Source organism: Pseudomonas sp. GM30 (assembly GCF_000282275.2).
In the GTDB taxonomy this organism is placed as follows: domain Bacteria; phylum Pseudomonadota; class Gammaproteobacteria; order Pseudomonadales; family Pseudomonadaceae; genus Aquipseudomonas.
This window is the reverse complement of sequence record NZ_AKJP02000026.1, coordinates 230290-287960: the sequence shown is the minus strand read 5'-3', so window position 1 is coordinate 287960 and position 57671 is coordinate 230290. Positions and strand designations below refer to the sequence as shown.

Genomic DNA, 57671 nt, shown 5'->3' with positions numbered 1-57671 from the left:
TCATAGGCCTGCTGGAACGCCGCAACATTGGCGGCAACCGGCAGGGTTTCACTGTGCAGATCGAGTTTCACGCAGCGCTGGCACAGATCGGCCAAAGTGTCCTCGTGGCCGTTCGACCATGACTTGCACCACGCTGCCTGAATCGCCGCGCCAAGGGCTGCGGCTTCGCTGTGTTCGGTGCAGATCACCGGGGTGTTCATGATGTCGGCAACGATCTGCCGCCACACCGCACTTTTCGAACCGCCGCCGATCAGGCAAATGCTGCGGCTTTGTAAACCATTGTGGCGCAACAGATCCAGTCCATAACGCAAACCGAAGGTGGTGCCTTCGACCACCGCACGGCACAGGTTGGCCTGGGTCAGGTTGCTCAGGGTCAGGCCGTGCAGGCTGCCGGTGGCATGGGGCAGGGCGGGGACGCGTTCACCGTTGAGGAACGGCAACATGCTCACGCCTTCGGCACCGATCGGCGCCTCGGCCACGAGGTCGTTGAATTGTTCGAGATCAAGGTCGAACAGTTCGCGGATCGCGCCGGTGGCGTTGGTCAGGTTCATGGTGCAGATCAGCGGCAGCCAGCCGCCGCTGGACGAGCAGAAGGTCGCGACCGAGGCGTCCGCGCTGACTTTGGGTGCCTCGGCGTAGGCGTACACCGTGCCGGAGGAGCCGAGGCTCATGGTGATCGCTCCCGGCTGAATGTTGCCGGTGCCGATGGCGCCCATCATGTTGTCGCCGCCGCCGCTGGCGACCAGCGCATTCGGGTTGAGGCCGAGCTGTTCGGCGATCGCCGGCAGCAGGGTGCCGACCGGTTGATGTGCGTCGATCAGCTCTGGCAATGCCGCTTGCAGCCGGCCTGTGGCGTCGATGTCGCGCAGCAGTTGCAAGTCCCACTGGCGGCTGCGCACGTTGAAATAGCCGGTGCCGGAGGCGTCGCCGTACTCGCTGCAGGCGCGGCCGGTGAGCCAGAAGTTCAGGTAGTCGTGGGGCAGCAGGATGCGTGCGACGCGCGAGAACACCTCAGGATGCTGTTCTTTAGTCCAGAGTAATTTCGAAACGGTGTAGCCCGGCGCGATGACCACGCCGAGGCGCTCAAGCGATCCTCTTTCGCCGCCGAGGTGTTTGAGCAAACGGTCGTTTTCACCGGTGGTTTCGGTGTCGCACCACAGCTTGGCCGGGCGCAGTACCTGGCCCTGATCGTCGAGCAGCACCAGCCCGTGTTGCTGGCCGGAGACGCCGATGCCGAGGATCGCCTGACCGTCGACATTGGCTGCGAGCAAGGCGCGGCGGGTGGCGAGGGCAAAGGCGTCCAGCCATTGTTGAGTATCCTGCTCGCGCCGGCCATTGGCGCCGCTGATCATCGTGTGCGTGGCAGCGCCCTCGCCGAGCACCTGACCGCTGGCGGCATCGAGAATGATCGCCTTGGTGCCCTGGGTGCCGCAGTCGATGCCGAGGAAGAGTTGTCGGGTGGTCACAGTGAGGTCCTCAGGGTGTCAGGTTTGCCAAGGTGAAGCCAATCGCTGGCAAGCCAGCTCCCACAGGTTCTCGGGTGTACGCAAAATCCATGAACGATTGAAAACCCTGTGGGAGCTGGCTTGCCAGCGATGGCGTCAGTGGTTTCACCGCATCACTCAGCCAGCACCCGCTCCAACGTGCGCGTCACACCCACCTCACGCAAGCTGTTGCAGCACCATTCAAATGCCGCCACAAATGCCGCCGAGCGTGGAATCGCCGTGCCGAAGATCTCCTCAACCGCCAACAACCGCTGGGTGATCAACGCATCATCGGCCACCAGTCCCTGACAGAATTCCGCCCGTGGATCAGGAATCGAATAGGTGTCGCCATTCTCGTCCACGCCCTTCAAATACAACGCCCAGGCCGCCACCACCAACGCCGCACGCCTGGTTTCCTGGTCATCGGCAATCAAGCGATTGATCGTCGGAACAGTGAATTTGGGAAACTTCGACGAGCCGTCCGAACACACCCGCTCCAGCTGATCGGCAATCGCCTGATTGGAAAAGCGCGCCACCAGCGTGTTCTTGTACTCAGTCAGGTCGATGCCCGGCACCGGCGCCAGTTGCGGGGTGACGTCGAGGTCCATGTAGGCGCGCATGTACCGCACGAACAATGGATCGTTCATGGTTTCGTGAACGAAGCGATAGCCCTTCAAAAAGCCCAGATACGTCAGCGCCAGGTGGCTGCCGTTGAGCAGTTTGATCTTCATTTCTTCGTAGGGCGAAACGTCGTCGGTGAACTGCACGCCGACCTGTTCCCAGGCCGGGCGCCCATTGACGAATTTGTCTTCCAGCACCCATTGCACGAACGGCTCGCAGACCACCGGCCAGGCATCGTCGACCGCGTGTTTGTCGGCCAGTTGCAGGCGATGCGCGGTGCTGGTCATCGGCGTGATGCGGTCGACCATGGCGTTGGGGAAACTGACGTTGTGCTCGATCCAGTCACGCAGCCCCGGGTCACGCAGGGTGGCGAAGGCCAGCAACGCCTTGCGGGTCACTGCGCCGTTATGCGGCAGGTTATCGCAGGACATGATCGTGAACGCTGGCGTGCCCGTGTCACGGCGCTTTTCCAGGGCTGCACAGAGGAAGCCGAAGACGGTTTTTGGCGCCAGCGGATGGGCCAGATCGTGCTGAATCTGCGGCAGATGCGCCATGAATTCGCCGTTGCTGTCGTCGATGCAGTAGCCGCCCTCGGTGATGGTCAGCGAGACGATGCGGATCTGCGGATCGGCGAGTTTGTCGATCAGCGCCTGTGCGCCATCCTCGGCCAGGAGCATGTCGCGAATCGCACCGATCACCCGCACTTCGGTGTCGTCGCTGTCGCCGAGTTCGAACAGGGTGAACAGGTAGTCCTGCTCCTTCAGGTCGTCACGGGCGCGGCGGTCTTCCGCGCGCAGGCCGACGCCGCAGATCGCCCAGTCAAGCGCCTGACCGGTGTTCATCAGCGCATCGGTGTAGTAAGCCTGATGCGCGCGGTGGAAGCCGCCGACGCCAATGTGCGCAATACCCTGACGGGTGTCGCTCAGGTTGTAGGCCGGCAGTTGCACCTCGGGCGCGAGGCGATGCAGGTTTTGTTCATTCAGTTTCATCGGGCAAGTCTCGAAATTCAGGCCGCCGCACGCAGCGGGCGGGTCAGCGCCACGCCGTCGGCGTCGAACAGGTGGCAATGGCTGGCGTCCAGGTGCAGGTTCAGTTGTTCGCCGTAGCGGCTCGCGAGGTCACCGCGTACGCGCATGGTCAGGGCTTCGCCGGCGTTGGTGGTGACGTGGCAGAAGGTGTCGCTGCCCAGGCGCTCGCTGACGTCGGCGGTGACTTGCAGGGTGCAGTCGCCCGGTTGCGCCAGTTCCAGATGTTCCGGGCGAATGCCCAGGGTCACCGCGCTGCCGACGCTCAGGTTGGCAGCATTGAACGGCAGGGTGATGCGCGTGCCGGCGTCCAGCGAAACTTCGCAGCTCTGGCTATCGACGCGGGCGATCTTGCCTTTGAGGAAGCCCATTTTCGGCGTGCCGAGGAACCCGGCGACGAACAGGTTGGCCGGGTTGTGATAGAGGTCCAGCGGCGAGCCGACCTGTTCGATTTTGCCGCCGTTGAGCACCACGACCTTGTCGGCCATGGTCATCGCTTCGACCTGGTCGTGGGTCACGTAGATCATCGTGGCTTGCAGGTCCTTGTGCAGACGCAGCAGCTCCAGACGCATCTGCACGCGCAGGGCGGCGTCGAGGTTGGACAGCGGTTCGTCGAACAGAAAGATCTTCGGATTGCGCACGATCGCCCGGCCGATGGCGACCCGTTGACGTTGGCCGCCGGACAGCTGTTTGGGCTTGCGATCGAGCATCGGCCCGAGTTCGAGAATGCGCGCCGCTTCGCCGACCTTTTTCTCGACTTCGGCTTTCGGTACACCGGCCAGATCGAGGGCGAACGACATGTTTTTCTTCACGGTCATGTGCGGGTACAGCGCGTAGGTCTGGAACACCATCGCCAGATCGCGCTTGGCCGGGCTGACTTCGGTGATGTCGCGGCCATCGAGTTCGATGGTGCCGCCGCTGACTTCTTCCAGCCCGGCGATCAGCCGCAGCAGGGTGGATTTGCCGCAGCCGGACGGGCCGACGAATACCACGAATTCCTTGTCGTTCACCTCAAGGTCGATGCCCTTGATGATGGAAAAACCTTCGAAGCCTTTTTGCAGATTCTTGATTTTCAGGTTGGCCATGATGGTGGGCCTCCGCAGTATTGTTATTCGATAGAGCTGGACGAGCTCTTTTGTGGGAGCGAGCTTGCTCGCGAAGGGGCCGTATCAGTCAACATCATGGTTGGATGACACACCGCTTTCGCGAGCAAGCTCGCTCCCACAGGGGATTGGGTAAGGTTGGAGATCTTCATTTCACCGCGCCGAACGACAAGCCGCGCACCAGTTGTTTCTGGCTGATCCAGCCGAAGATCAGAATCGGTGCACAAGCCAGGGTCGAGACTGCCGACAACTTGGCCCAGAACAAACCTTCAGGACTTGAGTACGAGGCGATCAGCGCGGTCAGTGGCGCGGCTTTCGACGAGGTCAGGTTCAGCGACCAGAACGCCTCGTTCCAGCACAGAATCAGCGACAGCAGCACGGTGGAGGCAAGGCCGCCCTTGGCGATCGGCAGCAGCACGCGGATCATTTCCTGCCATAGCGTGGCGCCGTCGAGGCGGGCGGCTTCGAGGATGTCTTTGGGGATGTCCTTGAAGTAGGTGTAAACCATCCAGACCACGATCGGCAGGTTGATCAGGGTGTAGATCACGATCAGTGCGATGCGCGTGTCGAGCAGGCCGAAACTCTTGGCCAGCAGGTAGATCGGCATCAGCACGCCCACCGGTGGCAGCATCTTGGTCGAGAGCATCCACAGCAGCGTGCCCTTGGTGCGCTGGGTTTCGTAGAACGCCATCGAGTAGGCGGCGGGCACCGCGATCAGCAGGCACAGGGCCGTGGCACTGAAGGAAATCACCACCGAGTTCCAGGCAAAACTGAAGTAGTCGCTGCGCTCGTTGATGTGCAGGTAGTTCTCCAGCGTCGGCGTGAAGATGAACTGCGGCGGCGTGGCGAAGGCGTCGATTTCGGTCTTGAAACTGGTCATCACCATCCAGAAGATCGGGAAGAAAATCACGATCGCGATGGCCCAGGCCAGGGTGCCGAGCAGCAGGCTTTGCAGCCGGCGGGATTGTTGAAGAGTCATGGCGGGCCTCAGGCTTTGTCAGTCAGGTTTTTGCCGATCATCCGCACCAGAATGATCGCGGCGATGTTGGCGATGACCACGGCGATCAAGCCGCCCGCCGAAGCCATGCCGACGTCGAACTGCACCAGCGCCTGGTTGTAGATCAGGTAGGCGAGGTTGGTCGAGGCGTAGCCGGGGCCGCCGTTGGTGGTGGTGAAAATCTCGGCGAACACCGACAGCAGGAAGATCGTTTCGATCATCACCACCACGGCAATCGGGCGTGCGAGGTGCGGCAGGGTCAGGTGCCAGAAGATCGCGACGGGGCCGGCGCCATCCAGGCGCGCGGCTTCTTTCTGTTCCTGGTCGAGGGACTGCATGGCGGTCATCAGGATCAGGATCGCGAAGGGCAGCCATTGCCACGAGACAATGATGATGATCGACAGCAGCGGGTAGTGCGCCAGCCAGTCCACCGGCTCGGCGCCGAACAGCCGCCAGACGTAAGCGAGGATCCCCGAGACCGGATGGAAAATCAGGTTCTTCCAGATCAGCGCGCCGACCGTGGGCATGATGAAGAACGGCGAGATCAGCATCACCCGCACGATGCCGCGGCCGAGAAATTCGCTGGCCTCGAGCAGCGCACTGATCAGCACACCGAACACCACGCTGATCAACAGCACGCTGCCCACCAGCAACAGAGTGTTGGTGGCACCGGGCAGGAAGCCGGAGTCGGTGAGGAAGTAAGTGAAGTTCTCCAGTCCGACGAATTCGTTTACTCCCGGATCGAGCAGGTTGTAGCGAATCATCGAGAAGTAGATGGTCATGCCCAGCGGCACGATCATCCACAGCAGCAACAGGGCCACTGAAGGGCTGACCAGAAACCAGCCGGGATTGCGTACGCGGACTTTGCGCTGGGGTTGCGACAGGTCGAGGTGGGCTTTGGCAGTTGAAGTATTCATGACAGTGATCACTTACTCGAGATACAGCGAGTTCTCTGTGGCGAGGGAGCTTGCTCCCGCTCGGCTGCGTAGCAGTCGTGAACCCGGCAAACGCGGTCTATCTGACTGACCGTGTCGGCATTGTTTGGGGCTGCTTCGCAGCCCAGCGGGAGCAAGCTCCCTCGCCACAATTGAAGTAGGCAGCGGTTACTTGGGATACCCGGCGCGCTTCATCTCGCGTTCGGTGGTTTGCTGCGCCGCAGCCAGGGCCTGATCCACCGTGGTCTGGCCGATCAGCGCTGCCGAGAACAGTTTGCCGACCTGGGTGCCCACGCCCTGGAATTCAGGAATGGTCACCAGTTGAATGCCGATGTAAGGCACCGGTTTCAGCGTCGGTTTGCTCGGGTCGGCGGCTTTCAGCGATTCCAGCGTGACCTTGGCGAACGGCGCCGCGCTCATGTAAGCGTCGCTGTAGGTCGAGGCGCGGGTACCCGGTGGCACGTTGGCGATGCCGTCGGTTTTGGCCACCAGCTCACCGTATTCCTTGGACGTGGCCCAGGCGCTGAACGCCTTGGCGGCGTCCTTGGCCTTGGAACTGGTGGGAATCGCCAGTGCCCACGAATACAGCCACGCCGAACCTTTGTCGGTGACCTGATGCGGGGCGAAGGTAAAGCCGACGTGATCGGCGACCTTGCTCTGGGTCTTGTCGGTGACGAACGAGCCGGCGACGGACGCATCCACCCAGATCGCGCATTTGCCGCTGTTGAACAGCGCGAGGTTTTCGTTGAAACCGTTACTAGAGGCGCCCGGCGGGCCGGATTTCTTCATGGTATCAACGTAGAAATTCAGCGCGTTTTTCCACTCGGGGCCATTGAATTCAGGCTGCCATTTTTCATCGAACCAGCGCGCGCCATAGGCGTTGGCAACGGTGGTGATCAACGCCATGTTCTCGCCCCAGCCGGCCTTGCCGCGCAGGCAGATGCCGTACTGCTCTTTGTCCTTGTTGGTGAGTTTTTCAGCGAAGCCGGCGATCTGCTCCCAGGTCGGGCGCTCGGGCATGCTCAGCCCGGCGTCCTTGAACAGGTCGGTGCGGTAATAGGTGATCGAGCTTTCGGCGTAGAACGGCAGAGCGTACAGCGAACCCTTGACCGACAGGCCTTCACGCACCGACGGGAACACGTCGTCGAGGGCATAACTGGCCGGCAGATCCTTCATCGGTTCGAGCCAGCCCTTGGCGCCCCAGAGTGCCGCTTCGTACATGCCAATGGTCAACACATCGAACTGGCCACCCTGAGTGGCGATGTCGGTAGTGAGACGCTGGCGCAGGACGTTTTCTTCCAGCACCACCCAATTGAGCTTGATTTCCGGATGCTCGGACTCGAAGGTTTTCGAGAGCTTTTGCATGCGGATCATGTCGCTGTTGTTAACGGTGGCGATGGTCAGGGTCTGGGCGCCAAGGCTGACGCTGCTGAGGGTCATGCAGGTGAGGGCTAGCAGAGCTTTTGCAGTGGGTTGCATCGTGCACTCCTTTTCTGCGCCGTTGGGGGGGCAGAAGGACAGTTATTGTTTTTGTGTCTTCCGGTGCAGGAAGAATGTGTGTTGATTACAGCCCTCAATCGACAGGCTGACAAATCATCCGTCGCACTTGAACCGATACTTTTTTGCACTGGCTAAAAATCAAAAGATCGCAGCCTGCGGCAGCTCCTACACCGATTTCTGTAGGAGCTGCCGCAGGCTGCGATCTTTTGATGTGGCCGTTAAGCGTGATTCTGTTCGGTCAGACGTTGCACCGCGAGGCGCCGATAGTGCGACGGGGTCATGCCCTTGAGTTGCTGGAAGCGCCGATTGAAATTGGAAATATTGTTGAACCCCGACTCGAAACACACCTCTGTCACCGGTTTGTCGCCATCGGCCAGCAGTTCGCAGGATTTGCTGATGCGCAGGCGATTGACGAACTCGATGAAGTTGCGCCCGGTGGCTTGTTTGAATACGCGGCTGAAATAGGTGGGCTTCATCCCCAGATGCTCGGCGACTTCTTCCAGCGTCAGTTCGCGGGCGTAGTGGCTGAAGATGTAATCGACCGCGCGGTTGGTGCGGTCGATGTTGTGTTCGTCGGCCAGTTGCGTGTTGGTGGCGCCGGACAACAGTTGATAATCGTCAGTCGCCGCCAGCAGCTCCATCAGAATGAAAAAGTGCCCGAGACGAGTGATGCCGCGACTGTCGGCAATCAGCTGCATCAGTTTCAGCGCCTCGCGGATCGTGTCCTTGTCGCGAAATTCGATGCCGTACTGCGCGCGTTCCAGCAGCGGTGTCAGCGTCTTGAGTTCGGCAAATACCTGATGGCCGCTTTCAAACAACTCATCGGTGAAGTTCACCAGCATGTCGCGCTTTTCCACCACTTCGTCTTCGGCCACCTGGCTGATCCAGTTGTGTGGCAGATTGGGCCCGGTGAGGAACAGTGTCTGCGGGTAAAAGTTGCCGATGTAGTCGCCAATGAACACTTTGCCGGAACTGGCGACGATCAGATGCAGTTCGTATTCCTTGTGGAAATGCCAACGCACCAGCGGGCACGGAAAACCATGCTGACGGTAGATGATGGACAGCCCGTTATGGTCGTCCATCAGTTCGTAGGAGGGATCAGTGATTCTGGTGGCCCGGGTCATGTCCGATGCGTCTTGTTGTGGTGTTCAGATGCCCATCATGCACGCGCGCCAAGGACAGTTCCAGCGCCTCAGCCTCGGGTCTTTCTGAGACCTTTGGACTGGTTGACCTGCTGGCAATGGCCAATCAGTGGAGTGCCACCGATGAAGTCGGCATTGATGATGCTGCACTTCGGTGCCCATCCCGAGTCCGGGCCAAACCATTGATTGAGCTCGTCGGTGATCCGTTTGACGCCGGCCAGTTCGCCGTAGCTGGTGGCCGACAACGACCAGAGGTTGCCGGATGCCGGTGGGTTGGCCAGGGTTCGGGTGATGTGTTGCTTGAGCTGCTCGGGAGAAGTGATATCCGAGCCGCTCCATTCATGACGGATTTTCGGCCAGTACAGGGGTGAACTGAAGTCCGGGTGTGAGTCGCTTGCCAATACCACGCGTTGCAGCGAACTGGTCCTTTTAAGTTGCTCAATTGTCAGGTGACTGTTGCTCCGGGGAATCAGCCGCGAAGCCAGTTCCGTGGTGATGACTTCATGAAAACCCTTGTAATCGAATGGCTGATCGTTGGTGCCCTTGAGTTCATGTAAGTCCAACACGATGAACTCGTTCGGATTCTCGTTGAGGAAAAAATTGAGACTTTTTACCAGTTCGCTCAAGGAGCGTCCCTGGAGCAGTTTAACGCCATGAAACGTATGGAACTTCTTGATGCCCAGCCAGTGTTCATCGGCATGCAGACGCAAGTCGAAGGCGCGCACGCCTTCATTAAGTTGCTGAATGAATGGACCGTCCTGACAGACAAACCAGTTCTGGGCGGGTTGGAGATAAGCCGGGTACGGAAAATCAAAATCCAGCCCGGAGTTATGCGCGCCGGGCCAGACCACTTCGCCAAGGGTAAGTCGGTCCATATCCGGCGTAGCCGCCATCCAGTTTTTGAAAGGGTAATTGTTCATGGTGCATTCCGTTGCAGATAAAGTTTAAATTTCCGACCAGTCAAATTGTTTGGTCAGTTCGGAAGTTATTCTTTGGTGCAAACGGAAAAACTACAAGCCAGCACTCTTTGCAAAGTATTGGTAATGTGCTCTTGTACTTTGGTTGTCAACTTTTCTGATTTTTTGCTTCGATCCACTGCGCCATGTATTGGGTGCTTTTATGCAAGTGGTGACGCAACATGCTGCCAGTGAAGTTGGCGCGACGTAACGCTGACAAGTTGTCGCGACAATGTTGCAGGCGATTGATCAACGCCGGGCCGTGATCAGCCTGTCGATAGCGCGCGTTCAACAACGCGACGCCGGCCTGCTGTGCGTCAGCCCAGCGCAGTCTGTCTTCGTGCAGTGCCACAGCGGCATCGGCCAAGGCCTGGGCCGACTGAGCCACCGCACCGGGCCAGGGCATTGCGCCGCCCATGCCTTCAGCGCCGATGGGCGTCGTGACATTGGGCGTGCCGCAGAGCATCGCATCGACGATCTTGCCCTTGATCCCCGCACCGAAACGCAAAGGCGCCAGGCAAACTCTGGCTTGCGACATCACTTGCAGCGCATCTTCTGCCCAGTTCATCACATGAAACCCCTGCGCCGCGTTGTGCAGGGCTGTGGCCTTGGGCGGCGTATAGGCACCGTAGACATGCAGTTGAGCGCCGGGCAATTGCTGGCGGATCAGCGGCCAGACGGCGGTCTTCATCCACAGGACGGCGTCCCAGTTGGGCGCGTGACGGAAGTTGCCAATACTGAGAAAGTGCGCGCGCTGTTCAAAGGGCACGAACGAATCGCGCGGTGGTTCGAGCATCAGCGGGCACCAGTGCAGCAGATCCACAGGAACTTGAAACTGTTCGACCAGCAGCCGGATTTCCACTTCGGAAATCATCAGGTTCAGATCGCAGCGATACAACGCGGCGATTTCCCGTTTGGCCAGGTCAGTATCGGCCATCAACGCGAACTCTTCGCGCAGCGCCGGTGCGAACAGGGCGCTGAAATCCTGATTGTCCGGGTCGTCTTTCAAGCGCTCCTTGAGCCGTTGGTGGCGGGCGTGGCGCAGGCTCTGCAGGTCGGACGTCTCCAGTACGCGCAAGGCATTCGGGCATTGCTTTTCGACGCGCCAGCCGAACTGCTCCTCCATCATGAACTGGTCGAACAGCACGATATCCGGGGCCAGTTCACTGATGAAACTATCGAAGCTGCTGTTGTTGAGTTCGATCGGCACTTCGCGGATGCCCAGCGCGGTCAGGTCAGCCTTGTGCTCGCCCGGGCCGGCCGGGCTGCTGAAAGTGATGTCCCAGCCTTGCTGCAGGAACGTATCGAGGATCTGCATCACATGCCCGCTGGCTGCCGAAGAGCGTGGTTCGGGCCAGACGTAACCGATGACCAGAACTTTGGTGGCGGGTGATGCAGTCATTGACGGGGGTTCCTTGCAGGCAGGCGGCTGAAAATGGCGCGCAATTAGAGCACATCTGCAGCCGCTGCCGAATCAAGGCCAATCACTGGTTCAGAATGCCCTTGACCTTGTCACGCAGTTGATCGATCGAGAAGGGTTTGCCGATCACGTGCATATCCGCAGGCACGTCGATGTTTTCGGCGTACCCGCTGGCGAACAGCACGGGCAGGGTGGGGCGCAGTTGACGTGCCTTTTCGGCCAGTTCACTACCTGTCATGTCCGGCAGACCGTGGTCGGTCATCATCAAGTCGATATGCTTGCTCTGATCCCCGAGAGTGTTCAGCGCAGATTCGCCGTCTGCCGCCTCCAACACCTTGAAATCCAGCTCCTCCAGCACATCGACGATGAGCATGCGTACGATGTCGTCGTCTTCTACTACAAGGATGGTGGACGCTGGGGTGGACATAGGGATAGCTCTCAAGAAATGAAATCGGAACGGCGACCGGTCGAAAATGCCGGGCTCTTGCATGAGTAAGTGGCGCATGGCCACAAGTTCCCGAGCGGATACGAAAAAGATTAGCTGCAAATCGGGGCGGCAAGGATACCCGTTGCCTGATCGGGAAGTGCAGCAAATGTAGGAAATTGCCATCATGGCGGTGAGAAAAATGGATCCATAGTACCGTTTTGGGGCAAACTCCCGGGTTTCGACAGTTCGACAAGGCTGCCCCATGTCCACTCGGTCTACAGTTGACGAAGCACGGTTCCGTAAACTCCTGACGCGCAACATCAGTCTGCCCTTGGGCGTTGGCGCGATCAGTGCGGTGTTTTTCATTTCGCTGATCACCTATTTGCTCTCGGTGATTCAGTGGGTGGAACACACCGACCGGGTGATCAACAACGCCAACGAAGCGGTGAAACTCACCGTGGACCTGGAAACCGGCATGCGCGGCTTCCTGCTCAGCGGCGACGAGCACTTCCTCGACCCGTACGAGACTGCCAAGCCGCGGATCAACGTGGCGCTCAACACTTTACTCGAACTGACCGCCGACAACCCGGTGCAGACCGATCGTCTGCGTCGTTTGCAGGCATTGCAGACCGAGTGGAGCAATTACGCGCAATCGATGATCGACCTGCAGCGCTCCAGCGGCGACTATCGAGCGGCGGTCAAGGCCGGGCGCGGCAAGCGCCTGACCGACGAGATCCGCAAACAGTTCGAAGACGTGATCGACATGGAGCAGCAGTTGCGCACCACGCGTAACGAAGACGTGCGCCGCACGACGATCTGGAGCATCACTCTGTACCTGCTGTTTATAGCCGGGATCAGCGGTTTGCTGGCCTATGTCGGTCGCCGCGATCTGGTCAGCCTGTCGGACAGCTACAGCGCCAACCTCGCCGCGCAGCAGGCCAGTGCCGAGCGTCTGGAGCGTCAGGCGTGGATGCGCAGCGGCCAGACCGAGCTGGCAGAGCAGGTGCTGGGGCAACTGACGCTCAACCTGCTGGGGCGCAATATTCTGCAGTTCTGCGCGCAATACCTCGGCACTGCGGTGGCGGCGCTGTACGTGCGCGAAGAGCACGGCGGCCTCAAACGCGTGGCGTCCTATGGGTTCTCCCGTGAACAGGAAGAAAAAGATCAGCAGATCTACAGCGGCGAAGGCATCGTCGGCCAGGTTGCCCAGCAGGGACAACTGATTCGTCTGGATTCGGTACCGGCCGACTATTTCAAAGTCAGCTCCGGCCTGGGCGCGGGCCTGCCGCACAGTGTGCTGGTGGTGCCGACCAGTGATGATGACCGGGTCAACGGCGTGATCGAACTGGGCTTCCTGCGCCCGCTGACTCAGCGCGATGTCGAATTGCTGGAACTGATTGCCGGCAACATCGGCACCTCGATCGAAGCGGCACGTTATCGCCAGCGCCTGCAGGAAGTGCTGGCCGAAACCCAACAGCTCAACGAAGAGTTGCAGGTGCAGCAGGAAGAGCTGAAAACCGCCAACGAAGAGCTGGAAGAACAGTCGCGGATTCTCAAGGAATCCCAGGCGCATCTGGAAACCCAGCAAGTCGAGCTGGAGCAGACCAACGAGCAACTGGCCGAACAGGCGCAAACCCTGGCCGAGCAGCGCGACGCCATGGACCAGAAGAACACCGAACTCAATCAGGCACAGGTGCAGCTTGAAGAACGCGCCGAAGAGCTGCAGCGTTCGAGCAAGTACAAGTCCGAATTCCTCGCCAACATGTCCCACGAACTGCGCACACCGCTGAACAGTTCGCTGATCCTCGCCAAGTTGCTGGCCGAGAACCCGCAGGACAATCTGACGGCCGAGCAGGTCAAGTTTGCCGAGTCGATCTATTCGGCGGGCAACGATCTGCTGAACCTGATCAATGACATTCTCGACATTTCCAAGGTCGAGGCCGGCAAGCTGGAAGTGATCCCGGAAAACACCAGCGTCGCGCGCCTGGCCGACGGTCTGCGCAGCGTGTTCGAACCGCTGGCGGCGGACAAGCAACTGACGTTCAGCGTCGAGTTGCAGCCGGATGCGCCGATCATGCTGTACACCGATCGCCAGCGTCTGGAACAGGTGATCAAGAACCTGCTGTCCAACGCCGTGAAGTTCACCGAACACGGCGCGGTCAGCCTGACCATCGCCGGCCAGCCGAACGAACGCATTGCGTTCATCGTGCGTGATTCGGGGATCGGTATCGCGGCGGATCAGCAGGAAAGCATCTTCGAAGCGTTCCGCCAGGCTGACGGCACCACCAACCGCAAGTACGGTGGCACCGGTCTGGGGTTGTCGATCTCGCGCGATCTGGCAGCCCTGCTTGGCGGCTCGATCAGCGTCAGCAGCGCGCCGGGGCAGGGCAGTGTGTTTACCCTGGTGTTGCCGCAGCAATACAGCGAGCCAGGTGACAGCCCTGCGATCCCGCTGACCTTCACTGCGCCGGTATCGGCTCCGGCGCCGGTGGTGCAGCCGCCATCGATCGCGGTGTCGCCACTGGCGCCGGTGCACATCCCGCGGTTTGCCGATGACCGTGGCAAGGCGCCGTTCGCCACGCGCTGCATTCTGGTAGTGGAAGACGAGCCGAACTTCGCCCACATCCTTTACGACCTGGCCCACGAACTGGGCTATCAGTGCCTGGTGGCCCACGGTGCCGACGAAGGTTACGACCTGGCCCGCGAGTTCGTACCGGACGCGATTCTGCTCGACATGCGTCTGCCGGATCACTCCGGTCTGACCGTGCTGCAACGCCTGAAAGAACACGCCGAAACCCGGCACATTCCGGTGCATGTGATCTCGGTCGAAGACCGTGTCGAAGCGGCGATGCACATGGGCGCGATCGGTTATGCGGTCAAGCCGACCACCCGCGAAGAACTCAAGGACGTGTTCGCCCGTCTCGAAGCCAAGCTGACCCAAAAGGTCAAGCGCGTGCTGCTGGTTGAAGATGACGATCTGCAACGCGAAAGCATTGCCCGCCTGATCGGTGACGAGGACATCGAAATCACCGCCGTCGGTCTGGCGCAAGACGCGCTGGAGAAACTGCGCACGACGATTTACGACTGCATGGTGATCGACCTGAAATTGCCGGACATGCTCGGCAACGATCTGCTCAAGCGCATGTCGACCGAGGACATCTGCTCGTTCCCGCCGGTGATCGTCTATACCGGACGCAACCTGACCCGCGATGAAGAGGCCGAGCTGCGCAAGTATTCGCGCTCGATCATTATCAAGGGCGCGCGCTCGCCGGAACGTCTGCTGGATGAGGTGACACTCTTTCTGCACAAAGTCGAATCGCAGTTGTCCCATGAACGGCAGAAGATGCTCAAGACTGCGCGCAGTCGCGACAAGGTCTTCGAAGGCCGCAAGGTGCTGCTGGTGGACGACGATGTGCGTAACATCTTCGCCCTGACCAGTGCGCTGGAGCACAAGGGCGCAGTCGTGGTGATCGGCCGTAATGGTCGCGAAGCGATTGATAAGTTGAATGAAGTCGAGGACATCGATCTGGTGCTGATGGACGTGATGATGCCGGAGATGGATGGTTTTGAAGCCACCATTGAAATCCGCAAGGATCCGCGCTGGCGCAAGCTGCCGATCATCGCCGTGACGGCCAAGGCCATGAAGGACGATCAGGAGCGCTGCCTGCAGGCGGGCGCCAACGATTATCTGGCCAAGCCCATTGATCTGGATCGCCTGTTCTCGTTGATTCGCGTGTGGTTACCGAAGATGGAACGCATTTAGTGGATAGCAGTCACTCCGCGGAGCGCAACAGCGAAATCGAATTACGCCTGTTGATTGAGGCCATCTACCTCAAGTACAGCTACGATTTTCGCGATTACTCAGGCGCTTCGATCAAGCGTCGGGTGCAGCACGCCTTGAACCAGTTCGAATGCGCGACCATTTCGGCGTTGCAGGAGAAAGTGCTGCACGATCCCACCGCGTTCATGCAGTTGCTGCAGTTGCTGACGATCCCGGTCAGCGAGATGTTCCGCGATCCGTCGCACTTTCTGGCGATCCGCAAGGAAGTAGTGCCGCTGCTGCGCACCTATCCGTCGCTGAAGATCTGGATCGCCGGGTGCAGCACCGGCGAGGAGGTCTATTCGATGGCGATTCTGCTGCGCGAAGAAGGCCTGCTCGACCGCACCATCATCTACGCCACCGACATCAACCCGCGCTCGCTGGACAAGGCCAAGCAGGGGATTTTCTCGATGGAGAACGTGCGCGCCTACACCGCCAATTACCAGCAGGCCGGCGGCCAGCGCTCCTTTGCCGATTACTACACGGCTGCGTACGGCTACGCGATCTTCGACAAGAGCCTGTGCGAGAACGTGACGTTCGCCGACCACAGCCTGGCGACGGACAGCGTGTTCTCCGAAACGCAGCTGATTTCCTGCCGCAACGTACTGATTTACTTCAACAAGAAACTTCAGGACCGTGCCTTCGGTCTGTTTCACGAATCGCTGTGTCACCGTGGCTTTCTGGTGTTGGGCAGCAAGGAAACGCTGGATTTTTCCGGCTACTCGAATCAGTTCGAACCGTTGGTCAAACAAGAACGGATCTACCGCAAATTATGAACGATGCCGTGGATTTGCCTCGCGTCGAGGCCATCGTGGTCGGTGCTTCGGCCGGTGGGGTCGAGGCCCTGCTGACCCTGCTCGCGCCGCTGCGCCTAGGGTACGTGTTGCCGATCATTGTCGTGTTGCACCTGCCGGAGGAGCGCCGCAGCCAATTGGCCGAGGTGTTCGCCCGGCGGCTGATGCTGCCGGTGGAGGAGGCGAGCGACAAACAGGACATCGCTCCCGGCACGGTTTACTTCGCTACCCCCGGTTATCACCTGTCGGTGGAACAGGATCGCAGTCTGTCGCTGAGCCTTGAAGACCGCGTGCACCATTCCCGTCCGGCCATTGATTATTTGTTTGAATCCGCCGCGGATGTTTACGGCGAAACCCTGGCTGCCGTGTTGCTGACCGGCGCCAATCACGATGGTGCTCGCGGCCTGGCGCAAGTCAAGCGACGCGGCGGACTGACCATTGTTCAAGACCCGCAGGACGCACAGGTCGCCACCATGCCTCAGGCTGCGCTGAAAATTCAGCAGCCCGACCATGTCCTACCCATTCACGGCATCGGCCGTCTGCTTGTCGAGCTGGAACGAATCGCATGCTGAGTAATATCCAGGCCAAATTGCTGATCGTCGACGATCTGCCGGAGAACCTGCTGGCCCTCGAAGCGCTGATCAAGCGCGAGGATCGCACGGTGTACAAGGCGCTGTCGGCGGACGAAGCACTTTCGCTGCTGCTGCAACACGAGTTCGCCATGGCCATCCTCGACGTGCAGATGCCGGGGATGAACGGCTTCGAACTCGCCGAGTTGATGCGCGGCACCGAAAAAACCAAAAACATTCCGATCATCTTTGTCAGCGCCGCCGGCCGTGAACTGAACTATGCGTTCAAGGGTTACGAAAGCGGGGCGGTGGACTTTCTGCACAAGCCGCTGGATATCCACGCGGTGAAGAGCAAGGTCAATGTGTTCGTCGACCTGTACCGCCAGAGCAAGGCCATGAAGCAACAGGTCGAAGCCCTGGAGCAGGCGCGTCGCGAACAGGAAGCGCTGCTGCAGCAACTGCAAAGTACGCAGCTGGAGCTGGAGCAGGCGGTGCGTATGCGCGATGACTTCATGTCAATCGTCGCCCACGAAGTGCGCACACCGCTCAATGGCCTGATACTCGAAACCCAGTTGCGCAAGATGCACCTGGCGCGGGACAACGCCGCGGCGTTCACCCTCGACAAGATGCACGCGATGGTTGATCGCGACGAGCGCCAGATCAAAAGCCTGATCCGGCTGATCGAAGACATGCTCGACGTTTCACGTATCCGCACGGGCAAGCTGTCGATCCGGCCGAATCGTTTCGACCTGACGCAACTGGTGAGCAACCTGCTGCAGAATTTCGCCCAGCAGATAGAGGCGGCGGAGACCGAAGTGTCGTTCACCGCGCCGGAGCCGGTGGAAGGTTGCTGGGACGAATTTCGCATCGAGCAGGTGGTGTCCAACCTGCTGACCAATGCCTTGCGCTACGGCGGTCGCAGCCCGATTCAGGTGCGCGTGTACCGTGAGGGCGACGAGGCGCGGGTCGAGGTTCAGGACCGGGGCATCGGCATCAGCGAAGAGAACCAGAAGCGTATTTTCCAACAGTTCGAACGGGTTTCCGCCAAGACGGTAGTGGCTGGTCTCGGGCTGGGTCTGTTCATTTCCGAGCAGATCGTCGCCGCCCATGGCGGTTCCATCGTCGTCGAGAGCCAAATCAACGAAGGCGCCCTGTTTCGCGTTTGTCTGCCAATCCAGGAAAACGGCATATCCGACGCAACCTCTGAGTGACCGCACGGTCGTATCAGCAGCTATTGACCGAACAAAGGCTTCCCATGAGCGTAGATGCACAAGATGTAGTACTCGTCGTCGAGGACGAACCGGTTATCTTGATGGTGCTGACAGATTACCTGTCGGGGCAGGGGTACCGCGTGTTGCAGGCCGAAAACGGCGAGCAGGCGTTCGAGATTCTCGCGAGCAAGCCGCATCTGGACATGCTGATCACTGACTTCCGCCTGCCGGGCGGGATCTCCGGCGTGCAGATCGCGGAGCCGGCAGTAAAACTGCGCCCGGATCTGAAGGTAATCTTCATCAGCGGCTATCCGCAGGAAATCCGCGAGACCGGCAGCCCGATCACGCAAAAGGCGCCGATCCTGGAAAAACCGTTCGATCTGGACGTCTTGCAGGAAAAGATTCAGGAATTGCTGGCCTGATCCATAGCGGCTGATATTCCCCATGTAGGAGCTGCCGCAGGCTGCGATCTTTTGATCTTGTTTTTAAGATCAAAAGATCGCAGCCTGCGGCAGCTCCTACAGTTGTTTTTGGGGGATCAGTTCTTGATCATCTCGCGGACTTTGGCGGTCAGCAGATCGAAAGTGAACGGCTTGGTGATCATCTGCATGCCCGGGTCGAGGAAGCCACCGCGCACTGCGGCGTGCTCGGCATACCCGGTGATGAACAGCACCTTCAATCCCGGCCGATACTGGCGGCCGATTTCCGCCAGTTGCCGGCCGTTCATGCCCGGCAGGCCGACGTCGCTGATCAGCAGGTCGATGCGCTGCGTCGAGTTGAGGATCGGCATTGCACCATCGGCATCGCCGGCTTCGACAAACGCATAGCCCAGCTCACTGAGCACCGCGCTGACCAGTACGCGCACGGCGGGGTCGTCCTCGACGATCAACACGGTTTCGCCGTCCAGCGCTTCCGGGGCCTGTTGAACATCGGACACCGGATGCTCCAGCTCTTCGCCGCGAAAGCGCGGCAGGTAGAGTTTGACCGTGGTGCCCTGATCGATTTCGCTGTCGATCGAGACATGACCACGGGACTGCTTGCTGAAGCCGTAGATCATCGACAGGCCCAGCCCGGTGCCCTGGCCGATCGGCTTGGTGGTGAAGAACGGATCGAACGCGCGGCTGACCACACTCTGCGGCATGCCACTGCCGTTATCGGTGACGCTGAGCATCACGTAGTCGCCGGGTTCGAGATTCGGGTAGGCCTCGGTGAACTCCGGCTTAAGCACTTGGTTGCTGGTTTCGACCACCAGTTTGCCGCCCTCGGGCATCGCATCACGGGCGTTGAGTACCAGGTTGAGCAGGGCGCTTTCCAGTTGATTGGGATCCGCTTCGGCGATCCATAACTGGTCGTTAAGGCGCATCTCCAGCTGGATACTTTCGTTGAGGCTGCGCTGCAGCAGCTCGCCCATCGACAGCACCAGTGTGTTCATCTGCACGGCTTTGGAGTCCAGCGATTGCCGGCGGGAAAACGCCAGCAAACGGTGGGTCAGGCCGGCCGCGCGGTTGGCTGACGTGACCCCCAGGTCGATCAGGCTGTCGAGGTCATCAAGGCGTCCGCGAGCCAGCCGCCGGCGCAGCAGTTCAAGGCTGCCGATAATCCCGGTGAGCATGTTGTTGAAGTCATGGGCGATGCCGCCGGTCAGCTGACCGACCGCTTCCATCTTCTGCGACTGACGCAAGGCTTCTTCGTTGTGGCGAAGTTGTGCGGTGCGTTCTTCGACCTGCTGCTCAAGAGTTTCCAGGGTCGATTGCAGTCGGCGTTCGCTTTCACTCAGATCAATCAGGCGATCGCGGGCTTCGTACTGTCGTCGTCGCCCGCGCAGGGCGGTCGAGACCAGACTGACCAGGGTCGCCGGATGAAACGGGCGCTCAAGGAACGTGACGTTGCCCAGCAGTTTGCTCATGCGCGAGGAGGGGCCCGGTTCCGGGCCGCCGTGATGGGTGAGCAAGACGATCGGCAGATCCGACCAGGCCGGCTGCTGTTCCAGAAAGTGCAGAAGACTTTCCAGCTCGGGACCACGCAGGGCTTCGGTAGCAATCAACAAGAGCCCGGCACCGGGCTCCAGTTCTGCGCACAGTGCGCCCAGATCCGGGGTGATGACGCCGCCATAACCCGCCTCATTGAGGATCATCAGCGCCACTTGGCTGTCCCGACCCATGGGCGCCAGAATCAGCGCCCGTTCCGGCAGTGATACGGAAGCTGTCACAAGGTTTCTTCCCGCAACAGCGGATTGCTCGCGCCAAGGTAAGTCGGTACGCCCCGCAACACACCCTGGAACGCTTCCAGCGGTTCGCCAATGGTCATGCCCTGGCTCGAAATGCGGTATTCACGGATGGTCGACTCGTGGTTGCCGGTGCGTTTCTTGATGATGGAAATGGCTCGGCGGACCTTGCCGATGGCTTCGAAGTAGCGCAGCAGGATCACCGTGTCGGCCAGGTAAGTAATATCGACCGGCGCCTGCATGTCACCGACCAGGCCATGCTGGGCAACCGTCATGAAGGTCGCCGCGCCTTTGCGGTTCAGATACAGCAGCAGCTCGTGCATGTGCAGCACCAGCGCATTTTCTTCCGGCATCGCGGCTTGATAGCCGTTGATACTGTCGATGACCACGGTCTTGATATTGCCTTCATCGACGCAGCGGCGCACCCGGTGCGAGAACTCGCCGGGGGACAGCTCGGCGGCGTCGACCTGATCGATCAGCAGGTTGCCGGTGGCTTGCAGGGCCTTGAGGTCGATGCCGATATTTTTCATGCGCTCGAACAGCAGGCCCAGCTCTTCATCAAAGATGAACAGCGCCGCTTTTTCGCCGCGTGCTACGGCGGCGGCGGCGAAGATCATCGAAATCAGCGATTTGCCGGTACCGGCCGGGCCGAGAATCAGCGTGCTGGATCCGGTCTCGATGCCGCCGCCGAGCAGGGCGTCCATTTCCTTGATGCCGCTGGTCAATTGCAGGCGCGGATAGTCGCCACGGTGTTCGGCAGCGACCAGTCGCGGGAACACATGCACGCCGTCGCCCATGATGGTGAAGTCGTGGTAACCGCCACGGTATTTCTGGCCGCGATACTTGACGATGCGCACGCGGCGGCGCTCGGCGCCGTAATTGGGCGTCAGTTCTTCGAGGCGGATCACCCCGTGAGCGACGCTGTGCACCGTCTTGTCGAGGGACTCGGTGGTCAGGTCGTCAAGCAGCAGCACGGTGGCGTCGTAACGCACGAAGTAATGTTTGATCGCCAGAATCTGACGGCGGTAGCGCAGCGAACTCTGCGCCAGCAGGCGGATTTCCGACAGACTGTCGAGCACCACGCGGGTCGGCTTGAAGCGCTCGACCACTTCGAAAATCTGCTTGGTGGCTTCGCCCAGCTCCAGGTCGGAGGAGTACAGCAGGCTTTGCTGATGCTCGGCGTTGAGCAGACTTTCGGGTGGCGTCAGCTCGAAGATTTCAATGTTCTCGTTCAGCTCCCAACCGTGGGAGGCCGCACCTTGGCGCAATTCACGCTCGGTTTCCGACAGCGTGATGTACAGGCAGCGTTCGCCGGCACGGGCGCCCGCCATCAGGAAATGCAACGCGACGGTGGTTTTGCCTGTACCGGGTTCACCTTCGAGCAAAAACACGTGCCCTCGGGACAGACCACCGGCAAGGATGTCATCCAGGCCAATGATGCCGGTGGCGGCTTTTGCACTGATCAACTCGTTGGACGTAGACAAAGAATGCCCTCTCATGACTAGGGGAATCGAGGCAGCAGGCTGTATCAGCCGTTGTGCTCTACCTGATTACTTGACCGCTGCCAGTCATGACGGTTCCGAGGTTTCGATATCAAAATGTCATTGAATCAGCGGGTAAAGGCTCAAAGGCCCTGCTGCAATGCCGGGTCATCAGGGTTCATCTGTTCCAGTTGCGCCAGCAGAATCTGCACGTTCTGCAACTGGCCGCTTTCCTTCCAGTAATTGATCAGCAGCACCCGTGCCTTGCGGTCGGCGGGGTGGCGCTGGACGACTTCCTGCAACTGCTTTTGCGCCGCTTCCAGCTCTTCGGCGGCGTGCAGGGTGGTGGCGAGGTCGTAGCGGTAATCCTTGTTGTCCGGCTCAAGTTCCACCGCTTTGGACAACCCGAGCAGGGCAAACTCACGCTGGCCGTGGTGCAACAGCCACAGCCCGAGCGCGTGCTGCAGGTAGGCGGAATCCGGTTGCGCCTGCAGTTGTTTGGCGAGCAACTGGCGAGCGGCGTCGCTCTGGCCCTGACGGTCGAGAACATCGATCTGCATTACCAGCGCCGGCAGATTGCCCGGCTCCAGCCGCAGGGTGTTGTCCAGCGCTTGCTGGGCCTGTTTGAGTTCGGCGTTGTGCAGATACAGGCGCGCCAGTTGTGCATAGGTGGCGGCGCTTTCCGGCTGCCCCTTGAGCGCTTGTTCCCAGCCATCGATGGCTTGCTGCAGCGGGGCGAAATACAGACCGAGTTCATCCGGCGTCAGGCCGAGCAGGGCGTTGATCGCGGCGAATCGTACGCTTTGGTCTTCATCGTCGAGCATCGGCCCGAGCAACAGACTGCGTTGTCCGCCGGGCACCAGTCCGACCACACTTTGAATCGCCGCCAGCCGTACTTCGGGGGCTTCATTCTGCAGGTGAGCGTCGGCCAGTTTCAGCGCTTGCGGGCTTGGGTAGTTGGGCAGCTCGGCCAGCAGCCAGACACTGCGTTTAACCGACAGGTCCGGGCGTCCCAGCTGCTGATACAACTGCCTCGCGGCTCCCGGCTGACCGGAACGGGCCGCCGTCAGGGCTTCGCTGTAGCCGCGCTTGATCGCTTCTGGCACCACTGGGGCGGTGGAGCGCAGGGATAACCAGGCAATGACGACGAGCAGCACAAGGCCAAGGCTGATGAGCAGGTAGCGGCGGGACTGAGGCATGCAGATTTCCGTGAACTGGCGTTCTATAGCAGAGGGGCAAGCTTCGGTCAGAGAAGGCCATGAGTCAAACCCGTGCTTGCGAATTGACCTGCAGGAGCTGCCGCAGGCTGCGATCTTTTGATCTTGTTTTTTAAAAGCAACATCAAAAGATCGCAGCCTGCGGCAGCTCCTACAGGGGCGGGCATAAAAAAGCCCCGCGACCGAATGATACGCGGGGCAAAAAATTGGTTGGTTGCGGCCAACCAAAGGAGCTCTGTAGAGACGCTTACTTGCTGGCGACGGTTTCCGGCTGCCAGCCACCACCCAAGGCCTTGTAGATCGCGACGATGCCGCGATACAGATCAACCTCGGCCTGGGCCTGGCTGTCTTCGGCGTTCAGGCGTTCACGCTGGGCGTCGAGCAGCACGAGGAAGTCGGTGGTGCCTTCGCGGTAGCGGATTTCCGCGAGATCGGCAGCCTTGCGGCTCGATTCACTCTGACGAATCAGCGAGATCAGCCGTTGCTGACGCTTGCCGTAATCGCTGAAGGCATTTTCCGATTCTTCCAGCGCCAGCAAAACCTGTTGCTCGTAGGTGGCGAGTGCGCCTTCGGCGTCGGCATCGGCGCCGCGCAGACGCGCGCGCACGCTGCCCAGATCGAACGCCGCCCAAGTAATGCTCGGGCCGAGTGCCCAGGCGTTGGCCGCCGAGGAACCGATCTGCGAACCGCGCCCGGCCGTCCAGCCGAGGAACCCGCTGAGGCTGACCCGTGGGAACAGATCAGCTTTCGCCACGCCGATTCGCGCGGTGGCCGAGGCCAGTTTGCGCTCGGCGTTGAGGATGTCCGGCCGCCGTTGCAACAGCTCACCCGGATCGCCGATCGGCAAGGCTTTGGCAATTGCCGGCAAGTCTTTCGGGCTCAAATCCACGGTCAGTTTGTCCGGACGCTCACCGAGCAGGGTGGCGATGCGGTTTTTCTGCCGAACCTGTTCCGCCTGCAATTGCGGCACGCTGGCTTCGACCGAGGCCAGACGCGCATCGGCCCGTTCGACGTCGAGTTGATCACCGACGCCGGCGTCACGCAGGCTGATGGTGATCTTGCGCGACTCCTGCTGGTTTTCCAGGTTGGCCACGGCGATCTTCTCGCGCAATTGCGCACCGCGCAGTTGACCGTAGGCGTCGACCAGTTCGGCAATCATGGTGACTTGCAGTTGGTACAGATCGGCTTCGGCCGCCTGCTGGTCGGCGTCGCTGGCTTCCAGATTGCGCTGGATCCGCCCGAACAGGTCCAGTTCCCAGGCCATGTCCAGGCCCAGATCGTAGCGTTCGCTGTTGACCCGTTTGGTGGTCTGGCCGGGGATTTGCCCCTTGGCCAGATCACTGCTCGCGCGGCTGGTGATGGTCGGCATCGCATCGTTGCTGACGTCATCGCGGATCGCCCGGGCGGCTTTCCAACGAGCGAATGCCACGCGCAGTTGACGGTTGCCTTGCAGCGATTGCGTCACCAACTGGTTGAGGGTCGGGTCGTCGAATTGCTGCCACCAGATGCCTTCGAATTTCGAACGGTCAAAGTTCTTCTGACCGGCAGCGCCGTCGGTGGCGGTCGTAATGTTGGCCGCCTCCGTCGCCGGGGTCTTGTAGTCAGGGCCGACGGCGCAGGCGCTCAACGCCAGCACCAGCAGACTCGGCAGGAAGACTTTCAGACTCATTATTGCGCCTCCAGTGGCTTTTGCAGAGCGTGCGCTTTGGCCGCTTTGCGGGCTTCGCCGCGCTCGACGAAATTACGGATCAACACGTAGAACACTGGCGTCAGCAACAACCCGAAGAAGGTCACCCCGAGCATCCCGGAGAACACCGCCACACCCATGGCGTGACGCATCTCGGCACCGGCACCGCTGGAGAACACCAGTGGCACCACACCCATGATGAACGCGAAGGAGGTCATCAGGATCGGCCGCAGACGCAGACGGCAGGCTTCCAGTACCGCTGCCAGCGGATCGAGGCCTTCCAGCTGTTTGTCCTTGGCGAATTCGACGATCAAAATCGCGTTCTTACAGGCAAGTCCCACCAGTACGATCAGGCCGATCTGGGTGAAGATGTTGTTGTCGCCGCCGGAGACAATCACGCCGGTGATGGCCGACAGCAGGGTCATCGGTACGATCAGGATCACCGCCAGTGGCAGGCTCCAGCTTTCGTATTGAGCGGCGAGCACCAGGAACGCCAGCAGTACGCAGAGCGGGAACACGAACAGCGCAGTGTTGCCGGACAGAATCTGCTGGTAGGTCAGGTCGGTCCACTCGTAGGTCATGCCGTTTGGCAGCTCATCTTTAAGCAGTTTCTCGATGGCTTTTTCGGCTTGGCCGGAGCTGTAGCCGGGGGCTGCCGCACCGTTGATTTCTGCGGTGATGAAACCGTTGTAGTGCATCACGCGATCAGGGCCCGAGGTGTCGCTGACCTTGATGAAGGTCGCCAGCGGGATCATTTCGCCCTTGTTGTTGCGCACTTTCAGCTGGCCGATCTGGTCGGATTCGAGGCGGAACTGTTGCTCAGCCTGAACGTTGACCTGATAGGTACGCCCGAAGCGGTTGAAGTCGTTGGCATACAGCGAACCCAGGTAGATCTGCAGGGTGTCGAAGATGTCGCTGACGGCCACGCCGTGGGTCTTGGCTTTTTCGCGGTCGATGGCGGCATCGACCTGCGGCACGTTCACGGTGTAGCTGGTGAACAGCCCCGCAAGCTCAGGCACGCTGTGGCTTTTGGTGATGATGTTCATCGTCTCTTTGTACAGCTCGTCGTAGCCCAGGTTGCCCCGGTCTTCGATTTGCAGGCGGAACCCGCCAATGGTGCCCAGACCTTGTACCGGCGGCGGCGGGAAGATCGCCATGTACGCTTCCTGAATGTTCGCGTACTGACCGTTCAAGGCCCCGGCGATGGCACCGGCGGACATGCTCGGGTCTTTACGCTCATCGAACGGTTTCAGGGTCACGAACACGATGCCGGCGTTCGGGCTGTTGGTGAAGCCGTTGATCGACAAGCCCGGGAACGCTACGGCGCTTTCCACACCTGGCTGTTTCAGCGCCAGGTCGGACATGCGCTTGATCACGTCTTCGGTGCGATCCAGACTCGCGGCGTCCGGCAGTTGCGCGAAGGCCACCAGGTATTGCTTGTCCTGGCCGGGTACGAAACCGGTCGGGGTGCTGGAGAAGCCGAAGAACGTCAGCACCATCAGGCCTGCATACAACAGCAGGGCGATGCCGCTGCCACGGATGACCCGGCGCACAGTACCGACATAACCGTGGCTGGCCTTGTCAAAGAAACGGTTGAACGGACGGAACAACCAGCCACCAAAGATCTTGTCGAGCACTTTGGAGAAGCGGTCTTTCGGCGCGTCATGACTTTTCAGCAACACAGCGGCCAGTGCCGGCGACAGGGTCAGCGAGTTGAACGCGGAGATCACGGTCGAGATCGCAATGGTCAACGCAAACTGCTTGTAGAACTGCCCGGTGAGGCCGGAGATGAACGCCGCCGGCACAAACACCGCACACAGCACCAGCGCCGTGGCGATGATCGGGCCGGTCACTTCACCCATGGCCTTTTTGGTTGCATCGAACGGGTTGAGCCCCAGTTCTATGTTGCGCTCGACGTTCTCCACCACCACGATGGCGTCGTCCACGACGATACCGATCGCCAGTACCAGGCCGAACAGCGACAGGGCGTTGAGCGAGAAGCCGAACAGGTGCATCACCGCAAATGTACCGATCAACGATACCGGCACCGCCACCAACGGAATGATCGAGGCGCGCCAGGTCTGCAGGAACAGAATCACCACCAGCACCACGAGGATCAGCGCTTCGAAGAGGGTGTGAACCACCGCCTCGATCGAGCCGCGTACGAAGATCGTCGGGTCATAGACGATGCTGTAGTCCATGCCTTGCGGGAAGCCTTTCTTCAGCTCTTCCATCTTGCCGCGAACTTCGTTCGAGATATCGATGGCGTTCGAGCCTGGACGCTGGAAGATCGGGATCGCCACCGCTGGCTGGTTGTTCAGCAGCGAACGCAGGGCGTACTGGCTGGAACCGAGCTCAACGCGTGCGATGTCCTTGAGGCGAGTGATTTCACCGTTGTCGCCGGAGCGAATGATGATGTTCTCGAACTCTTCTTCAGAAACCAGACGGCCCTGAGTGTTGACCGACAGCTGGAAGCTCTGGGCATTCGGGGCAGGGGGTGCACCGAGCTGACCGGCAGCGACCTGACGGTTCTGTTCACGAATCGCCGTCACCACGTCGGTGGCGGTCAGGTTGCGCGAAGCAGTCTTGTTCGGATCAAGCCAGACCCGCAGCGAGTAATCGCCCATACCGAACAGTTGCACGTCACCGACACCACCCAGACGCGCCAGCTCATCCTTGATGTTGAGGATCGCGTAGTTGGACAGGTAGAGCATGTCGTAGCGTTTGTCCGGCGAGGTCAAGTGCACAACCATGGTCAGGTCGGGCGAGGCCTTGTCGACGGTGATACCGATGCGCGTCACTTCTTCAGGAAGTTTCGGCTCGGTCCGGGTCACCCGGTTTTGCACCTGCACCTGCGCATTGTCCAGGTCAGTGCCCAGGGCGAAGGTGATGGTCAGGGTGATCTTGCCGTCAGCGGTGGACTGCGAGGACATGTACAGCATGTTCTCGACGCCGGTGATGGCCTGCTCCAGCGGAGCGGCCACGGTTTCACCGATGACTTTGGGGTTGGCGCCCGGGAAGTTGGCACGCACCACCACGGTCGGCGGCACGACTTCCGGGTATTCGCTGATCGGCAGCTGGAACAGCGAGATCGCACCGGCGATCAGGATCAACAGCGAGAGCACCGCTGCGAAGATTGGCCGTGAAATGAAGAATTGGGAAAAATTCATCGGAGTTGTCGTCCCTTAACCGCGTGGGGTCGTAGCGGCCAGCTTCACAGCCGTACCCTGTGCACCTTTGGCGGGTGCGACTTTGGGCAGGTTGCTGGCTTCCAGCGCTTGACGTTGTTGAGCCAGCGCGGCAATGGTCTGCTCGCTGGCCATCGGGATCACTTCAGGCGTCACCGGCGAACCCGGACGTACCCGTTGCAGACCCTTGACGATGATCGTGTCGTCCTTGTTCAGACCGGTGCGCACGATGCGCAGGCCTTCGATCTTCGGCCCCAGTTCAACCGCGCGGTAGGCGGTCTTGTTGTCCGCATCCATCACCAGCACGAACTTCTTGCCCAGATCGGTGCCGACGGCTTCGTCGTTGATCAGCATGGCGTTATAGGTGCCGCTGCCGACCAGTTTCAGCCGTGCGTACAGGCCCGGGGTGTAGGTGCCGTCGCTGTTGTCGAACACCGCGCGACCACGGATGGTGCCGGTTTTCGGGTTGACCTGGTTGTCGACGAAGTTCATCTGACCGAGGTGCGGGTTGCCGTCCTCGTTGGACAGGCCCATGTACACCGGGGTGGTGGCGCCACGTTGGCCGTTGCGGGCGAGTTGGGTGTATTTGAGGAACACACGCTCGTCGGCGTCGAAGTAGGCGTAGACCTTGTCGGTGGAGACCACGCTGGTCAGCGGGGTGGTATCGGCGGTCACCAGGTTGCCGGCGGTGATCTCGGCCCGGCTGACGCGACCGCTGATGGGCGCGGTAACGCGGGTGAAGCTCAGGTTCAGCTTGGCCAGATCCAGTTGCGCTTGCAGGGCGCCGACGGCGGCGCGGGCTTCCTGGGCGGCGCTGGTGCGCGAGTCGGCCAGCTCGGCGGAGATGGCGTTGCTCGCACGCAGGCGTTCGCCACGCCCGGCTTCGTTTTCACTGCGGGTGGCGTTGGCGCGGGATTGAGCAACCAACGCTTCGAGGCGGCGCACCTCAGCCTGGAATGGACGCGGATCGATCTGGAACAGCAGGTCGCCTTTCTTGACCAGTGCGCCTTCGGTAAAGGCCACCTCGTCGATCTGGCCGGAGACCCGAGGACGGATTTCAACGGTTTCCGGCGCTTCGAGGCGCCCGGTGAATTCGTCCCACTCGTTGACCGGTTGTTCCAGCACCTTGGCCACGCTGACTTTGGCAGCGGGCAGGGTGGCGGCAGTCTCCGGAGTCTTGCCGCAAGCGCTCATCACCAGCACGGCCAACATGGCCAAGGGGAAGCGCAAATGTTTGAGTGACTGTTCCATGGAATCATCCGCCAATGTATTGAAGATGGGCGGATGATGCTCGGCGAGGTGTGATGGCACGAATCGAATGAAGCAAAGGTAACTATCATTCGGAATGATATAAGACCGATTCGAGCCCTCTAGCATGCACCTTTCGTTAGGGTGCTATCAATTGGTTTGATGACAAATGTGTGTTGCGTCACCCGTAAAAATCCAGCGGCGGCTTCAGGTACCGATTGCACAAACAAAGAGACGGCCGTAAAGGCCGTCTCGTTCAACGGGTTGCGGGGTGACTCAGTTGTTGCCTTTGCGGTTCGGCCCGAAACGGTTTGGCCCCGGCTGGCTGTCTTGCACCAGAAACACCAGATTGACGATCGGCAGCAGCAACCACCAGCCGCTGCGGTCGGTGTCGTGCATGCGGCGTGCACCGACGGCAATGCTCGGCAGCAACATCGCCAGATTGTACAGGTTGTAGAGCACACCCTTGGTGTTGAGCATGGCGTCGAGAACGCCCATGAGAATGCAGATACCCAGGTTGATCAGCACAAACATCCAGTACTCGCGACGGGTGGCGCGGCCTTTGAATTCGGCGTAATTCTTCAGCGCTTCCACGTAAGGATTGCCGGTGGTGATGGCGGGGCCGCTGGCATAGGACGGTTGAGCGGCCTGAGGTGCGCCGCACTGTGGGCATGCCACGGCCAGGCTACTAATTTCCTTGGCACAACCACGGCAGAAAACCAAGCTCATATTTTTTCCCTAAAATTATTCAATCGATAGACAGGACAAAACGAACGCGGCAAGGCCAGACAAAATGATGCCGGCGATCGCGAGGTTTCTTCCTGGGTGTTTTTGGTTGATACAGACGATGCCGCAAGTGAGGCCCGCAAGGCTGAGGATGCCCACACCGACAATCGCATCCCTGTCCCATTCGGAATCATCGAACAGGGTGAGTGCGCTGATAATCCCGAGGATCAATGAAACGATGGCCAGCCAAGGCATTTCGGCTTGCGTTTGCGGCACGCAGGCCTGTTGGGGCGCCCCGCATTGGGGGCAGGTGAGCGCCGTTTCGTGTAGCTCCTTGGCGCAAGCACGACAATAGACCATTGCCATCGTTTTCCTTAACTGAGTGCGAATGCCCGACCCTCCAACGGTCGGGGCGGCGGTAAGTTAAACTTTATTACCGGATTTGTCATTAGCACTTTGCCATCATTGCTGCCGTGGGTACGCGGGTGCGAAATGACTGAAGGCAATCGGGATTCCCTGCCAACGAGGTCATTTACTTCTTCGGCATGGTCGAACGCTTCACAGGCTCCTTGCTGCTCAAGATACGCCGCGCGGCATGCACCGCCCGCTCCGAGAGCATTTCCATGCGTGGCGATTGCAATTCCCAGGCGTGCCAATAAAGCTCTACATCGGTGAAATGGTTCGGTGCGACATCCACCAGCTCCCGACTTTTCAGCAAGTCGCTGACCTGCATGTGCGGCACCATTCCATAACCCAGGCCACGGCGTATGGCTTTCAGGCGCGCCTCCGGAAGTGACAGGTAGTGTGTGGGATAGGCGTCTGCGGTAAGACCGAAACGCGACTGCATGAACTCCGACTGCAAGGTGTCCTTGCGCGAATAGGCGAATACCGGCGCCTTGCGTGCAGTCGCGCGTGTCAGGCCCTTGGCAAACCAGCGCTGCTGAAACGCGGGCGATGCGACCAACTGATAGCGCATCGACCCCAGCAACTCGGCAAAACATCCCCGCATAGGCTGTGACCGCGTGCCGATGCAGCCAATGACCTGGCCGCTTTCCAGCAAGGCATAGGTGTGATCCTGATCGTCGACCACGACGTCGAGCAGAATATTCTCGCTGACGAAGATCTCGGCCAGTGCCGGAAAGAACCAGGTGGCCAGCGTGTCGCCATTGACCGCAATCACCACGCGTAAGTGATCCTGTTCATCGCCGCTGAGTTCGTTGAGCAGTTCTGCTTCAAGCACGGTTGCACGGCGCAGATAGAGCATCAGTTTTCTACCCGCCAGCGTCGGCTCGCAAGGGCGCCCGCGCACCACAACCGAGCTGCCGAGGCGAACTTCAAGGGCGTGTATGCGTTGCGACACCGCCGACGGTGTCACGTTAAGACGGTCTGCAGCCTTCTCGAAACTGCCGCTGTCGACCACGGCGAGGAACGCCTGCATCTGTTTTGCATCGAGTTGCATGGCCGTCGCTCTGGTTAAGTATTTCTAAACGTCACTGAAAGATACTGCGATTGTCTTCACTTCAACATGGCGCGGCTCAATCATTACTCTGCGGCGACAGTGAGGGGCTTCAACCGATACGACATTCGTCTGCAAGTGATCTCGGGTTCTGCAATTGGAACCCGCCAGGAACATCGCAGCCCTCGATCAATCGGCGGTACACACCCTGAAATTTATTGATGATTGCGCTGCTTGCGACGCTGTTGAGCGCCTGCGTGACATCTGTGCACGACTGTCATCGCGGAAAAACAGATCGACCTGATCAATGACTGCATGCGCGTCTAAGGTTACTCGGGCCAGTGAACAAGGCAGCTTGATTGATCAATACCTCGTATGCTTCTACCGCATTGGAGCAGATCAGTGTGGCTTGACCCTCTGATGATGCGTCCCCTGAACGTCGACATATTCGGCAATCGGTATCAAGACACCGACAGATGGGCACAGATCGCTTGCGTACATTCACGCGTGATCATCGAAGAGTAATACGACGTTTAAATGAGTGATTCTACGGCGACAAACTCCGGCAACTGGTACGCAGTCATTGCCTTGGCACTGGCGGCTTTCGTGTTCAACACCACCGAATTTGTCCCGGTCGGTCTGTTGAGTTCGATCGGCAGCAGCTTCGACATGTCGACCGCGCAGGTCGGTCTGATGCTGACCATCTATGCGTGGGTGGTGTCTCTGACATCGCTGCCGATCATGCTGCTGACACGTAACGTCGAACGACGGAAATTGCTGATTGTGCTGTTCGGGATGTTTATCGCCAGTCACATCCTGTCGAGTCTGGCGACCAGTTTCGGGGTGCTGCTGGTGAGCCGGATCGGTGTGGCGTTGTCGCACGCGTTGTTCTGGTCGATCACCGCGTCTCTGGCCGTACGTCTGGCGCCGCCAGACAAACAGGTTCAAGCCTTGGGCTTGCTGGCAACCGGTACTTCGCTGGCGATGGTGCTGGGCATTCCCCTCGGTCGCTTGTTGGGCGAGGCCATGGGCTGGCGTACCACGTTCATCGTGATTGCAGGCTTTGCCGCGGCGCTGGTGTTCTGCCTGGCGAAGGTGCTGCCGCTGCTGCCCAGCCAGAACTCGGGCTCGCTCAAGAGCCTGCCCATATTGCTGAAGCGACCTGCGCTGGTGGCCGTCTATGTCCTGACGGCGCTGGTGGTGACGGCACAGTTCACCGCCTACAGCTACATCGAACCGTTCGTACTGACCGTGGCCAACATGAGCGGCGATGTGGTGACGCTCCTGCTGTTGCTCTTCGGCGGCGCCGGTATTTTCGGCTCGCTGCTGTTCAGCTACCTGCACAGCTATAACCCACAACGCTTTCTGATCATTTGCGTATCGGTGCTCGCCTTGTGCCTGGCTTCGCTGTTGCCGTTGAGCGGTAACGTCTCATACCTCGGCGTGCTGAGTGTGTTCTGGGGCATGGCGATCATGGGCTTCGGCCTGGCGTTGCAGTCGAAAGTCCTGGTATTGGCGCCGGACGCCACCGACGTGGCGATGGCGCTGTTTTCAGGCATCTACAACATCGGTATCGGCGGCGGGGCACTGGTGGGCAGCTGGGTCGGCAGTCAGTTTGGTTTTGCTTACATCGGGGTGGTTGGCGGGATGCTGGCGGCGTCGGCGTTGGCGTTTTACTGTTTGTCGATTTATCGCAACGGCCGGGCTGGGGTTTGATGTTTGGCTGCCTGCTTAATGTGCAGGCAGCTCGAGGCTGTCCGGGTCGCCAAAAAACATCTGAATCCGCGACCGCAACCAACGCTCCCCCGGATCGTTATCCTGCGACCCGCGCCAAGCCATGTGCAGCTCAAACGTACGCGTCGGTAGCGGCGGATCCTCCGCCCGCACGCCGCCGGCAGCCGTCAAAGCATCAGCGGTGTAATCCGGCACGGTCGCGACGATGTCAGTGCCCGCGAGTAACGTGCTCAAGCCATTGAACTGCGGCACGGCCAGCACCACATGGCGTTTGCGGCCGAGCTTCTCCAGCTCTTCATCGATGAAGCCACTGAGGTCGCCGGCGAACGACACCAGCGCGTGCGGACGTGCGCAGTAGTCATCCAGGCTCAGCGGCCCCGGCACGGTGTCGGCGCGCAGCAGTTTCGGCTGGCTGCGCCGTAGCACCTTGCGCTTGGCGTTGGCCGGCAGGTCGGTGGTGTAGCTGACACCGATGGAGATTTCGCCGGAGGCCAGCAGGCCCGGCATCAATATGTAGTTGACCCGACGCACGACGAGGACGATGCCCGGTGCTTCGGCGCGCAGGCGTTTGAGCAGCATCGGCAGCAGGGCGAATTCGACGTCGTCGGACAATCCGATGCGAAATACCGAAGTGCTGGTGGCGGGGTCGAATTCCGCCGCGCGGCTGACAGCCGTTGAAATCGAGTCGAGCGCCGGGGAGAGCAGGGCGAAGATTTCCACCGCGCGGGCGGACGGTTCCATGCTGCGTCCGGTGCGCACGAACAACGGGTCATCGAACAGGCTGCGCAGGCGCGAGAGTGCCGCACTGATCGCCGGCTGGCCAAGAAACAGCTTCTCGGCGGCGCGGGTCACGCTGCGTTCGTGCATCAACGTTTCGAATACGATCAACAGGTTCAGGTCGACACGACGCAGGTCATTACGATTCATCTGGAGTCCTGGCAGAGTCATCAAGCTTGACGAGAGCGACCATATGAGAACAATGGCCGGCATGAATATTACGGGGAAAGGCTGGTACTCTGCACCGCTAAATTCAGCTTTACCGGGCCGGTTGCGGTATTTTTTCATCGATTTTGCCAATGCCGTTCATACTGCGGAATCAATGACAGGCATGTCGACTATTAATAGCCACTGATAGTCTTGGGTCAAAAGCCCAGATAGAGTTCAGGGCATTAGAGGTTACTTTGACGAGGTTTGCGATGTCCCGCACGATCCGTTTTCACAAGTTTGGTCCGGCCGAGGTGCTCAAATGCGAAGAGCATGCGGCCGCTCAGCCAGGTCCTGGCGAAGTGCAGGTGCGTGTCGAGGCGATCGGCATCAGCTGGTACGACATTCTCTGGCGTCAGAACCTGGCCTCGTCCCAGGCACGCCTGCCGTCCGGTCTCGGCCATGAAATGGCCGGTGTGGTGACCGCCGTCGGTGACGGTGTGGACGATCTGTCGGTGGGCGACAAGGTGGCCAGTTTTCCGGCCGAAAGCCCGAACGACTACCCGGTGTATGGCGAGCAGATCGTGCTGCCACGCACCGCGCTGACCCGCTATCCGGATGTGCTCAGCCCGGTCGAAGCCAGCGTGCATTACACACCGCTGTTGATCGCCTATTTCGCTTATGCCGATCTGGCGCGGGTCAAACCCGGGCAGTTTGCCCTGGTCACTGATGCCAGCCATTGCGCCGGTCCTTCCTTTGTCCAGCTGGGCAAGGCCATGGGTGTACGGGTGATTGCCGCGACGAAAACCGCAGAGGAACGTGAATACCTGCTGTCCCTGGGCGCCGAGAAAGTCATTGTTACCGAGGAAGAAGATCTGTTGATGCGAATCAACAAGATCACTGACAACCGTGGTGTCGATGTGGTGTTCGACGGTCTTGGTGGTCCGCAGATGTCGTTGCTCGGCGATGTGCTCGCACCGCGTGGCAGCCTCGTTCTGTATGGCCTGCAAGGCGGTAATCAGACACCTTTCCCGGCCTGCGCGGCGTTCCAGAAGAACATCCAGTTCTTCGTGCACTGTATCGGTAATTTCACCGGTAAACCCGAGTTGGGCATTGTTCAGGATCACGTCGCCTTGCAACGTGCCCTGCGTGATATCAATCAGTTGACGGCTGACCGCGTGCTGCTGCCACTCAAGACTCGGGTCTTCCCGTTCAACGATTTCGTCGAAGCACACCGCTATATGGACGAATGCCCATGCCGTGAACGGGTCGCCCTGCAGGTCGAACCCGCGTAATTTCCTCCGAACAGAGTCCGTGACCCCCACGGACTCTTGCGTTTTACCCCTCGCAAATAATCAGGCGTACCGAGCATGGTGCGTGGCCGGTTGTACATCTGAACCGGTTTTTGTCTGCCATCTGTATCTTCTAATCGTCATATAAGCCCTGATAATTGAATGATTACTTTCATCTCAAGGAATGAGCCATGTCTGTGCGTTCTGTTTTCCGTTGCGCGTTTAATATGTTCTCTCGTGGGCGATATACCGATTTCTGTTTAATGGCCGTAGGTTATTTCCTATTGTCGTTCTGCTTTTCTTGTACTCAATATTCGTGGGACGCTGTAAGAAGTTTCCTCAGATATTTTTTCTCCCGGAAAAACTCAATGGTGACGGGGGTTTGCGTCACCTAGGGTGGTGGCTCCGCCGACTTCTTCGCGTCAAGTGTTTCAAATAACTACAAAACCATAAGTGTTAGTATTTGATCGTCTATTACTTATTGATGAATTTATTGCGCCAGCGTCATCGCTGATGCGCGATATGAATTTTTTACGCCGGGTAAAGTACTGATGAGCACGATCCATGATCAGGCAATGAACTATGTCTACCAGCAAGTATTGCAGCGTCTGTTGAGTTTCTTTTCCAGAGCCGAACGGACAGCGCTGCAATTGCTGATTCAACGGCTGGTGGTCGCCGCCGGAGGAATGGAGCGCATGGGTGACTACAAGGTCATGGTGACACCGTCCGGTACCCGTGACAGTTGCTACACCCTGGCGCTGCTGCGCGCCGCGCAGCTGAGTATCGCCGGCCGCGCACCGGCCACTTTTCAGTTGCGTGTGGCCATGTTGCGCAGGAGCGAATCGGGGGCGGCATCCAGCAATATGCACCGCAGTTTCGCTGCCCTGTTCCTGTATGACGACCCGCGTGTCGAGTTGCTGATGGTGGATCATCGTCACGTGTTGCCATTCGATCACCTGGCGCCACCTGACAAGGACAGTACGCAAGCCAATCGCACCAACCTGCTGATGATGGGGCATCGACGGGCCTGGGACGAGAAGCTCGAGTTGTGGGACGACGCCTGCCTGGCCTGGGCGGAGTTTTGCGGGCAGATCGCTCGCTGGGGCAACGGTGTTGATGCCTGGGTGGCGAGTGAGTCGTTGCGACGCCAGAAACAATTCATCGACAACCTCGATCGTGCGGTGCAAAAGGCAGGCATCGGTGCGCTACCGCCAAATACTGGGACATTCGATGAATTGTTCGCCTTGCTCGACGGGCTGGGAGGGGACTTGTACCGCGGTTTTTACGCCGAAGCCGAACGGTTGTGCTGGCGTCCCGAGGACAGTTTCGAGTCCTGCCGCCGCACCACGTTTGTCGACATTCACGACATGGCGGTGGGCAACCTGGAAGAGCGCTGGCCGCTGCTCAGCGAGTTTCTCGGGTTCCAGGCCGAGGAATGGGTGTTCCACCAGGGTGGGGGCGAATACGCCGACCCGTTGATCGAGGCCCATTTGCGCGGGCTGGAGGCCGAGTTCGTCGATGGCCGCAGCTATGAAGCCGGGTTTTCGCAACATGTTCAGCACATGCTGGTGACGATGCAGCAGCAACGGGTTCCGGAAGCGGTATGCGAGCAGATGATTGCCCGATTGGGACAGCCACCAGCGCTTGATGAGCTGCGCGAGTCGGCGGCGAACTGCATTCAAACGACGTACGGCTTGAATGAAACCCAATGGGTCTGCCTGTTGTTCTCGCCGTTTATCAACCGTGGAGCCAGCCTCGAACGGTTCCTGCGCAGCTGTCATCCCGGCATGTTGGTGGCGATGCCCGATCTGCATCGTGCCATGCAGGGGCTGCACGGCCCGGAGCAAGTGCTGCAATGGATGACGGATGTCAGCGGATTGCCGGTCAGGCTGATCTGTCGTCTCTACGCCATGGAGTCATTGCCGGTGCGCGGGGCCGGTCTGCACGCAACGGATACCGCACTGCAAACTGCAAGACCTGATGGTATCGACGCCAGCATGGGTGACCGGTCAGCGGAACGTTGAGGTGAGTGATCAACTTTTCGCCGCATCGGTGTCAATGGTATTGGGCTCATGAAAGCAGCACGGGAGTCGGGTTTCGCTTATCAGGCCGTCTATCGCTACTTGATACGATTGATCGCGGATTCGGCCGAAGCAGGCAACCTCAGGCTGCCGTCACTGCGGCAGTTGGCAGATCGCCTGAACGTATCGATCTCGACCATTCAATACGCGTATTCGCTGCTGGAGAAAGAAGGGCGGGTCTATTCCGTCGCCAAGTCCGGGTACTACGCCCAAGCGGTTGTCGGGCTGACACCTCAGGCCGTTGGCAACGATCTGCTTGAGGCGCTTTACGTCAATGCGCGACGCCCGGGGATGCGCTTGTTGAGCGCAGAAGATCCGGTTTCAGTGCAATCGCTGGACAGTCCATTGCTGTTGCTGGAACGCGAACTGCTGCGTCAGTACCCCCGCAAGCCGCCGTTGCTCGATCAGCCCTGCGGTGAGCTGGAGTTGCGCGCCGTCCTCGCGGCTCGTTACACCACCTCGCCGAGACAGTGCTGGCACGCCGAGGATGTCTATATCGGCGCGGATTTGCGCGGAGTACTGGAGATCCTGGTGGCTGTTCTGCAGCTCAAACACGCCACCATTCTGGTCGAGTCGCCCTGTGACTGGGTGATATTGCGATTGCTGCAGGCGGCAGAGGTGCGGGTGATCGAACTGCCGTTGCAGGCCTGTGGAGGGTTGGAACCGCAACGCCTGGAAGCACTGCTCAACACTGAAAACGTACGGTTGATTCTGCTGTCTTCGGGCTTGTCCATGCCGCGCGGTACGCAGGCTCCTGCGGAAAACCGCAACATCATCGCCAGCATGCTTGCCGAACATGGCACCTGGGTGCTGGAAAACGATTGCTACGGCGAGCTTGTTGAGGCCTTGGACGGCGAGCGTTTGCGTGATCGGCTGGATCCCGACCGGCTGTTGATCTTCTCTACATTCGAGAAAACCATCGGCATCGAGGCGCCTTACGGGTTCGTACTGTCGCGCCAATGGAAAAGCGAACTGTTGCGGCATTTTCTGATGCGCTCGTTCCGACTGTCACCCATCCGCCAGAAGGCGATTGCCCGACTGTACGCAAACGGTCGGGTTGATCAGCATCTGAATGTGCTGCGCCGGCTGCTCAAGGAGCGTCGAACCCCGATGATCCACTTGCTGCGCGAGCGCTTGGGTGATGCGCTGCAGGTTGTCGAGCCGCAGGGCGGTGCGACGGTCTGGGTGCGGGCGCTGCGTCCGGTGGAGATGCGCGATGTGTTTCAGCGCCTGCTCAGGCAACAGGTATTGATCGCGCCGGGCGAACTGTTCAGCTTGCAGGGATTGCACCGTCGTCATCTGCGCCTGAACCTGCTGGATCATGGCGAAACCGGGTTGGTCGGAGCGATCGCCCTGTTGGGTGATGCACTGCGGCTGGCACCGCTTGAATGAACGTTGAAATCTGTCGGATAGATCCCGTCGCGCTGCGGTCAAACTGCCAGTAAACTGCGCTGTATTTCCTGAACCACTCTATTTCAGAGGTTTTGCATGACTATCAGTCCTTTTGCGGGCAAACCGGCACCGGCAGAATTGTTGGTCGATATCCCGCGACTGGTAACGGCTTATTACACCGGCCAACCGGACGCTTCGATTTCCACCCAGCGTGTGGCGTTTGGTACTTCCGGTCACCGCGGCAGCTCTTTCGATCTGAGTTTCAATGAATGGCACGTTCTGGCAATCAGCCAGGCGATCTGCCTGTACCGCGAAGCCCAGGGCATCGATGGCCCGTTGTTCGTCGGTATCGACACCCATGCGCTGTCGACCCCGGCCGGCGCCAGTGCGCTGGAGGTGCTGGCGGCCAATGGCGTGACCGTGATGATCGCCGAAGGTGACGAATACACGCCGACACCTGCGGTTTCACATGCAATTCTCTGCTACAACCGTGGCCGCACCTCGGGCCTGGCCGACGGCATTGTGATTACGCCGTCGCACAACCCGCCACAAAGCGGGGGTTACAAATACAACCCTACCAACGGTGGCCCGGCCGATACCCACATCACCAAGTGGATCGAAGCCAAGGCCAACGAACTGCTGGCCAACAAACTGGCGGGTGTCAAACGCATCAGCTACGAGCAGGCGCTCAAGGCCAGCACCACCCACCGTCATGACTATCTGAACACTTACGTCGCTGACCTGATCAATGTGATCGACTTCGATGCCATCCGTGATGCCAAGCTGCGTCTGGGCGTAGACCCGTTGGGCGGAGCAGGGGTGCGCTACTGGTCGGCGATTGCCGAGCATTACCGTCTCGATCTGGATGTGGTGAACAAGCAGGTCGATCCGACTTTCCGCTTCATGACGGTCGACTGGGATGGGCAGATTCGCATGGACCCGTCGTCCAGCCATGCCATGCAAGGTTTGATCGGCCTCAAGGAACGTTACGACGTGGCCTTCGCCTGCGACCCGGATCACGATCGTCATGGCATCGTCACCCCGTCGGGTGGTCTGCTGGCACCGAACAACTATCTGGCGGTGTCCATCGACTATTTGTTCCAGAACCGTCCGCAATGGCGCGCCGACGCCGCCGTGGGTAAAACCGTGGTCAGCAGTGGCCTGATCGATCGCGTGGCCAAGCGCCTGGGGCGTCGTCTGTACGAAGTGCCGGTCGGTTTCAAATGGTTTGCCGATGGCCTGTTCGATGGCTCGCTGGGTTTTGGTGGCGAGGAGAGTGCTGGCGCTTCGTTCCTGCGCAAGGATGGCGGCGTCTGGAGCACCGACAAGGACGGTCTGATTCCGGCGTTGCTGGCGGCCGAAATGACCGCGCGTACCGGCCGTGATCCAAGCCAGGCCTATCGCGCCCTGACCGATGAACTCGGCGAACCGTTCTCGGTGCGCGTCGATGCCAAAGCCAACCCTGAGCAGAAAGCCCTGCTGAGCAAGCTGTCGCCGGAGCAAGTGACGTCGACCGAGCTGGCAGGCGAGAAGATTCAGAGCATTCTCAGCCATGCGCCGGGCAACGATCAGGCCATTGGTGGTCTGAAGGTGATGACCGAAAACGGCTGGTTCGCCGCGCGTCCTTCCGGCACCGAAGACATCTACAAGATCTACGCCGAAAGCTTCATTGGCGACGACCACCTCAAGCAGCTGGTGGCTGAAGCGCAAACGCTGGTGGATGGCGCAATCAGCACCAAGTGATCTTCAGGGAGGTGAGTTCTTCCTGTGGTGAGGGGATTTATCCCCGATGGACTGCGTAGCAGTCCGCTCCATTGAAAAGAAGGCCGCTTTGCGGCCTATCGGGGATGAATCCCCTCGCCACAAAAGCTGCAAAAAAGGGGCGACCATGACGGTCGCCCCTTTTTTTACCTGCATATCAGGCGATCAAGCCAGATCCACCAAGACGATTTCGCTGTCTTCCAGCGCCGTCACCGTGAGCACCAACTCATGCTCAACGGCAACACCGTCTCGAGCTTGTGCGCGCAAGCCATTGACTTCAATCACCCCGGTGGCGGGTACCAGATAGGCTCGACGCCCGGCATCCAACTGATACTCAGCGGTTTCTCCCGCCTTGAGATTGGCTGCGACCAAACGCGCATCGCCGCGAATGCGCAGGCTCTGGTCGTCGCCATCCTTGCCGCTGGCCAGGGTCACGAAGCCTTCGCGCTGACCTTTGGGGAACGGTTTGGCACCCCATGAAGGTGGCGCGCCAGTTTCCGTCGGCAGAATCCAGATCTGAAAGATTCGGGTCTCTTTGTCTTCCAGGTTGTACTCGCTGTGAGCGATGCCGGTACCGGCGCTCATGACCTGCACGTCGCCGGCTTCAGTGCGTCCCTTGTTGCCAAGGTTGTCCTGGTGGGTAATCGCACCTTCACGCACGTAGGTGATGATTTCCATGTCGCGGTGCGGGTGCAGCGGGAAACCGGTGCCGGCGGCGATCACGTCATCGTTCCACACCCGCAGATTGCCCCAGTTCATGCGTTGCGGATCGTAGTATTCGGCGAACGAAAAGTGGTGATGGGCATCCAGCCAGCCGTGGTGAGCGCCGCCCAGCGTGTTGAAAGGTCTGAGTTCAAGCATGATCGTCTCCTCAAAAGGTTCGTCATGGGGCGTAACGCCAGAGCCACGAAGCGAGACCGTCGGTTAATGACGGGCATCATCCATCAGTCAACCATCGAGAAAAAGCGTAAAAAGTGCGGCATTCTCATCGAATTCGTTGATGGGAAACCGGCTCGAAACGATCTCACCCAACTTTCAGTTCATCGCCTAAACCAATGACCTGTAAGCATTTCGCTAGAACTCACGGGCAAATACGGCCACCATAGCACCCAACAGCCTCACACACTGGAGCCCCTCAGCGTGGCGCAACACACTCCCGATCTTCCTCCCGATCTTCCTCCCGAACTTCGTCCATTGGCCGAGATGCCATGGTTCAAGCGGCTGGCCGCGCGCTTCTTCGGCCATGGCCTGACGCGTTTGCGCGCCCAGCACCGTGCCTCATGGCTACACGGCCAGGCTGACGGTTTTCGCAGCGGCCACACTGCGGGTGTCGAGTACGGTTTCAAGGAGGGAAAACTTGAAGGGCTGGAGGAAGGTCGCCAGGTTCTATTGATTCGCGACAGCCGCAGCACCGAGCATCGTCCGCCGAACGTCGACAACCATTTGTTCGACGACTGGCGTTTGCCACTCAGCGCCGAGCTGAAGAAACGCATGAAAGCCGACGTAGCGCGCCTGCTGCCCGCGCATGCCCAGCCAAGCCTCGCACAATGGAAGATGATCTTCAGCGACACTCCCTCGACTTCGGTGATCGCCGGGGCCGGGGCAGGCAAGTCGACCACGCTGGTGCTGCGAATCCTGTTGCTCACGCATTATCTGGGCTTTGAGCTGGATTCGATGACCGTGGTGACCTTCACCCGCGAGTCGCGCAAGGATTTCATCAATAAGCTGATCGAGATGTTCGCGCTGTGGGGCCAACCGTTAAGCCTGAAACAGGCGCGGGAGCTGGTGCGCACCTTTCACTCACGCATTCTGCCGATGGTCCGTAGCCTGCCGGGGTTCGAACGCTTGCAGGCTTTTGAAAATCTCAGCAATCGGCCACAAGGCGCTGATGAGGAGGTCGACAGCAACCCGTTCGATCTGCGCATCAATGATGCCCAGCGCCAGCAGCTCAACGCTTGCTACCACCGGTTATTCAATGATGACGAGCGTTTCCGCCAGTTGATTCAGCCATTGGCCAAGGCGGGTTTGCAGCTCAAGGAACTGGAGCGCGATCATCCTGACGTGCAAAAGCGCGTAGCAGTGACCGAGCTGGCGGCCAAGCGCGACGAGGAGCTGTGCGACGCCATCGAAGACCTGTGGTTTCGTGCCGGTGTCTGGCCGATCAAAGGCATCGAACCCAGCCGTCAGACCTTCGAGATCAATGGGTCGACCTTTCACTGCCATGGCTATATTCCCAGCCTTGATGCCTGGGTGGTGCTCGGCTTCGATCCCCGGGAAAACCCGCAGATCTGTCGCCCCAATGCCAAACTCAGCGTGCGCGCTGAATGGGCTGTGAAGCGCACCCTGTTTCAAGCTTTCTGTCGTAAGCCATTGATTTGGTTGGATGGCTACGAAACATCAAAGCGGGTTTTGTCGACATTGGCCGGCGACGCGAGCGCCGGTCCAGGCTTCGATTACAAGGTCAAAGGTGAGCTGGTCTCGGCGCCGCTGCTGGACTGTTTTGTCGCGGCGGCCGGATTCATCGAAAACCTTGGCCTGGACGTGCCGGACGCCGTTGGCCGCATGAGTTTTGCCAAGGACGATCCCGACCGGTTTTTCTTCGAAGCGCTGAGCCTGTTCTGGCGTGCTCTTGAAGATCATCTGCTCGATCAGAAGCCGCCGGTGATGACCTACAATCGAATGTTTGCGCTGTTCAGCGAGCACTCGCCGGAGAACCTGAAGCTGCTGAGTGATGAGCTGCTGCGACCGATGTCGCATCTGATGATTGACGAGTTTCAGGACGTATCGCCGCAGATCGTTTCGTGGATCCGCGCCAGCCTGGCGGAAATACGCAGTCGTGGCCCGGCAATGCATGTCGGGCGGGGTGCGCAGCGTTCGTCGTTGCTGTGCGTCGGTGATGACTGGCAGTCGATTTACGGGTGGCGCGGCAGCTCGCCGAGTTACTTCATGGAGTTCAACAAGGAATTCCCGTCACCAGCCACCACGCGAGTGATGCTCAGCGACAACTATCGCAGCCATCAGCACATCATTGATGCTGCGGAACACATCGTCCGCGCAGCGCCGGCATTTCCCGGCAAGAAGGCCAAGGCCAGCGGTGCCCCCAAGGCATTGCAGCCAGTCAATGTGCTGGAACGCGATGATCAGGCGTTGGGGCAGCGCCTGGCTGAACATTACAATCGCGGCGATTCAATCTTGATGCTTTATCGAAAAAGCAGTGATAAATCATTGATTGAACAGCATATTCAGCCCGTAGTTAATGTGGATTCGAGCTTGCCGTACGAAGCCCGGCGCCTTAAGCAGCTCACCTACCACAGCGCCAAGGGTCTGCAAGCCGATGCAGTGTTTCTGCTGGGTGACTGCCAGCATCTGACCAGTTCGCCCTACAAGAATCAGGTGTACCGCATGGCCGGGCTGGGCAAGGCTGGCGACAGCGAGCCTTATGACTCGGCGCAGAAGGACGAGATCCTGCGGCTGGCCTACGTTGGCATCACCCGGGCGGTCAGCCATTGCTACTGGTATGTCGAGCCGCAGGACACCCAGGCAGTCAACATGCCCAGAGCGTCTGACCGCGTAGCCCAAGGCAAGGCGTTCTTCGTCGATCAGCGAAAACAGCCGCAAACCGCGTAGCACGCACGCGCAAAAAAGCCCGCCGGAATTGGCGGGCTTTTTTATTAAAAACAGCAGGTTAAGCGTAACTCCTGAAGGATTCGGGAGGAATGAAAGCCTCCAGTTCATCTTCCACCGCTTCGATAATGCGCTCGACGTCTGCCGCGTTCATCACCGTGGCACACGGAATGCCGGCGATGGCGATCATGGTTTCGCCGCTGGCACGATCAAACAGACGAGCAATCATGCTGCCCGGTGCATCCATCGTCGCTTCGAAACCCATGGGATGAAAATGCCAGCGCATCAGCTGGCACGCGTTAGGGAACGTGACTTTACTGGAACCTTTATTCATGTGTTGCCCGCCTTCTTCATCGAGCGCTTCCGTTTGCTCATGTTAGGTGGGAAGAGCCTTCATTGGCTCAACCGGTCAGTGAGGTTAAAAGTAGCATCCGCATGTGAATTTTCCGTGAGATTTTTCAGTTCATTTTGCGATTGCTTCGCATTTTTTGATGTAAGTCACGCCTTGAACAGTCATCGCCAAAAGGCCACTACGGTTTGCTCGTTGATCGTTTGGATGAAGTTGGGCAAGCTCGGTTCTTTTGCTCAGAGCCCTTTATGCACGCCGACGATGACGGCCCAGAACAGACCCCGGCCACGGCTGCCACGGTCATGCGTTACCACCTGAGCTGGAAACACCGTGATCTGGACAGCGTCATGGCGCTGTATCACCCGGACGTCCAGTACAACGATTTCTTCCAGAACCGGATCCTCGGCCTCGACGAATTGCGTGAGTACGTGCGCGTGAGCATGCCGCGAGAATCCGACGAAGCGCTGGAGCATTGCGACCGGATTCGCGTGGATGGCAACACCGCGTTCATTCAGTACGAAGTGACCCTGCGCGGCGGCGACGGGCTGGTGTCGTTCCGTTCCAGCGAAGCGATCACGGTCAAGGACGGATTGATCTGGCGGGTCAACGAATACGCTTCGCTGGTTCGCGCACAAACCAATGGCGCCGCCGCACCGAGTGAGCGCCCGGCGGTGAGTCGCCTGGGGCTGTCACCGCGCCAGATCAGTTTCATGGCCGAAGACCTGCAGCAGTACTTCGAACGCCAGCAACCGTATCTCGACCCGGAACTGGACCTGCAACGGGTGGCGAAGGAGTGCGGATACAGTCGTAATCAGATTTCCTACCTGCTCAATCAGGTGCTGGGTCAGAGCTTTTACCGCTACGTCAATCAGGCGCGCCTGCAGCACTTGCTCAAGTCGCTGGATCAGGCCACGCCACCGCTGCGTATCGACGAACTGGCGTTTGCCGCCGGTTTCAACTCGCTGTCAGCGTTCTACAGTTGTTTCCGCCAACACACCGGTCAGTCGCCGAAGGCCTACGCCAAACAAATTTCTTTGCGGGCACGCGCGCAAGACAGTCATTGAAGTCACGCACTAGGATCGACGCCATCGAAGGTTTTCAGTGGCGGAGTCTTGCATGCCGGCGTGGCGCACTATCAGTTTGTGGATGGATCAACTCGACGAGCCGCTCACCGCGCGGCCGGCGCTGGAGCAGGATCTGGATGTCGACGTGGCCATCATCGGCGCCGGTTACACCGGGCTGTGGACCGCGTACTACCTGAAAAAACTCGCTCCGGGTCTGGATATCGCCATCGTCGAGGCGCAAACCGCCGGATTCGGTGCGTCCGGGCGCAATGGCGGCTGGCTGATGGGCAACCTGCTGGGCGAGGATCGACTGCTCGCCGGGCTCTCTCCAGAACAGCGCCGCGCCTCGTTTGATCTGCTGCACAGCATCCCGGATGAAGTGGAAGTTGTCCTCGAACGTGAGGGCATTCACTGCGATTACCGCAAGGGCGGGGTGCTGTACTGCGCCGCCCGCTACCCGGAGCAGGAAGCCAGCCTGCGCGAATACCTCGACAAACTGCACGCCCAGGGCCTGACCGACAACGATTACCGCTGGCTGAGCCCCGAGCAACTGGCGCAACAGATTCGCGTGGCGAAACCCTACGGCGGCATCTATGCGCCGCACGTGGCGACCATTCACCCGGCGAAGCTGGTGCGCGGTCTGGCGCGTACCGTGCAGAACATGGGCGTGAAGATCTACGAAAACAGCCCCGTAACGCATTGGCAGTCCGGCAGTTTGCGCACGGCCAGGGCCAGTGTGCGCAGTCGCTGGATCGTGCCGGCGGTCGAAGGCTATTCGGTCACGCTGCCACCGTTGGGTCGCTATCAGCTGCCGGTGCAAAGCCTGATTGTCGCCACCGAACCATTGTCGGCAGCGACCTGGGACGAAATCGGCCTCAACCGGGGTCAGGCGTTCAGCGAGTTCAGCCGTCAGGTCACCTATGGCCAGCGCAGTGCCGACAATCGCCTGATCTTCGGCGCCCGCGGCGGTTATCAGTTCGCCGGCAAGTTGCGCCATAACTTCGATCTGACCCGTGATGAAGTCGAGTTGCGGCGTTATCTGTTCGGCGAACTGTTCCCGCAACTGAAAAACGTGCAGATCACTCACGCCTGGGGCGGCAACCTCGGCATGTCGCGGCACTTCAAGCCGCACGTGCTCTGCGATCGCGCCAATGGCATCGCGCTGTCCGGCGGCTATGGCGGGGAGGGTGTGGGGGCCAGCAATCTCGGCGGTCGCACCCTGGCCGATCTGATTCTCGAGCGTGACACCGAGCTGGTGCATCAGCCGTGGGTGCTGCCGGACGGCGGGATTCACGCGCTGCGCGCCTGGGAACCGGAGCCGTGCCGCTGGCTGGGCTACAACGCGATCATCAAAAGCTTTGTCCACGAAGACCAGACCCTGGCCAATCCGGCCAGCGCACCGTGGCGGCGCAAGCTGGCCAGTCAGGTCGCGGGCTTCATGGAAGGTTTCATGCACTAACCGCCGTTTTCTTCACAAGACAGGTCTCACCATGAGCATTACGCAGTTCAAGAACACCGCCAGCCTGCAACTGGATGAATCCAACCCGGTCGCCGTGCCAATCGGCGAGCCGGTCGCGATTGCCTCGACCACCAGCGTCGAGCGCGATGACGGCGTCGAAACCGGCGTCTGGGAATGCACCCCGGGGCGCTGGCGCCGGCAGATCACCGCGCAGGAGTTCTGTCATTTCATTTCTGGCCGCTGCACGTTCACCCCGGACGATGGCAGCGAAACCCTGCACATACAAGGTGGCGACGCACTGATGTTGCCGGCCAACACGCTCGGCATCTGGGATATCCAGGAGACCGTGCGCAAGACCTACGTCCTTATTTTCTGATTGTTTGATCCTTTGATTGCCTGCCAACAAAAATAGCCACTACAGGAATCACCTCATGATCCAGAAAACCCTTGCTCTGGCGCCGCTGCTGCTGGTCGCCTCCATTAGCCATGCCGCCGAAACGGTGAAGATTTACAACTGGTCCGACTACATCGCGCCGGACACCACGAAAAACTTCCAGAAAGACACCGGCATCGGCGTCACCTATGACGTCTACGACAGCAACGAAACCCTCGACGGCAAGTTGATGACCGGCAAATCCGGGTACGACGTGGTGTTCCCGTCCAACCACTTCATGGCCCGGCAGATCCAGGGCGGGGCGCTGAAGAAGCTCGACAAGAGCCAGTTACCGAACTGGAAGAACCTCAGCCCGGTATTGCTCAAGGCCTTGCAGGTCAACGATCCGAACAATGAGCATGGTTTCCCGTACCTGTGGGGCAGCACCGGTATCGGCTACAACATCGCAAAGGTCAAAGCGGTGCTGGGTGACAACGCGCCAGTGGATTCCTGGGACCTGATCTTCAAGCCCGAATACATGGAAAAACTGCAGAAGTGCGGCGTGGCGATTCTCGATAACGGCCCGGAACTGCTGCCGGCAGCGCTGAATTACCTGGGCTTGCCGCCGCACAGCAAGAACCCCGAGGACTACAAGAAAGCCGAAGCCTTGCTGATGAAAGTGCGGCCGTATGTCAGTTACTTCCATTCCTCGAAGTACACCAGCGACCTGGCCAATGGCGATATCTGCGTGGCGGTCGGTTTTTCCGGTGACATCCTGCAAGCGGAAAACCGCGCCAAGGAGGCGAAGAACGGTATCGACATCGGCTATGCGATTCCCAAGGAAGGCGCCGCCATCTGGTTCGACATGGTCGCCATGCCCGCCGATGCACCGGACGAGAAGGCCGGTTATGCGTTCATGAACTACCTGCTGCGTCCGGACGTGATGGCCGGCATCAGCAATTACGTGCACTACGCCAATGGCAACCAACAGGCCGATGGTCTGATCGATCCGGCAATCAAGGGTGACACCAAGGTCTATCCGAGCCCGGAGATGATGGGCAAGCTGTTCGCGCTTGAGGCCATGCCGCTGAACATTGACCGGATCCGCACGCGGGTGTGGAACAAGATTCGCACCGGTAGCTAAGCCAACCCCAAACCCTGTAGGAGCTGCCGAAGGCTGCGATCTTTTGATCTTGCAACCCCAAAGATCGCAGCCTCGTTCCAATCGACAGCTCCTACAGGAATAGGGGATCAGGCCTTATTAAATAGTTGATATCAATACACTGGCATCGCACTAATAGAGTGCAGGAAAGTGAGACGTACCCATCAAAAAGCAACTTACCAATATTTAATATTTAAATAGAAAATCGTCAGACAATTGGGCGATGCCTAATCCGTTAAAACAATCTTTCGACCCCGCAGGCTTTGTTTACGGCAGTTTTGCGCAACAGTGCAATTTGATCTCAAAAAAACGCTAGACGACAGATTTCAAATTGTGTCAGGTTTCTTACGCCTTCATTGGGCGAGTGATAGGACGATCTCGCCAGGGATTGTCGCTATCTGACAAAAACTGTTCCATTGCTAAACAAGGAAGTGTGTTTATGTCGAAAGTAAAAGCTAATGCTGTTGATATCACCGCAGACACATTCGTGCCTGTCGGCGCAGCGCAATCTCTGGCTGCGACCAGCTCTGCCTGGAACCAGATCAACAGCTTCAGCCATCAATACGATCGTGGCGGCAACCTCACGGTCAATGGCAAACCCTCCTTCTCGGTGGATCAAGCCGCCACTCAACTGTTGCGCGACGGTGCCTCCTGGCACGACCTCGACAACAGCGGCAAGATCGAACTGACCTACACCTTTCTGACTGCTAAAACCGCTAACTTCAGCGGCCTTGGCGTCACCGGTTTCAGTCAGTTCAGTGCCCTGCAGAAGGCCCAGGCCGTGCTCGCCATGCAATCCTGGGCGGATGTCGCCAACGTTACGTTCACCGAAGCATCCCGCGGTGGCGACGGTCACATGACCTTCGGCAACTACAGCGGCGGCCAGGAAGGCGCGGCGGCGTTTGCGTTCCTGCCAGGTACCGAGCCAGGCTATGACGGTCAGTCCTGGTACCTGACCGGCAGTGGCTATGACGTCAACAAGACCCCGGGCCTGAACAATTACGGGCGTCAAACCCTGACCCATGAAATCGGCCACACCCTGGGCCTGTCTCACCCTGGCGACTACAACGCCGGCGAAGGCAACCCGACTTACAAGGATGCTTCCTACGGGCAAGACACCCGCGGTTACAGCCTTATGAGTTACTGGAGTGAAAGCAACACCGCCCAGAACTTCAGCAAGGGCGGTGTGGAAGCCTATGCCTCCGGCCCGCTGATGGATGACATCGCAGCGATCCAGAAGCTGTACGGCGCCAACCTGAACACCCGTGCCGGTGACACCACCTACGGCTTCAACTCCAACGCCGGGCGCGATTTCCTCAGCGCCTCGTCGTCGAGCGACAAGCTGGTGTTCTCGGTCTGGGATGCGGGCGGCAAGGATACCTTCGACTTCTCGGGTTTCACCCAGAATCAGAAGATCAACCTTAACGAAGCCTCGTTCTCCGACGTTGGCGGCATGATCGGTAACGTGTCCATCGCCAAGGGCGTGACCATCGAGAACGCCATCGGCGGTTCGGGCAACGACCTGCTGATCGGTAACAGTGCGTCCAACGAGCTGAAGGGCGGTGCCGGCAACGACATCATCTACGGCGCCGGTGGTGCGGACAAACTGTGGGGCGGTGCGGGCTCGGACACTTTCGTGTTCGCGTCCAGCTCCGACTCCAAGCCGGGTGCAGTCGATCAGATCCTCGATTTCGTCAGCGGTCTGGACAAAATCGACCTGAGCGCCATCACCAATGGTTCCGGCCTGCACTTTGTCAGCAGCTTCACCGGTTCGGCCGGCGACGCGATCCTGACCTCGTCGGGTGGCAACAGCCTGTTGTCGGTGGACTTCTCCGGGCACGGCGTGGCGGACTTCCAGGTCAGCACCGTGGGCCAGGCAGCGACCAGCGACATCGTGGCGTGATGTGAAACGGGAAAGCGGCGCTTGATGCGCCGCTTTCTTTACTTGCATCGTCCTGGCCGCTGGGCAAGGCTACGTGCCGGAGCGAATTTTCTGATGATCTATAAAGCTTTTCCCTACAAGGCAATGGCGTGGCTTTCGGCGGCGCTGATCATGATTTCTGGAGAAACAACCATGGCAAGCAGCCTCAGACTTGAAGATCCATCGGTGTTTGCCGGGCAATGGCAGGCCGTATTGACTGCAACGGACGACGCCCCGCAGGCGCAGGCATTACAGGACAAGCCGTCGAACACCTGCCTGATTGACCTTGAACCGAACCAGACGCTGGGCAAGGGCGCCGAATGCCTGGGGGCATGGCTTGAGCAAGCGCCGATTGGCTGGTTCCCTGATCCGGACGGCCTGTCAATTACCGGCAAGGAAGGTTCAAGAATCCAGTTCTTCAGCCGACAACGTGATGGGCTTTATCTGAGCACTTTGAAGTCGGGGCTGGTGATTACGCTCACGCGCCATACGCCACAACCGTGAACAGCGGGACCGACTGAGCAGTTGAATATAAGGTTTGATGTTGCAGTTATAAGCAACGGTTCAATGCAACGAATGGCGTTTGAAATGTTGAAAGTTGTTATTGAAGTGTAAATGCAAGTTGCAAGAACCCGTCCGATCTGCGCACGGATAATTATTGGAAGCGTCTCGCCAAAGAATGGCGGGGAAATTATTGCAGGAATAATCAATGAAGATGGCGAAGGCCCCAGCCACCGCTCCCTTATTCAAGGCTTTGGGTGACTATAAAAGCATTCTGATCAGCGTCGGGTGCTTTACCGCACTGATTAACGTGCTGATGCTGGTGCCCTCGATTTATATGCTGCAGGTTTACGACCGCGTGTTGTCTTCGCAGAACGAAACCACCCTGGCCATGTTGTCGTTGATGGTCGTCGGGTTCTTCGCGTTCATCGGCATGCTGGAAGTGGTGCGCAGTTTCATCGTGATCCGCATCGGCAGCCAACTGGAGCGCCGCTTCAACCTGCGGGTGTATCAGGCGGCGTTCGAGCGCAACCTGTTCAAGGGCGAGGGCAACGCCGGGCAATCGCTGGGCGACCTGACCCACATTCGGCAATTCGTCACCGGGCCGGCCCTGTTCGCGTTTTTCGACGCACCGTGGTTCCCGGTCTATCTGTTTGTCATCTACCTGTTCAACGTCTGGCTGGGCGTGCTCGCCACGGCCGGGGCGCTGCTGCTGATCGCTCTGGCATGCCTCAACGAATACATGACCAAGAAACCACTGGGCGAAGCTGCCGGTTACTCGCAGAAGTCCAGCCAACTGGCGACCAGCCACCTGCACAATGCCGAAACCATTCAGGCCATGGGCATGCTCGGCGCGCTGCGCAAGCGCTGGTTCGGTGTGCACTCGCGGTTCCTTGGCCTGCAGAATCAGGCCAGCGACACCGGCGCGGTGATCAGCTCGATCAGTAAAACCCTGCGTCTGTGCCTGCAATCGCTGGTGCTGGGCCTCGGCGCGTTGCTGGTGATCAAGGGCGACATGACCGCCGGGATGATGATCGCCGGTTCGATCCTGATGGGCCGCGTGCTGAGCCCGATCGACCAGTTGATCGCTGTGTGGAAACAGTGGAGCGGGGCGAAGCTGGCCTATCGTCGTCTGGACTCCTTGCTGCAGGCGTTCCCGCCGAGTGACGACGCCATGGCGCTGCCGGCGCCAAAAGGCCAGATTGCCTTTGAGCAAGTCAGTGCCGGCCCTCCGGGGCAGCGCGCGGCGACCCTGCACATGGTCAATTTCGCGATTGGCGCGGGGGAAGTACTGGGTGTGCTCGGTGCCTCCGGTTCCGGCAAGTCGACCCTGGCCCGGGTGCTGGTCGGCGTGTGGCCAACCCTTGGTGGCACCGTGCGTCTGGACGGTGCGGACATCCATCGCTGGAACCGCGACGAGCTCGGCCCGTATATCGGCTACCTGCCACAAGACATCGAACTGTTCAGCGGCAGCATCGCCGAGAACATCGCCCGTTTCAGCGAGGCCAACCCGGAGAAAGTCGTGGCTGCCGCGCAACAGGCCGGCGTGCACGAGATGATTCTGCGGATGCCACAAGGCTACGACACGCAACTGGGCGAGGACGGCAGTGGCCTGTCCGGTGGCCAGAAGCAGCGCGTCGCTCTGGCGCGCGCCATGTATGGCGATCCGAGCCTGGTGGTGCTCGATGAGCCGAACTCCAACCTCGACACCGTCGGTGAAGCCGCGCTGGCCAGCGCCATCGCCCAGCTCAAGGCCAAGGGCACCACTGTGGTTCTGGTGACGCACCGGTCTTCGGTGCTGGCCCAGGCCGACAAGTTGCTGGTGCTCAACGACGGACGCTTGCAGGCCTTCGGCAACAGTCAGGACGTACTCAAGGCGCTGTCCGGCGCCCAGGAACAACAACGGGAAAAATCTGCGCAGGCACCGGGCGGGCTCAGCATGAGCCGGCAGTACCAGCCCACGACAAGGAATTCGGGTGTATGAGCAGCGCCAGCATGAACACTGAAAACGAAGCCTCCATGGAACACGCGTACGTCACCGAGCGCCCGGAGCGCGATGCGAAATTCTTCGCCCGCATGGGCTGGATTCTGGCCATCGTCGGCGCTGGCAGTTTCTTCACCTGGGCCGCACTGGCGCCGCTGGATCAAGGCATTCCGGTGCAAGGCACCGTGGTGGTGTCGGGCAAGCGCAAGGCCGTGCAGTCAATGAGTGCCGGCGTGGTCAGCCGGATCCTGGTGCGCGAAGGCGAGATCGTGAAGCAGGGCCAGCCGCTGTTCCGCCTCGACCAGACCCAGGTCGCGGCCGACGTGCAGTCGCTGCAAGCCCAGTACCGCATGGCCTGGGCCAGCCTCGCGCGCTGGCAGGCCGAGCGCGATAACCTCAAGCAGGTGACCTTTCCGGCCGAGTTGAGCAACGACCCGGATCCGCGTCTGGCGCTGGTCCTTGAAGGCCAGCGTCAACTGTTCAGCAGCCGTCGCGAAGCGTTCTACCGCGAGCAGGCCGGTCTGCGTGCCAGCATCGAAGGTGCCACCGCGCAACTGGCGGGCATGCGCCGCGCCCGCACCGACCTCAACGCCCAGGCCGACTCGCTGCAACAGCAACTGAGCAACCTCCAGCCGCTGGCGGACAACGGCTACATCCCGCGTAACCGCTTGATGGAATACCAGCGTCAGCTGTCGCAAGTGCAGCAGCAACTGGCGGAAAACACCGGTGAAAGCGGCCGGGTGGAGCAGGGCATCCTCGAGTCGCGCCTGAAGCTGCAACAGCATGGCGAGGAATACCAGAAGGAAGTGCGCACCCAACTGGCCGACGCGCAGCTCAAAAGCGTGACCCTGTCGGAGCAACTGACTTCGGCCGGTTTCGACCTGCAACACAGCGAGATCCTCGCCACCGCCGACGGCGTGGCGGTCAACCTCGGCGTGCACACCGAAGGCGCCGTGGTGCGTCAGGGCGAAACCCTGCTGGAGATCGTCCCGCAAGGCACCACCCTGGAAGTCGAAGGGCACTTGCCGATCAACCTGATCGACAAGGTCGGCACGCATCTGCCGGTCGATATCCTGTTCACCGCGTTCAACCAGAGCAAGACCCCGCGTGTACCGGGTGAGGTCAGCCTGATTTCCGCCGACCAGATGGTCGACGAAAAAACCGGCGTGCCGTACTACGTGTTGCGCAGCAGCGTCAGTGATCAGGCGATGGAAAAGCTCCACGGCCTGGTGATCAAGCCCGGTATGCCGGCAGAAATGTTCGTGCGCACGGGCGAACGTTCACTGCTCAACTACCTGTTCAAACCGCTGCTCGATCGGGCCGGCTCCGCGTTGACCGAAGAATAAGGATGTTCGGCTGTATGAATAAGCTTTCGATGTTGGGAGCAGCGTTCGCGCTGCTCGCAGGAAACAGCGCGCTGGCGGCCATGGGGCCATTCGAAGTCTACGAGCAGGCATTGCGCAACGACCCGGTGTTCCTCGGTGCGATCAAGGAGCGCGACGCGGGCCTGGAAAACCGCCTCATCGGCCGTGCCGGGCTGTTGCCGAGACTGGGCTACAACTACAACCGCGGTCACAACACCTCCAAGGCCACGCAACTGACCGCTCGCGGCAACCTGACCGAAGACCGCAACTACAACAGCTATGGCTCGACCCTGACCTTGCAGCAACCGTTGCTCGACTACGAAGCCTACGCGGCGTATCGCAAAGGCGTGGCGCAGTCGCTGTTCGCCGACGAGGCGTTTCGCGGCAAGAGCCAAGAGTTGTTGGTGCGGGTGCTGGACAACTACACCAAAGCCTTGTTCGCCCAGGATCAGATCGACATCGCCCAGGCCAAGAAGAAGGCTTACGAGCAGCAGTTCCAGCAGAACGAACACATGTTCAAGCAGGGCGAGGGCACGCGCACCGACATTCTGGAAGCCGAGTCGCGCTATGAACTGGCGACCGCCGAAGAGATCGAGGCGCGCAACGAGCAGGACGCCGCGCTGCGTGAACTGGGGGCGCTGGTCGGCGTGCAGACGGTGGACATCAGCGAACTGGCGCCGCTGGATCAGAATTTCCAGACCTTCGCCCTGATGCCGGCCAACTACGACACCTGGCATGAGCTGGCGATCAGCAACAACCCTAATCTGGCGTCGCAACGCCAGGCGGTGGAAGTGGCCAAGTACGAAGTCGAGCGCAACCGCGCCGGGCACCTGCCGAAAGTCAGTGCCTATGCGTCGATTCGCAAGACTGAATCGGACAGCGGCAACACCTATAACCAGCGTTACGACACCAACACCATCGGCTTTGAAGTCAACGTGCCGCTGTATGCCGGTGGCGGGGTGTCGGCCTCGACCCGTCAGGCCAGCCGCACCATGGAGCAGGCGGAATACGAGCTCGACGGCAAAACCCGCGAAACCCTGATCGAACTGCGCCGCCAGTTCAGCGCCTGCCTGTCGGGCGTCAACAAACTGCGCGCCTACCAGAAGGCTCTGGCGTCGGCTGAGGCATTGGTGGTGTCGACCAAGCAAAGCATTCTCGGTGGTGAACGGACCAATCTCGATGCGCTGAACGCCGAACAGCAACTGTTTACCACCCGCCGCGATCTGGCCCAGGCGCGCTACGACTACTTGATGGCCTGGACCAAGCTGCATTACTACGCGGGGACGTTGAACGAACAGGATCTGGCACGGGTGGATGAGGCGTTCGGACAAGGCCCGAAAAGCAACTCGCGTTAATGCTTGGCACAGAACCTGTGGCGAGGGAGCTTGCTCCCGCTTGAGTGCGTAGCGCTCACAAGATTTTGGGCTGCTGCGCAGCCAGCGGGAGCAAGCTCCCTCGCCACAAATAGACTCGCTCGATAGTTCAAGAAGTGCTCGCCCGGCGAAACGGGTCATAACAAAAACATAAGAAAAGTGAGTGGTGAACATGGACGTACGCATCAAGCCGGCAGCGGTCGGCAGCCTGTTGCTCGCAGTTTGCATCGCGCAGGCCAACGCGCAATACCTTGAAACCGGCAAGCCCGGCGATCCCGCCAGTTGGCGCAGCGCCGAATTCCAGCGTGACTGGGGCCTGGCGCGGATGCAGGCCGATCAGGCCTACGCCGCCGGCATCACCGGCAAAGGCGTGAAGATCGGCGCCCTCGACTCCGGCTTCGATGCTGCCCACCCCGAGTTCGCCACCGACCGCTATCACCCGGTGCTGGCCTCCGGCAGTTACGTCGATGGTTCGCTGTTCAGCGTCAATGGCACCCTTAACGCCAACAACGATTCCCACGGCACCCACGTGGTCGGCACCATGGGCGCCAGCCGTGACGGCACCGGCATGCACGGCGTGGCGTACAACGCGCAGATCTACGTCGGCAACACCAACAACAACGACAGCTTCCTCTTCGGCCCGAAACCCGACCCGCGCTATTTCAAAGCGGCGTATGACGCTCTGGCCGCTGCCGGCGTGCGCGCGATCAACAACAGTTGGGGCAGCCAGCCGCCGGATGTCAGCTATCGCACCTTGGCCGATCTGCATGCCGCTTACGCCCAGCACTGGAATCAGGGTACCTGGCTCGACGCGGCGGCGGATGTCTCGCGCCGTGGCGTGATCAATGTGTTCAGCGCCGGCAACAGCGGCTACCCGAACGCCAGCGTGCGCTCGGCGTTGCCGTACTTTCAGCCGGATCTCGAAGGCCACTGGCTGGCAGTCTCCGGGCTGGATCAGAGCAATCAGCAAAAGTACAACCAGTGCGGCATCGCCAAATACTGGTGCATCACCACGCCGGGGGCGAAGATCGACAGCACCATTCCGGGTGGCGATTACGCCATCAAGTCCGGCACCTCGATGGCCGCGCCGCACGCCACCGGGGCACTGGCGCTGGTGATGGAGCGCTACCCGTACATGAACAACCAGCAGGCGCTCGAAGTGTTGCTGACCACCGCCACGCAACTCGACGGTTCGGTCACCGATGCACCGACCGAACGGGTCGGCTGGGGCGTGGCCAACCTCAACCGGGCGATGCACGGGCCGGGGCAATTGCTCGGCGCGTTCGATGCCAATCTGGCCGCTGGGCAAAGCGATGTGTGGAGCAATGACATCTCCGACAAGGCACTGATTCAGCGCCAGCGCGAAGACCTCGCCGAACACAGCGCCTGGCAGCAGACCCTGCAGGACAAGGGCTGGCAGAACGGTGTCCCGGCCGGCGCCAGTCAGCAGGATCAGACCGACTACGCGGTCGGTATGGCGCGCGATGCTGCAGCGGCGACGCGGGTCTATCAGGGCAGCCTGATCAAGTCCGGGGCAGGGCGCTTGCTGCTGACCGGCGACAACACCTTCCGTGGCCCGACCACGGTCAATGGCGGCTTGCTCAGCGTCAACGGCTCGCTGGCCTCGGCGGTGACCGTCAATGATAGCGGCACCCTCAGCGGTTCCGGACGGATCGCCTCGTTGCTCGCCAACAGCGGCGGCCGTGTGGCACCGGGCAATTCCATCGGCACCTTGAACGTGGCGGGTGACGTGACCTTTGCCCCCGGTTCGACCTACGCGGTCGAGCTGTCGCCGACCAACAGCGACCGCATCGTTGCCGGCGGCGTTGCGAGCATCAACGGCGCCACGGTCAGCCTGTCGCTGGAAAACAGTCCGACCCTGCTCAGCACCACTGAAACCCGCAGCCTGCTCGGCCATTCGTACGACATTCTGCAAGCGGCCGGCGGCATTCAGGGCCGGTTCGGCGCGGTGCTGCCGGATTACCTGTTCATCGGCGGCAACCTCGACTACACGGGCAACGCCATTCAGCTCGACATCCAGCGCAACGCCACCTCGTTCGCCAGTGTCGGGCAAACTCCGAA

General features: G+C 59.9%; 43 protein-coding genes (2 of these 43 only partly in view). 21 read left to right on the top strand and 22 right to left on the bottom strand.

The annotated features are described in order from the left end of the window. The 10 genes from xylB to PMI25_RS16885 form a co-directional block, all read right to left on the bottom strand. Positions 1-1466, bottom strand: the 5' portion of a protein-coding gene (gene xylB, locus PMI25_RS16930) for a xylulokinase (protein ID WP_007963573.1). The gene continues 31 nt to the left of window position 1, outside the view; only the first 1466 of its 1497 coding nucleotides appear in the window; it begins with the start codon at positions 1464-1466; its stop codon lies off the left edge, out of view. Between the two features lie 152 nt (positions 1467-1618). Beyond that, positions 1619-3094 carry a mannitol dehydrogenase family protein gene (locus tag PMI25_RS16925; RefSeq protein ID WP_007963572.1) on the bottom strand — a complete coding sequence of 492 codons (1476 nt, stop codon included), beginning with the start codon at positions 3092-3094 and terminating at the stop codon, positions 1619-1621. A 17-nt stretch (positions 3095-3111) separates the two neighbouring features. Beyond that, on the bottom strand, positions 3112-4215 hold the full coding sequence (locus tag PMI25_RS16920) for an ABC transporter ATP-binding protein (RefSeq protein WP_007963571.1): 1104 nt from the start codon (positions 4213-4215) through the stop codon (positions 3112-3114). Positions 4216-4381: 166 nt separating this feature from the next. After that, complete coding sequence (locus PMI25_RS16915) at positions 4382-5212, bottom strand: carbohydrate ABC transporter permease (RefSeq protein ID WP_007963569.1); 831 nt, start codon at positions 5210-5212, stop codon at positions 4382-4384. Between the two features lie 8 nt (positions 5213-5220). Further along, entirely contained in the window at positions 5221-6147 is a 927-nt protein-coding gene (locus PMI25_RS16910; protein WP_003225141.1) for a carbohydrate ABC transporter permease, read from the bottom strand. A 186-nt stretch (positions 6148-6333) separates the two neighbouring features. Next, positions 6334-7644, bottom strand: a complete 1311-nt coding sequence (locus PMI25_RS16905; protein WP_007963567.1) for an ABC transporter substrate-binding protein — start codon at positions 7642-7644, stop codon at positions 6334-6336. A 239-nt stretch (positions 7645-7883) separates the two neighbouring features. After that, on the bottom strand, positions 7884-8789 hold the full coding sequence (locus PMI25_RS16900; protein WP_007963566.1) for an AraC family transcriptional regulator: 906 nt from the start codon (positions 8787-8789) through the stop codon (positions 7884-7886). Positions 8790-8857: 68 nt separating this feature from the next. Next, positions 8858-9727 carry a phosphatidylinositol-specific phospholipase C domain-containing protein gene (locus tag PMI25_RS16895; RefSeq protein WP_007963565.1) on the bottom strand — a complete coding sequence of 290 codons (870 nt, stop codon included), beginning with the start codon at positions 9725-9727 and terminating at the stop codon, positions 8858-8860. Positions 9728-9872: 145 nt separating this feature from the next. Further along, a complete protein-coding gene (locus PMI25_RS16890; protein WP_007963564.1) occupies positions 9873-11165 on the bottom strand; it encodes a glycosyltransferase in 1293 nt (430 codons plus the stop codon). 82 nt (positions 11166-11247) lie between these two features. After that, positions 11248-11610 carry a response regulator gene (locus PMI25_RS16885; RefSeq protein WP_007963563.1) on the bottom strand — a complete coding sequence of 121 codons (363 nt, stop codon included), beginning with the start codon at positions 11608-11610 and terminating at the stop codon, positions 11248-11250. Between the two features lie 262 nt (positions 11611-11872). Here PMI25_RS16885 and PMI25_RS16880 point away from each other — a divergent pair, with 262 nt between their 5' ends. The 5 genes from PMI25_RS16880 to PMI25_RS16860 are packed head-to-tail and all read left to right on the top strand — an operon-like array spanning position 11873 to position 18426. Next, positions 11873-15373, top strand: coding sequence for a response regulator (locus tag PMI25_RS16880; protein ID WP_007963562.1), 3501 nt, complete (start codon positions 11873-11875; stop codon positions 15371-15373). Beyond that, complete coding sequence (locus PMI25_RS16875) at positions 15373-16206, top strand: CheR family methyltransferase (protein WP_007963561.1); 834 nt, start codon at positions 15373-15375, stop codon at positions 16204-16206. Before PMI25_RS16880 ends, PMI25_RS16875 begins: the two co-directional genes overlap by 1 nt. Further along, positions 16203-16796, top strand: a complete 594-nt coding sequence (locus tag PMI25_RS16870) for a chemotaxis protein CheB (RefSeq protein WP_007963560.1) — start codon at positions 16203-16205, stop codon at positions 16794-16796. Before PMI25_RS16875 ends, PMI25_RS16870 begins: the two co-directional genes overlap by 4 nt. Then, complete coding sequence (locus tag PMI25_RS16865; protein WP_007963559.1) at positions 16790-18004, top strand: hybrid sensor histidine kinase/response regulator; 1215 nt, start codon at positions 16790-16792, stop codon at positions 18002-18004. Before PMI25_RS16870 ends, PMI25_RS16865 begins: the two co-directional genes overlap by 7 nt. Before the next feature lie 44 nt (positions 18005-18048). Continuing rightward, entirely contained in the window at positions 18049-18426 is a 378-nt protein-coding gene (locus PMI25_RS16860; RefSeq protein ID WP_007963558.1) for a response regulator, read from the top strand. A gap of 116 nt (positions 18427-18542) precedes the next feature. Here the strand turns inward: PMI25_RS16860 and PMI25_RS16855 are convergent, their stop codons facing one another. The 9 genes from PMI25_RS16855 to PMI25_RS16815 form a co-directional block, all read right to left on the bottom strand. Further along, positions 18543-20213, bottom strand: coding sequence for an ATP-binding protein (locus PMI25_RS16855; RefSeq protein ID WP_007963557.1), 1671 nt, complete (start codon positions 20211-20213; stop codon positions 18543-18545). Next, complete coding sequence (locus PMI25_RS16850; protein WP_007963556.1) at positions 20210-21712, bottom strand: ATPase domain-containing protein; 1503 nt, start codon at positions 21710-21712, stop codon at positions 20210-20212. Before PMI25_RS16850 ends, PMI25_RS16855 begins: the two co-directional genes overlap by 4 nt. 140 nt (positions 21713-21852) lie before the next feature. Continuing rightward, positions 21853-22908 carry a tetratricopeptide repeat protein gene (locus PMI25_RS16845; protein ID WP_007963555.1) on the bottom strand — a complete coding sequence of 352 codons (1056 nt, stop codon included), beginning with the start codon at positions 22906-22908 and terminating at the stop codon, positions 21853-21855. A 265-nt stretch (positions 22909-23173) separates the two neighbouring features. Next, the gene (locus tag PMI25_RS16840; protein ID WP_007963554.1) at positions 23174-24595 is read right to left on the bottom strand and encodes an efflux transporter outer membrane subunit; all 1422 of its coding nucleotides are present in this window, start codon (positions 24593-24595) and stop codon (positions 23174-23176) included. Next, a complete protein-coding gene (locus PMI25_RS16835; RefSeq protein ID WP_007963553.1) occupies positions 24595-27783 on the bottom strand; it encodes an efflux RND transporter permease subunit in 3189 nt (1062 codons plus the stop codon). The genes PMI25_RS16840 and PMI25_RS16835 overlap by 1 nt, the downstream gene beginning before the upstream one ends. Positions 27784-27798: 15 nt before the next feature. After that, entirely contained in the window at positions 27799-29052 is a 1254-nt protein-coding gene (gene mexE / locus PMI25_RS16830; protein WP_007963552.1) for a multidrug efflux RND transporter periplasmic adaptor subunit MexE, read from the bottom strand. A gap of 273 nt (positions 29053-29325) precedes the next feature. Continuing rightward, positions 29326-29778 (bottom strand): DUF805 domain-containing protein, encoded by a 453-nt coding sequence (locus tag PMI25_RS16825; protein WP_007963550.1) that lies wholly within the window; start codon positions 29776-29778, stop codon positions 29326-29328. Between the two features lie 15 nt (positions 29779-29793). Beyond that, a complete protein-coding gene (locus PMI25_RS16820) occupies positions 29794-30141 on the bottom strand; it encodes a hypothetical protein (protein ID WP_007963547.1) in 348 nt (115 codons plus the stop codon). A gap of 166 nt (positions 30142-30307) precedes the next feature. Next, a complete protein-coding gene (locus PMI25_RS16815; protein WP_007963545.1) occupies positions 30308-31234 on the bottom strand; it encodes an HTH-type transcriptional regulator ArgP in 927 nt (308 codons plus the stop codon). A gap of 534 nt (positions 31235-31768) precedes the next feature. Between PMI25_RS16815 and PMI25_RS16810 the strand changes: the two genes are divergently transcribed. Further along, positions 31769-32947, top strand: coding sequence for a sugar transporter (locus tag PMI25_RS16810; protein ID WP_007963543.1), 1179 nt, complete (start codon positions 31769-31771; stop codon positions 32945-32947). Positions 32948-32962: 15 nt separating this feature from the next. Here PMI25_RS16810 and PMI25_RS16805 read toward each other — a convergent pair whose 3' ends face one another. Then, a complete protein-coding gene (locus PMI25_RS16805) occupies positions 32963-33892 on the bottom strand; it encodes a LysR family transcriptional regulator (RefSeq protein ID WP_007963542.1) in 930 nt (309 codons plus the stop codon). Between the two features lie 269 nt (positions 33893-34161). Between PMI25_RS16805 and PMI25_RS16800 the strand changes: the two genes are divergently transcribed. The 4 genes from PMI25_RS16800 to pgm all read left to right on the top strand — a co-directional run bounded on the left by PMI25_RS16800 (position 34162) and on the right by pgm (position 40397). Further along, the gene (locus PMI25_RS16800; RefSeq protein ID WP_007963541.1) at positions 34162-35184 is read left to right on the top strand and encodes a zinc-dependent alcohol dehydrogenase family protein; all 1023 of its coding nucleotides are present in this window, start codon (positions 34162-34164) and stop codon (positions 35182-35184) included. Positions 35185-35732: 548 nt separating this feature from the next. After that, positions 35733-37205 (top strand): hypothetical protein, encoded by a 1473-nt coding sequence (locus tag PMI25_RS16795; RefSeq protein WP_007963540.1) that lies wholly within the window; start codon positions 35733-35735, stop codon positions 37203-37205. Between the two features lie 48 nt (positions 37206-37253). Beyond that, complete coding sequence (locus PMI25_RS16790) at positions 37254-38654, top strand: aminotransferase-like domain-containing protein (RefSeq protein ID WP_007963539.1); 1401 nt, start codon at positions 37254-37256, stop codon at positions 38652-38654. A 96-nt stretch (positions 38655-38750) separates the two neighbouring features. After that, entirely contained in the window at positions 38751-40397 is a 1647-nt protein-coding gene (gene pgm, locus PMI25_RS16785) for a phosphoglucomutase (alpha-D-glucose-1,6-bisphosphate-dependent) (protein ID WP_007963538.1), read from the top strand. Between the two features lie 183 nt (positions 40398-40580). On the opposite strand, the gene PMI25_RS16780 is transcribed toward pgm, so the two are convergent. Continuing rightward, positions 40581-41276 (bottom strand): pirin family protein, encoded by a 696-nt coding sequence (locus PMI25_RS16780; protein ID WP_007963537.1) that lies wholly within the window; start codon positions 41274-41276, stop codon positions 40581-40583. 279 nt (positions 41277-41555) lie between these two features. Between PMI25_RS16780 and PMI25_RS16775 the strand changes: the two genes are divergently transcribed. Then, positions 41556-44042 carry a UvrD-helicase domain-containing protein gene (locus PMI25_RS16775; RefSeq protein WP_007963536.1) on the top strand — a complete coding sequence of 829 codons (2487 nt, stop codon included), beginning with the start codon at positions 41556-41558 and terminating at the stop codon, positions 44040-44042. 58 nt (positions 44043-44100) lie between these two features. Here PMI25_RS16775 and PMI25_RS16770 read toward each other — a convergent pair whose 3' ends face one another. After that, a complete protein-coding gene (locus PMI25_RS16770) occupies positions 44101-44373 on the bottom strand; it encodes a DUF1652 domain-containing protein (protein ID WP_007963535.1) in 273 nt (90 codons plus the stop codon). A 263-nt stretch (positions 44374-44636) separates the two neighbouring features. On the opposite strand from PMI25_RS16770, the gene PMI25_RS16765 reads away from it, so the two are divergent. From PMI25_RS16765 to eprS, 10 genes are all read left to right on the top strand, one after another. Further along, positions 44637-45452, top strand: coding sequence for a helix-turn-helix domain-containing protein (locus PMI25_RS16765; protein WP_007963532.1), 816 nt, complete (start codon positions 44637-44639; stop codon positions 45450-45452). A gap of 52 nt (positions 45453-45504) precedes the next feature. Next, positions 45505-46911 carry an NAD(P)/FAD-dependent oxidoreductase gene (locus PMI25_RS16760; protein ID WP_007963531.1) on the top strand — a complete coding sequence of 469 codons (1407 nt, stop codon included), beginning with the start codon at positions 45505-45507 and terminating at the stop codon, positions 46909-46911. Between the two features lie 31 nt (positions 46912-46942). After that, complete coding sequence (locus PMI25_RS16755) at positions 46943-47287, top strand: cupin domain-containing protein (protein WP_007963530.1); 345 nt, start codon at positions 46943-46945, stop codon at positions 47285-47287. Between the two features lie 55 nt (positions 47288-47342). Beyond that, positions 47343-48428, top strand: coding sequence for a polyamine ABC transporter substrate-binding protein (locus PMI25_RS16750; protein ID WP_007963529.1), 1086 nt, complete (start codon positions 47343-47345; stop codon positions 48426-48428). 457 nt (positions 48429-48885) lie between these two features. Then, positions 48886-50349 carry a serralysin family metalloprotease gene (locus tag PMI25_RS16745; RefSeq protein ID WP_007963528.1) on the top strand — a complete coding sequence of 488 codons (1464 nt, stop codon included), beginning with the start codon at positions 48886-48888 and terminating at the stop codon, positions 50347-50349. Positions 50350-50442: 93 nt separating this feature from the next. Continuing rightward, the gene (locus PMI25_RS16740) at positions 50443-50871 is read left to right on the top strand and encodes an AprI/Inh family metalloprotease inhibitor (RefSeq protein ID WP_160165323.1); all 429 of its coding nucleotides are present in this window, start codon (positions 50443-50445) and stop codon (positions 50869-50871) included. A 205-nt stretch (positions 50872-51076) separates the two neighbouring features. Beyond that, complete coding sequence (locus tag PMI25_RS16735; RefSeq protein WP_007963526.1) at positions 51077-52852, top strand: type I secretion system permease/ATPase; 1776 nt, start codon at positions 51077-51079, stop codon at positions 52850-52852. Continuing rightward, positions 52849-54198, top strand: a complete 1350-nt coding sequence (locus PMI25_RS16730; protein WP_007963525.1) for an HlyD family type I secretion periplasmic adaptor subunit — start codon at positions 52849-52851, stop codon at positions 54196-54198. Before PMI25_RS16735 ends, PMI25_RS16730 begins: the two co-directional genes overlap by 4 nt. 2 nt (positions 54199-54200) lie before the next feature. Further along, positions 54201-55571 (top strand): TolC family outer membrane protein, encoded by a 1371-nt coding sequence (locus PMI25_RS16725; protein WP_045122086.1) that lies wholly within the window; start codon positions 54201-54203, stop codon positions 55569-55571. A gap of 190 nt (positions 55572-55761) precedes the next feature. Then, on the top strand, positions 55762-57671 hold the 5' portion of the coding sequence (gene eprS, locus PMI25_RS16720; protein ID WP_007963522.1) for an autotransporter serine peptidase EprS. The gene runs 1042 nt beyond the window's last position; only the first 1910 of its 2952 coding nucleotides appear in the window; it begins with the start codon at positions 55762-55764; the stop codon falls past the right edge of the window.

Excerpts from the sequence above, each read along its gene's own strand:
- PMI25_RS16925 (WP_007963572.1), bottom strand. The coding sequence starts at position 3,094 with ATGAAACTGAATGAACAAAACCTGCATCGCCTCGCGCCCGAGGTGCAA.
- PMI25_RS16920 (WP_007963571.1), bottom strand. The coding sequence starts at position 4,215 with ATGGCCAACCTGAAAATCAAGAATCTGCAAAAAGGCTTCGAAGGTTTT.
- PMI25_RS16915 (WP_007963569.1), bottom strand. The coding sequence starts at position 5,212 with ATGACTCTTCAACAATCCCGCCGGCTGCAAAGCCTGCTGCTCGGCACC.
- PMI25_RS16910 (WP_003225141.1), bottom strand. The coding sequence starts at position 6,147 with ATGAATACTTCAACTGCCAAAGCCCACCTCGACCTGTCGCAACCCCAG.
- PMI25_RS16905 (WP_007963567.1), bottom strand. The coding sequence starts at position 7,644 with ATGCAACCCACTGCAAAAGCTCTGCTAGCCCTCACCTGCATGACCCTC.
- PMI25_RS16900 (WP_007963566.1), bottom strand. The coding sequence starts at position 8,789 with ATGACCCGGGCCACCAGAATCACTGATCCCTCCTACGAACTGATGGAC.
- PMI25_RS16895 (WP_007963565.1), bottom strand. The coding sequence starts at position 9,727 with ATGAACAATTACCCTTTCAAAAACTGGATGGCGGCTACGCCGGATATG.
- PMI25_RS16890 (WP_007963564.1), bottom strand. The coding sequence starts at position 11,165 with ATGACTGCATCACCCGCCACCAAAGTTCTGGTCATCGGTTACGTCTGG.
- PMI25_RS16885 (WP_007963563.1), bottom strand. The coding sequence starts at position 11,610 with ATGTCCACCCCAGCGTCCACCATCCTTGTAGTAGAAGACGACGACATC.
- PMI25_RS16880 (WP_007963562.1), top strand. The coding sequence starts at position 11,873 with ATGTCCACTCGGTCTACAGTTGACGAAGCACGGTTCCGTAAACTCCTG.
- PMI25_RS16870 (WP_007963560.1), top strand. The coding sequence starts at position 16,203 with ATGAACGATGCCGTGGATTTGCCTCGCGTCGAGGCCATCGTGGTCGGT.
- PMI25_RS16865 (WP_007963559.1), top strand. The coding sequence starts at position 16,790 with ATGCTGAGTAATATCCAGGCCAAATTGCTGATCGTCGACGATCTGCCG.
- PMI25_RS16860 (WP_007963558.1), top strand. The coding sequence starts at position 18,049 with ATGAGCGTAGATGCACAAGATGTAGTACTCGTCGTCGAGGACGAACCG.
- PMI25_RS16845 (WP_007963555.1), bottom strand. The coding sequence starts at position 22,908 with ATGCCTCAGTCCCGCCGCTACCTGCTCATCAGCCTTGGCCTTGTGCTG.
- PMI25_RS16840 (WP_007963554.1), bottom strand. The coding sequence starts at position 24,595 with ATGAGTCTGAAAGTCTTCCTGCCGAGTCTGCTGGTGCTGGCGTTGAGC.
- PMI25_RS16835 (WP_007963553.1), bottom strand. The coding sequence starts at position 27,783 with ATGAATTTTTCCCAATTCTTCATTTCACGGCCAATCTTCGCAGCGGTG.
- mexE (WP_007963552.1), bottom strand. The coding sequence starts at position 29,052 with ATGGAACAGTCACTCAAACATTTGCGCTTCCCCTTGGCCATGTTGGCC.
- PMI25_RS16825 (WP_007963550.1), bottom strand. The coding sequence starts at position 29,778 with ATGAGCTTGGTTTTCTGCCGTGGTTGTGCCAAGGAAATTAGTAGCCTG.
- PMI25_RS16820 (WP_007963547.1), bottom strand. The coding sequence starts at position 30,141 with ATGGCAATGGTCTATTGTCGTGCTTGCGCCAAGGAGCTACACGAAACG.
- PMI25_RS16815 (WP_007963545.1), bottom strand. The coding sequence starts at position 31,234 with ATGCAACTCGATGCAAAACAGATGCAGGCGTTCCTCGCCGTGGTCGAC.
- PMI25_RS16810 (WP_007963543.1), top strand. The coding sequence starts at position 31,769 with ATGAGTGATTCTACGGCGACAAACTCCGGCAACTGGTACGCAGTCATT.
- PMI25_RS16805 (WP_007963542.1), bottom strand. The coding sequence starts at position 33,892 with ATGAATCGTAATGACCTGCGTCGTGTCGACCTGAACCTGTTGATCGTA.
- PMI25_RS16800 (WP_007963541.1), top strand. The coding sequence starts at position 34,162 with ATGTCCCGCACGATCCGTTTTCACAAGTTTGGTCCGGCCGAGGTGCTC.
- PMI25_RS16795 (WP_007963540.1), top strand. The coding sequence starts at position 35,733 with ATGAGCACGATCCATGATCAGGCAATGAACTATGTCTACCAGCAAGTA.
- PMI25_RS16790 (WP_007963539.1), top strand. The coding sequence starts at position 37,254 with ATGAAAGCAGCACGGGAGTCGGGTTTCGCTTATCAGGCCGTCTATCGC.
- pgm (WP_007963538.1), top strand. The coding sequence starts at position 38,751 with ATGACTATCAGTCCTTTTGCGGGCAAACCGGCACCGGCAGAATTGTTG.
- PMI25_RS16780 (WP_007963537.1), bottom strand. The coding sequence starts at position 41,276 with ATGCTTGAACTCAGACCTTTCAACACGCTGGGCGGCGCTCACCACGGC.
- PMI25_RS16770 (WP_007963535.1), bottom strand. The coding sequence starts at position 44,373 with ATGAATAAAGGTTCCAGTAAAGTCACGTTCCCTAACGCGTGCCAGCTG.
- PMI25_RS16765 (WP_007963532.1), top strand. The coding sequence starts at position 44,637 with ATGCACGCCGACGATGACGGCCCAGAACAGACCCCGGCCACGGCTGCC.
- PMI25_RS16760 (WP_007963531.1), top strand. The coding sequence starts at position 45,505 with ATGCCGGCGTGGCGCACTATCAGTTTGTGGATGGATCAACTCGACGAG.
- PMI25_RS16755 (WP_007963530.1), top strand. The coding sequence starts at position 46,943 with ATGAGCATTACGCAGTTCAAGAACACCGCCAGCCTGCAACTGGATGAA.
- PMI25_RS16750 (WP_007963529.1), top strand. The coding sequence starts at position 47,343 with ATGATCCAGAAAACCCTTGCTCTGGCGCCGCTGCTGCTGGTCGCCTCC.
- PMI25_RS16745 (WP_007963528.1), top strand. The coding sequence starts at position 48,886 with ATGTCGAAAGTAAAAGCTAATGCTGTTGATATCACCGCAGACACATTC.
- PMI25_RS16740 (WP_160165323.1), top strand. The coding sequence starts at position 50,443 with ATGATCTATAAAGCTTTTCCCTACAAGGCAATGGCGTGGCTTTCGGCG.
- PMI25_RS16735 (WP_007963526.1), top strand. The coding sequence starts at position 51,077 with ATGAAGATGGCGAAGGCCCCAGCCACCGCTCCCTTATTCAAGGCTTTG.
- PMI25_RS16730 (WP_007963525.1), top strand. The coding sequence starts at position 52,849 with ATGAGCAGCGCCAGCATGAACACTGAAAACGAAGCCTCCATGGAACAC.
- PMI25_RS16725 (WP_045122086.1), top strand. The coding sequence starts at position 54,201 with ATGTTCGGCTGTATGAATAAGCTTTCGATGTTGGGAGCAGCGTTCGCG.